Origin of the sequence: Planktotalea arctica (genome assembly GCF_002105285.1) — a bacterium.
GTDB lineage: Bacteria > Pseudomonadota > Alphaproteobacteria > Rhodobacterales > Rhodobacteraceae > Planktotalea > Planktotalea arctica.
In genome coordinates this window covers 1-56,291 of record NZ_MUHR01000020.1, presented here as the reverse complement: position 1 = coordinate 56,291, position 56,291 = coordinate 1, and the positions used below count along the sequence as shown (strand labels likewise).

55 protein-coding genes and 1 pseudogene (1 of these 56 running past the window's edge) are annotated in these 56,291 nt (G+C 56.7%); 26 read left to right on the top strand and 30 right to left on the bottom strand.

The window, feature by feature from the left end; all coding sequences use genetic code 11:
- The 5 genes from truB to rpsO form a co-directional block, all read left to right on the top strand.
- Positions 1 to 240: the 3' end of a tRNA pseudouridine(55) synthase TruB gene (gene truB / locus B9P63_RS16180; RefSeq protein WP_085310700.1), read on the top strand. Its footprint begins 678 nt before the window's first position; only the last 240 of its 918 coding nucleotides appear in the window; its start codon lies off the left edge, out of view; the stop codon is at positions 238 to 240.
- A 40-nt stretch (positions 241 to 280) separates the two neighbouring features.
- On the top strand, positions 281 to 793 hold the full coding sequence (locus tag B9P63_RS16175; RefSeq protein ID WP_085310698.1) for a DUF1643 domain-containing protein: 513 nt from the start codon (positions 281 to 283) through the stop codon (positions 791 to 793).
- Complete coding sequence (locus B9P63_RS16170) at positions 790 to 1,074, top strand: DUF5665 domain-containing protein (RefSeq protein WP_085310696.1); 285 nt, start codon at positions 790 to 792, stop codon at positions 1,072 to 1,074. Before B9P63_RS16175 ends, B9P63_RS16170 begins: the two co-directional genes overlap by 4 nt.
- 76 nt (positions 1,075 to 1,150) lie before the next feature.
- On the top strand, positions 1,151 to 2,131 hold the full coding sequence (locus B9P63_RS16165; protein ID WP_085310694.1) for a calcium-binding protein: 981 nt from the start codon (positions 1,151 to 1,153) through the stop codon (positions 2,129 to 2,131).
- A gap of 147 nt (positions 2,132 to 2,278) precedes the next feature.
- Positions 2,279 to 2,548: a 30S ribosomal protein S15 gene (gene rpsO, locus B9P63_RS16160; RefSeq protein WP_085310692.1), complete on the top strand. Its 270-nt coding sequence runs from the start codon at positions 2,279 to 2,281 to the stop codon at positions 2,546 to 2,548.
- Positions 2,549 to 2,619: 71 nt separating this feature from the next.
- On the opposite strand, the gene B9P63_RS16155 is transcribed toward rpsO, so the two are convergent.
- On the bottom strand, positions 2,620 to 3,684 hold the full coding sequence (locus tag B9P63_RS16155; RefSeq protein WP_085310815.1) for a sodium-dependent bicarbonate transport family permease: 1,065 nt from the start codon (positions 3,682 to 3,684) through the stop codon (positions 2,620 to 2,622).
- Between the two features lie 103 nt (positions 3,685 to 3,787).
- Between B9P63_RS16155 and B9P63_RS16150 the strand changes: the two genes are divergently transcribed.
- Positions 3,788 to 4,645 (top strand): LysR family transcriptional regulator, encoded by an 858-nt coding sequence (locus B9P63_RS16150; protein WP_085310690.1) that lies wholly within the window; start codon positions 3,788 to 3,790, stop codon positions 4,643 to 4,645.
- Positions 4,646 to 4,654: 9 nt separating this feature from the next.
- Here the strand turns inward: B9P63_RS16150 and B9P63_RS16145 are convergent, their stop codons facing one another.
- Complete coding sequence (locus tag B9P63_RS16145) at positions 4,655 to 5,083, bottom strand: RrF2 family transcriptional regulator (RefSeq protein WP_085310688.1); 429 nt, start codon at positions 5,081 to 5,083, stop codon at positions 4,655 to 4,657.
- Positions 5,084 to 5,164: 81 nt separating this feature from the next.
- Between B9P63_RS16145 and B9P63_RS19285 the strand changes: the two genes are divergently transcribed.
- The 4 genes from B9P63_RS19285 to aqpZ all read left to right on the top strand — a co-directional run bounded on the left by B9P63_RS19285 (position 5,165) and on the right by aqpZ (position 8,938).
- Complete coding sequence (locus tag B9P63_RS19285) at positions 5,165 to 5,320, top strand: hypothetical protein (RefSeq protein ID WP_176219183.1); 156 nt, start codon at positions 5,165 to 5,167, stop codon at positions 5,318 to 5,320.
- Positions 5,321 to 5,719 carry a group III truncated hemoglobin gene (locus B9P63_RS16140; protein ID WP_085310686.1) on the top strand — a complete coding sequence of 133 codons (399 nt, stop codon included), beginning with the start codon at positions 5,321 to 5,323 and terminating at the stop codon, positions 5,717 to 5,719.
- Positions 5,720 to 5,892: 173 nt separating this feature from the next.
- Positions 5,893 to 8,034: a polyribonucleotide nucleotidyltransferase gene (gene pnp, locus B9P63_RS16135; RefSeq protein ID WP_085310684.1), complete on the top strand. Its 2,142-nt coding sequence runs from the start codon at positions 5,893 to 5,895 to the stop codon at positions 8,032 to 8,034.
- A gap of 223 nt (positions 8,035 to 8,257) precedes the next feature.
- The gene (gene aqpZ, locus B9P63_RS16130; RefSeq protein WP_085310682.1) at positions 8,258 to 8,938 is read left to right on the top strand and encodes an aquaporin Z; all 681 of its coding nucleotides are present in this window, start codon (positions 8,258 to 8,260) and stop codon (positions 8,936 to 8,938) included.
- Between the two features lie 212 nt (positions 8,939 to 9,150).
- Here aqpZ and B9P63_RS16125 read toward each other — a convergent pair whose 3' ends face one another.
- On the bottom strand, positions 9,151 to 9,804 hold the full coding sequence (locus B9P63_RS16125) for a peroxiredoxin (protein WP_085310813.1): 654 nt from the start codon (positions 9,802 to 9,804) through the stop codon (positions 9,151 to 9,153).
- A gap of 167 nt (positions 9,805 to 9,971) precedes the next feature.
- On the opposite strand from B9P63_RS16125, the gene B9P63_RS16120 reads away from it, so the two are divergent.
- Positions 9,972 to 11,399, top strand: a complete 1,428-nt coding sequence (locus B9P63_RS16120) for an aldehyde dehydrogenase family protein (protein ID WP_085310680.1) — start codon at positions 9,972 to 9,974, stop codon at positions 11,397 to 11,399.
- Positions 11,400 to 11,464: 65 nt separating this feature from the next.
- On the opposite strand, the gene B9P63_RS16115 is transcribed toward B9P63_RS16120, so the two are convergent.
- The gene (locus tag B9P63_RS16115) at positions 11,465 to 12,115 is read right to left on the bottom strand and encodes an RluA family pseudouridine synthase (RefSeq protein WP_085310678.1); all 651 of its coding nucleotides are present in this window, start codon (positions 12,113 to 12,115) and stop codon (positions 11,465 to 11,467) included.
- A 97-nt stretch (positions 12,116 to 12,212) separates the two neighbouring features.
- On the opposite strand from B9P63_RS16115, the gene B9P63_RS16110 reads away from it, so the two are divergent.
- Entirely contained in the window at positions 12,213 to 12,623 is a 411-nt protein-coding gene (locus B9P63_RS16110; RefSeq protein WP_085310676.1) for a nuclear transport factor 2 family protein, read from the top strand.
- Here the strand turns inward: B9P63_RS16110 and rarD are convergent.
- The 7 genes from rarD to B9P63_RS16075 all read right to left on the bottom strand — a co-directional run bounded on the left by rarD (position 12,620) and on the right by B9P63_RS16075 (position 21,241).
- The gene (gene rarD, locus B9P63_RS16105; RefSeq protein WP_085310674.1) at positions 12,620 to 13,513 is read right to left on the bottom strand and encodes an EamA family transporter RarD; all 894 of its coding nucleotides are present in this window, start codon (positions 13,511 to 13,513) and stop codon (positions 12,620 to 12,622) included. The two genes, B9P63_RS16110 and rarD, sit on opposite strands and share 4 nt — an antisense overlap.
- A gap of 132 nt (positions 13,514 to 13,645) precedes the next feature.
- Entirely contained in the window at positions 13,646 to 16,090 is a 2,445-nt protein-coding gene (locus tag B9P63_RS16100) for a GcvT family protein (RefSeq protein ID WP_095533058.1), read from the bottom strand.
- 10 nt (positions 16,091 to 16,100) lie between these two features.
- Positions 16,101 to 16,997: a homocysteine S-methyltransferase family protein gene (locus B9P63_RS16095; RefSeq protein ID WP_085310670.1), complete on the bottom strand. Its 897-nt coding sequence runs from the start codon at positions 16,995 to 16,997 to the stop codon at positions 16,101 to 16,103.
- Positions 16,994 to 19,444, bottom strand: a complete 2,451-nt coding sequence (locus tag B9P63_RS16090; protein WP_085310668.1) for a GcvT family protein — start codon at positions 19,442 to 19,444, stop codon at positions 16,994 to 16,996. The genes B9P63_RS16095 and B9P63_RS16090 overlap by 4 nt, the downstream gene beginning before the upstream one ends.
- A 33-nt stretch (positions 19,445 to 19,477) precedes the next feature.
- Complete coding sequence (locus B9P63_RS16085) at positions 19,478 to 20,098, bottom strand: LysE family translocator (protein WP_085310666.1); 621 nt, start codon at positions 20,096 to 20,098, stop codon at positions 19,478 to 19,480.
- Between the two features lie 10 nt (positions 20,099 to 20,108).
- Positions 20,109 to 20,681, bottom strand: a complete 573-nt coding sequence (locus tag B9P63_RS16080) for a helix-turn-helix domain-containing protein (RefSeq protein WP_085310664.1) — start codon at positions 20,679 to 20,681, stop codon at positions 20,109 to 20,111.
- Positions 20,682 to 20,779: 98 nt separating this feature from the next.
- Positions 20,780 to 21,241, bottom strand: a complete 462-nt coding sequence (locus B9P63_RS16075; protein ID WP_085310662.1) for a GAF domain-containing protein — start codon at positions 21,239 to 21,241, stop codon at positions 20,780 to 20,782.
- A 70-nt stretch (positions 21,242 to 21,311) separates the two neighbouring features.
- Here B9P63_RS16075 and B9P63_RS16070 point away from each other — a divergent pair, with 70 nt between their 5' ends.
- The 3 genes from B9P63_RS16070 (at position 21,312) to B9P63_RS16060 (ending at position 24,077) form a co-directional block, all read left to right on the top strand.
- Positions 21,312 to 21,659: an STAS domain-containing protein gene (locus B9P63_RS16070; RefSeq protein WP_085310811.1), complete on the top strand. Its 348-nt coding sequence runs from the start codon at positions 21,312 to 21,314 to the stop codon at positions 21,657 to 21,659.
- Positions 21,660 to 21,714: 55 nt separating this feature from the next.
- On the top strand, positions 21,715 to 22,134 hold the full coding sequence (locus B9P63_RS16065; protein WP_176219182.1) for an ATP-binding protein: 420 nt from the start codon (positions 21,715 to 21,717) through the stop codon (positions 22,132 to 22,134).
- A 365-nt stretch (positions 22,135 to 22,499) separates the two neighbouring features.
- Complete coding sequence (locus B9P63_RS16060; protein WP_085310658.1) at positions 22,500 to 24,077, top strand: gamma-glutamyltransferase family protein; 1,578 nt, start codon at positions 22,500 to 22,502, stop codon at positions 24,075 to 24,077.
- Here the strand turns inward: B9P63_RS16060 and hspQ are convergent.
- Positions 24,074 to 24,400 carry a heat shock protein HspQ gene (hspQ, locus tag B9P63_RS16055; protein WP_085310656.1) on the bottom strand — a complete coding sequence of 109 codons (327 nt, stop codon included), beginning with the start codon at positions 24,398 to 24,400 and terminating at the stop codon, positions 24,074 to 24,076. The two genes, B9P63_RS16060 and hspQ, sit on opposite strands and share 4 nt — an antisense overlap.
- 84 nt (positions 24,401 to 24,484) lie before the next feature.
- Between hspQ and B9P63_RS16050 the strand changes: the two genes are divergently transcribed.
- Entirely contained in the window at positions 24,485 to 25,366 is an 882-nt protein-coding gene (locus B9P63_RS16050) for an AEC family transporter (protein ID WP_085310654.1), read from the top strand.
- Between the two features lie 88 nt (positions 25,367 to 25,454).
- A complete protein-coding gene (locus B9P63_RS16045; protein WP_085310652.1) occupies positions 25,455 to 26,048 on the top strand; it encodes a transglycosylase SLT domain-containing protein in 594 nt (197 codons plus the stop codon).
- Here the strand turns inward: B9P63_RS16045 and B9P63_RS16040 are convergent.
- From B9P63_RS16040 to B9P63_RS16025, 4 genes are all read right to left on the bottom strand, one after another.
- Positions 26,045 to 26,650 (bottom strand): LolA family protein, encoded by a 606-nt coding sequence (locus B9P63_RS16040; protein ID WP_085310809.1) that lies wholly within the window; start codon positions 26,648 to 26,650, stop codon positions 26,045 to 26,047. The two genes, B9P63_RS16045 and B9P63_RS16040, sit on opposite strands and share 4 nt — an antisense overlap.
- A 92-nt stretch (positions 26,651 to 26,742) precedes the next feature.
- Entirely contained in the window at positions 26,743 to 29,829 is a 3,087-nt protein-coding gene (locus tag B9P63_RS16035) for a DNA translocase FtsK (RefSeq protein ID WP_085310650.1), read from the bottom strand.
- Positions 29,830 to 29,844: 15 nt separating this feature from the next.
- A complete protein-coding gene (locus B9P63_RS16030; protein WP_085310648.1) occupies positions 29,845 to 31,035 on the bottom strand; it encodes an aminotransferase class I/II-fold pyridoxal phosphate-dependent enzyme in 1,191 nt (396 codons plus the stop codon).
- Between the two features lie 111 nt (positions 31,036 to 31,146).
- Positions 31,147 to 32,475, bottom strand: coding sequence for an amidase (locus tag B9P63_RS16025; RefSeq protein WP_085310806.1), 1,329 nt, complete (start codon positions 32,473 to 32,475; stop codon positions 31,147 to 31,149).
- Positions 32,476 to 32,518: 43 nt separating this feature from the next.
- On the opposite strand from B9P63_RS16025, the gene B9P63_RS16020 reads away from it, so the two are divergent.
- A complete protein-coding gene (locus B9P63_RS16020) occupies positions 32,519 to 33,781 on the top strand; it encodes an FAD-dependent monooxygenase (protein ID WP_085310646.1) in 1,263 nt (420 codons plus the stop codon).
- Here B9P63_RS16020 and B9P63_RS16015 read toward each other — a convergent pair.
- From B9P63_RS16015 to B9P63_RS15990, 6 genes are all read right to left on the bottom strand, one after another.
- Positions 33,778 to 33,969, bottom strand: a complete 192-nt coding sequence (locus B9P63_RS16015) for a Trm112 family protein (RefSeq protein WP_085310644.1) — start codon at positions 33,967 to 33,969, stop codon at positions 33,778 to 33,780. The two genes, B9P63_RS16020 and B9P63_RS16015, sit on opposite strands and share 4 nt — an antisense overlap.
- Positions 33,966 to 34,610: an LON peptidase substrate-binding domain-containing protein gene (locus B9P63_RS16010; RefSeq protein ID WP_085310642.1), complete on the bottom strand. Its 645-nt coding sequence runs from the start codon at positions 34,608 to 34,610 to the stop codon at positions 33,966 to 33,968. Before B9P63_RS16010 ends, B9P63_RS16015 begins: the two co-directional genes overlap by 4 nt.
- A 27-nt stretch (positions 34,611 to 34,637) precedes the next feature.
- Entirely contained in the window at positions 34,638 to 35,552 is a 915-nt protein-coding gene (locus B9P63_RS16005; protein ID WP_085310640.1) for a tetratricopeptide repeat protein, read from the bottom strand.
- Positions 35,553 to 35,626: 74 nt separating this feature from the next.
- Positions 35,627 to 36,415 carry an exodeoxyribonuclease III gene (locus B9P63_RS16000; protein ID WP_085310638.1) on the bottom strand — a complete coding sequence of 263 codons (789 nt, stop codon included), beginning with the start codon at positions 36,413 to 36,415 and terminating at the stop codon, positions 35,627 to 35,629.
- Between the two features lie 36 nt (positions 36,416 to 36,451).
- Positions 36,452 to 37,447 carry a zinc-dependent alcohol dehydrogenase family protein gene (locus B9P63_RS15995; RefSeq protein WP_085310636.1) on the bottom strand — a complete coding sequence of 332 codons (996 nt, stop codon included), beginning with the start codon at positions 37,445 to 37,447 and terminating at the stop codon, positions 36,452 to 36,454.
- 148 nt (positions 37,448 to 37,595) lie between these two features.
- The gene (locus B9P63_RS15990; protein ID WP_085310634.1) at positions 37,596 to 37,979 is read right to left on the bottom strand and encodes a VOC family protein; all 384 of its coding nucleotides are present in this window, start codon (positions 37,977 to 37,979) and stop codon (positions 37,596 to 37,598) included.
- A gap of 68 nt (positions 37,980 to 38,047) precedes the next feature.
- On the opposite strand from B9P63_RS15990, the pseudogene soxR reads away from it, so the two are divergent.
- A pseudogene (soxR, locus tag B9P63_RS15985) lies at positions 38,048 to 38,478 on the top strand (redox-sensitive transcriptional activator SoxR).
- Positions 38,479 to 38,637: 159 nt separating this feature from the next.
- Here the strand turns inward: soxR and B9P63_RS15980 are convergent.
- Positions 38,638 to 39,324, bottom strand: a complete 687-nt coding sequence (locus B9P63_RS15980; protein WP_085310632.1) for a response regulator transcription factor — start codon at positions 39,322 to 39,324, stop codon at positions 38,638 to 38,640.
- Positions 39,325 to 39,494: 170 nt separating this feature from the next.
- Here B9P63_RS15980 and ribA point away from each other — a divergent pair, with 170 nt between their 5' ends.
- The gene (gene ribA, locus B9P63_RS15975; protein ID WP_085310630.1) at positions 39,495 to 40,586 is read left to right on the top strand and encodes a GTP cyclohydrolase II; all 1,092 of its coding nucleotides are present in this window, start codon (positions 39,495 to 39,497) and stop codon (positions 40,584 to 40,586) included.
- Positions 40,583 to 41,077 (top strand): L,D-transpeptidase family protein, encoded by a 495-nt coding sequence (locus B9P63_RS15970; protein WP_085310628.1) that lies wholly within the window; start codon positions 40,583 to 40,585, stop codon positions 41,075 to 41,077. The genes ribA and B9P63_RS15970 overlap by 4 nt, the downstream gene beginning before the upstream one ends.
- An 82-nt stretch (positions 41,078 to 41,159) precedes the next feature.
- On the opposite strand, the gene B9P63_RS15965 is transcribed toward B9P63_RS15970, so the two are convergent.
- Positions 41,160 to 41,816, bottom strand: coding sequence for a YggS family pyridoxal phosphate-dependent enzyme (locus tag B9P63_RS15965; protein WP_085310626.1), 657 nt, complete (start codon positions 41,814 to 41,816; stop codon positions 41,160 to 41,162).
- Positions 41,817 to 41,929: 113 nt separating this feature from the next.
- On the bottom strand, positions 41,930 to 42,811 hold the full coding sequence (locus B9P63_RS15960) for a porin (protein ID WP_085310624.1): 882 nt from the start codon (positions 42,809 to 42,811) through the stop codon (positions 41,930 to 41,932).
- A 259-nt stretch (positions 42,812 to 43,070) separates the two neighbouring features.
- On the opposite strand from B9P63_RS15960, the gene B9P63_RS15955 reads away from it, so the two are divergent.
- Positions 43,071 to 43,556, top strand: coding sequence for a DUF3576 domain-containing protein (locus B9P63_RS15955; protein ID WP_085310622.1), 486 nt, complete (start codon positions 43,071 to 43,073; stop codon positions 43,554 to 43,556).
- On the opposite strand, the gene B9P63_RS15950 is transcribed toward B9P63_RS15955, so the two are convergent.
- Positions 43,553 to 44,797, bottom strand: coding sequence for a glycosyltransferase (locus tag B9P63_RS15950; RefSeq protein WP_085310620.1), 1,245 nt, complete (start codon positions 44,795 to 44,797; stop codon positions 43,553 to 43,555). The two genes, B9P63_RS15955 and B9P63_RS15950, sit on opposite strands and share 4 nt — an antisense overlap.
- A gap of 159 nt (positions 44,798 to 44,956) precedes the next feature.
- On the opposite strand from B9P63_RS15950, the gene leuS reads away from it, so the two are divergent.
- The 4 genes from leuS to B9P63_RS15930 are packed head-to-tail and all read left to right on the top strand — an operon-like array spanning position 44,957 to position 49,630.
- Entirely contained in the window at positions 44,957 to 47,518 is a 2,562-nt protein-coding gene (gene leuS / locus B9P63_RS15945; RefSeq protein ID WP_085310805.1) for a leucine--tRNA ligase, read from the top strand.
- Positions 47,505 to 47,999 (top strand): LPS assembly lipoprotein LptE, encoded by a 495-nt coding sequence (gene lptE / locus B9P63_RS15940; RefSeq protein ID WP_085310618.1) that lies wholly within the window; start codon positions 47,505 to 47,507, stop codon positions 47,997 to 47,999. Before leuS ends, lptE begins: the two co-directional genes overlap by 14 nt.
- The gene (gene holA, locus B9P63_RS15935) at positions 47,996 to 49,021 is read left to right on the top strand and encodes a DNA polymerase III subunit delta (protein ID WP_085310616.1); all 1,026 of its coding nucleotides are present in this window, start codon (positions 47,996 to 47,998) and stop codon (positions 49,019 to 49,021) included. Before lptE ends, holA begins: the two co-directional genes overlap by 4 nt.
- A 21-nt stretch (positions 49,022 to 49,042) precedes the next feature.
- Entirely contained in the window at positions 49,043 to 49,630 is a 588-nt protein-coding gene (locus B9P63_RS15930) for a glutathione S-transferase family protein (RefSeq protein ID WP_085310614.1), read from the top strand.
- Here the strand turns inward: B9P63_RS15930 and B9P63_RS15925 are convergent.
- From B9P63_RS15925 to B9P63_RS15910, 4 genes are all read right to left on the bottom strand, one after another.
- On the bottom strand, positions 49,614 to 50,804 hold the full coding sequence (locus B9P63_RS15925; protein WP_085310612.1) for a TIGR03862 family flavoprotein: 1,191 nt from the start codon (positions 50,802 to 50,804) through the stop codon (positions 49,614 to 49,616). The two genes, B9P63_RS15930 and B9P63_RS15925, sit on opposite strands and share 17 nt — an antisense overlap.
- A complete protein-coding gene (locus B9P63_RS15920) occupies positions 50,801 to 52,129 on the bottom strand; it encodes a mechanosensitive ion channel family protein (protein ID WP_085310610.1) in 1,329 nt (442 codons plus the stop codon). The genes B9P63_RS15925 and B9P63_RS15920 overlap by 4 nt, the downstream gene beginning before the upstream one ends.
- A 78-nt stretch (positions 52,130 to 52,207) precedes the next feature.
- Positions 52,208 to 53,611 carry a pyridoxal phosphate-dependent decarboxylase family protein gene (locus B9P63_RS15915; RefSeq protein ID WP_085310608.1) on the bottom strand — a complete coding sequence of 468 codons (1,404 nt, stop codon included), beginning with the start codon at positions 53,609 to 53,611 and terminating at the stop codon, positions 52,208 to 52,210.
- Positions 53,612 to 53,668: 57 nt separating this feature from the next.
- A complete protein-coding gene (locus tag B9P63_RS15910) occupies positions 53,669 to 56,137 on the bottom strand; it encodes an AMP-binding protein (RefSeq protein ID WP_085310606.1) in 2,469 nt (822 codons plus the stop codon).
- Positions 56,138 to 56,291 lie beyond the last annotated feature (154 nt).

Sequence of the window (56,291 nt, the reverse complement as noted above, 5' to 3'; positions counted from 1 at the left end):
GCGCTCGACACCCATGTCAAACCGCTGGAAATCGGGCTTGATGATCTGACCGAGCTGCGCTGCACCGAAGAGGGCGCGGCCAAATTGCGCAACGGTAATCCCGGCATGGTCTTCGCTGCAGACGGCGTCGAGTACGGCGATGAAGCATGGGCGTCGCTCAATGGTGAAGCGGTCGCCGTCGGCATTTACAAGGCGGGCGAATTGCACCCTTCGCGCGTGTTCGTTAAATCGCCGCTTTAAGCCGATTTGCAGCACGGTCGGTTTCAGGCATAAACGTAGCATGATTACCCGAACCCATACCAAGGGCGATGCGCCCTCGAGCGCGATCTATTCCGATTGCGAGCGGTATCGCTATTCCCTCAGCCGCATTTGGGACGCCGATGCAAAGCGCGTTCATTTCGTCATGCTCAATCCCTCGACCGCGACGGAAATGCAGAACGATCCCACAGTCGAGCGATGCGAGCGGCGTGCGCGTACGCTTGGCTTTGGCAGCTTCACGGTTACTAACATATTTGCATGGCGCGATACCGATCCACGCGGCATGAAAGCGGCGCACGATCCTGTCGGACCGGCCAATGATCGCGCGATTCTCGATGCCAGCGGGGAAGCGGATCAAATCATTGCAGCCTGGGGCACACATGGCGCGCATCTTGGGCGCGGCGCAGCGGTCGAAGCGCTGTTGCGTGCACATGGTAAACCGCTCTACCACCTCGGACTGAGCAAGGCGGGGCATCCGAAACATCCGCTTTATATCGCCTATTCCGAGCAACCAAGGCGATGGGACACGCTATGAAAGACGAGACGAACGCGCAGCTCGATAAACTGACCACAGAGCTTGAAACGCTCAACAAGCATCGCTTTGTGCGCGTTCATAACTCATTGTGGAAGTTGATATTTTTCCAGTTCACGCGCGGTTTGGCCTTCGGTCTCGGCTCAGTTCTGGGGGCGTCCATCCTTGTGTCGCTCTTGCTTTGGTGGCTCGCCCAATTCGAGTTCATCCCGATCATCGGTGATTTTGCCAGACAACTGATCGACTGGATCGATATTCCAGCGACTACACCGCGCGGGCGTTAACCAACTGATCTTATTATATTTGCTCTGGACAAGTGAAGCTGCGAGACCTCGATCTTGATTGGATTAGGGGTGCGTGATGCTAATTTTAGCAGGACTTTTGAGCATGATGGCGCTTGGCTCTATTATGATGATCGAAACCGATGCCAGCGACGAGCCCGACGAGCCGGAATTCCCCGAGACGGATGAAGATCTGGGGGCAAACGTGGCGCAGCTTGGCGATACATTGAACGATCTGCTCTCGTTCATCGACGAAGAGGGCGAGACACAAACCATTCCCAACGAAACGACGCAGGGCGATGATTTGCTCATCGGCAGCAATGAGGCCGATACGATTTCGGGTGCCGGGGGTGACGACAATGTAATGGCCGGCGGCGGCGGTGATACGGTCGACGGCGTGCGCGGCGACGATGTGCTGCACGGAAACGGCGGCGACGATCTGTTGATCGGTGGATCGGGGTTCGATGCCCTGTTCGGCGATCAGGGCGATGACGAATTGCTGGGCGGCGCGGGCGACGATACGTTGATCGGCAACATGGGCTCGGATCAGATTCACGGCGGTGCGGGCAATGATAGCCTGTCTGCTGGCGAAGGCGATGACGCACTTTGGGGCGGTCGCGGAGACGATACGCTGATCGCAAGCTCTGGCGACGATACGCTGGACGGCGGTGCAGGCAGTGACGTGCTTTTTGCAGGAACCGGAAATGATGTCCTGAACGGGCAAGAGGCCGGAGAGGCACAAACAGATTTTCTAAACGGCAGCGACGGCGACGACACGATCTATGCAGGCGCGGGCGACGAAGTGTCAGGCGGACGCGGTGCGGATACCACGGTGCTGGAAAGCGATTTGCCCGAACATGTGCAAATCTGGGACTTCGAGAGCGGGCAAGACACGCTTGTCGTGCTGTATGACGAAGGGGGAGTTGCGCCCGAAATCAGCATATCCGCTAGCGCCGAGGTGCAGGATCAATGGCTGGTTCTGGCCAACGGCGAAGCGGTCGCCCAAGTCTCGGGGGATGCGCCACGCCTGTCCGATATCTCGCGGATGGAGCGCACGTAGAGGTTTCGCCGCTTTTTCCCTTTCTTTTCCCCCAATTCTGACCTAGACGCGGCCATCCCTGCCAAGTGTGGGGTCGATTCTCCACGGGCCTTGCTGGACGACATCCCGGCCTGCGCCATCAACCCTTAACTCTCAAAGGAGACCCCGATGTCGATTACGCCCGAAGAAAAAGCACGCATCATGAAAGAATTCGCCACCAAAGAAGGCGATACAGGATCTGCTGAAGTACAAGTCGCTATTCTGTCCTCGCGCATCGCGACGCTGACAGAGCACTTCAAGACACACAAGAAAGACAACCATGGTCGCCGTGGTCTGCTGAAAATGGTCGCTTTGCGCCGGAAACTGCTGGACTACGCACGTGGCAAGGACGAAGCACGCTACCAGGACCTGATCAAACGTCTGGGTCTGCGCCGCTAATCGCATCCGATCTGACTTACGGAAAAAGGGGCCTCAACAGGCCCCTTTTTTATGCGCAATCTTCGCGACCCCTAGAAACCGATAAACCGGTCCGCCAGCGCCATGAACAATGGGATCGAAAGGATCGCGACCGGCGTTCCAAGTCCTGTGGATGTGCCGACGTAGGCAGATGGGTTCGCTTCCGGCAAAGCGCCGCGCATCGTGGGGGGGCCCGAGATGTCCGAACTGCTGGCTGCCATCACCGAAAGCAGCACGACGCCGCCTGCGGAAAACCCTGTGACGTGGTGCACGATCAGGCCGACGCCAAAACCGAGCATGCCGTGAACCAGAGGCGCAGTCAGACCATAGAGGATGTAGGCATGAGCCACTTTGCGCATCTCGGCGAGCCGCGACCAGGCTTCCATGCCCATGATCAACATCAGGATTGACAGCAGCCCACGAAACAGCGGCTCGTAAAAGCTGGCGTAGACCGCATCAGGCCGCGCAAAAATGCCTAGCGCAAGGCCAAGAACGAGCGCAGAGATGGCCGGGCTGCGAAATGTGTCCGCGAGAATGCCCTTCACCATCGTCCAATCAACGCCACCTTGCATGCCCGCGCCTGAACCGCCGCCCATGGTCATCGTTCCACCGGACGCGGCGCTGAGGGCGGATTTCCTTTGGGCCTGCATCCGGGCCAGAACGATCGCCGTGACGAGAGCGGCAACGTCCATGAAGGGATAAAGCGCGCCGATAAAGCCCTCGTAGGCAATGCCTTCACCGTCCAGAACCGCCATGCTTGCCGCAAGCGTCGAGGCGGAGACCGCGCCGAAAAGCCCCGCAGTCGCCATGCCGTCCATGTGCGAGACGCCGCGCCATTTGCCCAAGGTGTTCATCCCGATCACGACGATCATGATCCCGACAAAGGCCGCACCCAATGCCGGCACCACAAGCTCGAGCAAATTCGCTTCGCGCACGGAAATGCCTGCGCCGATGCCGACTTTGAGCAGCAAAAGGATCACGATGAATTTGTAGACCGGCTCTGGCACTTCAAATTTGGAGCCGAGCGCTGCAAGCAGCATGCCCCCGATCAAAAATGCCAGTGTCGGCTTTTGTAGTTGTTCCAACATCGTGGAAAGTATGTCCAGCATCAGGTCCATGGCGCGCATCCTTGTGGCGAGGTGTTTGGAGCAGACCTAGCGTCGCGCAAAGCATTATAAAAATATATCTTTGCTAACAGATCGTTCTGTTTTATAGATTTATATGCTAAATTATCATCACCTGCGTTATTTCCGTGAAGTCGCTCACGAGGGAAACCTGACCCGCGCGGCAGAGCGCATGAACGTCTCGCAATCGGCGCTGTCCACGCAGATCAAACAGCTTGAAGAGCGCCTTGGCCATCCTCTGTTCGAGAGGGTCGGGCGGCGGCTTGAACTCACCGAGATCGGCCGCATCACGCTTGATCATGCGGATCGCATATTCGCGACAGGGCAGGAACTTGTGGCAACGCTGGATCGCAGCGCGCAAAGCGTGCCGCCCCTGCGCGTCGGCGCGTTGTCAACCTTGTCGCGTAACTTTCAAATCCGTTTTCTCGCGCCTGTTTTAGGGCGTAAGGACGTGGATTTGACCCTGCGCTCGGGCAATGAGGACGTCCTGCTGGCAGCGCTCAAATCCTTGAACCTCGACGTGGTTCTCGCGACAGAGCCGCCCAGAAATGCCGCAGGCGCGGATTTCGTGGCGCATAAGCTGGATGAACAAGCGGTCGGCATTCACGGAAAATCTGAGCGTTTGAACCACCCCACGCTCCGGGGTTTACTCGTGAAAGAGGCCTTTATCGTGCCAACAGAATCAAGCATTCGCGCCGGGTTCGTCGGGCTTGCCGAAGGCCTTGGCGTCACCCCGCGCATTGTGGCCGATGTGGACGACATGGCGATGGTACGTCTCTTGGCACGCGAAGGCGCCGGACTTGCCGTGGTGCCCTCCGTCGTCGTTGCCGATGAATTGCGCGCAAACCGATTGGCGAGCGCGCCCTTCGCGCTTGATATCATGGAGCGGTTTTATGCGATCACGATACGGCGCAGTTTTCCCCACCCCCTGTTGGAAACGCTTTTGAAGGCATGACCTCTTTCGCTAGATCGCCAAAAGATCTTTCAAAGCGGATTTGGAGCGCGCCACATCCGCGAGCGAATAGCCATCGAGCACGGCAAAGAACGCCTCTTGCGCATCAAGCAAGGGCGCGCGCAAACCGCAGGCAGGCAAGATCGCACAGGAGGTATTGGCGCTGAAACATTCCACCACCGGCTGCCCCTTTTTCAATATGCGCAACACGCCGCCAACGCTGATATCACTGGCAGGCTGCGCCAAAGTCAGCCCGCCCCCGCGCCCCCGCTCGGAGCGCACAAAGCCCGATTTGACAAGCTGTGTCGCGATCTTGGAGAGGTGATTGTCGGAAATTCCATACATCTGCGCAATGCTGGACGCCGCTAGTTTTGCCGGGGCATGGGCGGCCAAAGCGATCAAGATGCGCAAAGCGTAGTCCGAGAATTTATCAAGCTGCATGCGACATAAATAGCATTTGCAATGCGTATTTAAAATCCCTATTTATTACGCATCTGAAATACGAATTTAAGGAGTGACCTAATGGGAATCGCCGATATGGTCCTTTGGCCAGGTACGAAAGTCTGCGAAAAGCTCGGAATTGATCCCACCTCCGACGCCGGGTTGATCCGCTGGATGATCAACACGTTGATCTATCTGGTGCTTGCGCTGATCCTTGTCTGGGTCATCGTCGTCTAAATGCTTGCGCGTTTTGCGATCGAGGCCGAAGAGATCGAGCAGGTCACGCGCGCCTTTTATGCGAAGGTGCGCGCGCATCCGGTGCTGGGCCCCGTGTTCGCCGCGCATGTCGAAGATTGGCACAGTCACGAGGCCAAGATCGCCGGATTTTGGCGCAACGCAATTCTGCTGGAGCGGAGTTATTCGGGCAATCCGATGCAGGTCCACAAGGCCGCTGGCAATGTGCGGGCTGAACATTTCCCCGAATGGCTTGCTCTCTTCGACGAAACCCTTGCCGAACACCTGCTGCCGGACGTCGCGAGCGCGTGGTCTGCGTTGGCCCATCGCATCGGGCGCGGACTTGCCCTTGGATTAATCCCCGTTGCCAAAGCGGGCGGCCCGCCCCCCAGGTTCATCTGACGCACAGCGCAAACCCCTTCCCAAACGCCCCGTTTTCCTATATGGGCGCGCTATCTGAGACGTGACGCTTTGGCCTTGGCGCATGACATGATGAAAAGGGCCGGTGGCAATGGGGCCACTAATTGAACGGAAGACCCGGAGCGCCGGGAGTGCTTCCAACTAGGAAACGATACATGTTTAACGTGACAACGAAAACGATCGAGTGGGGCGATGAGACCCTCACTCTGGAGACGGGCAAGATCGCGCGTCAGGCTGATGGCTGTGTCATCGCCACATTGGGTGAAACGTCGGTCATGGCCGCTGTGACTTTTGCGAAAAAGCAAAAGCCCGGTCAGGATTTCTTTCCGCTGACAGTTCACTACCAAGAGAAATACTATGCAGCCGGTAAAGTCCCCGGTGGCTTCTTCAAGCGCGAAGCGCGTCCGACTGAAAAAGAAACGCTGACAGCACGCCTGATCGACCGTCCGATCCGCCCGCTGTTCGTTCCCGGCTTCAAGAACGAAGTTCTGGTGATGTGTACAGTTCTGTCGCACGACCTTGAAAATGACCCCGACATCGTCGCGATGATCGCGGCCTCTGCGGCGCTGACAATCTCCGGCGCACCGTTCATGGGCCCTATCGCCTGTGCCCGCGTCGGTTTTGTCGATGGCGAATACACGCTGAACCCCTCTGTCGATGACATGCAGGACCTGCGTTTGAACCCTGAACAGCGCCTCGATCTGGTCGTCGCCGGCACCAAAGACGCCGTGATGATGGTCGAATCCGAAGCATATGAGCTGTCCGAAGCTGAAATGCTGGGTGCCGTGAACTTTGCGCATCAGCAGTTCCAGCCGGTGATCGATATGATCATCGATCTAGCCGAATCTGCCGCAAAAGAGCCGTTCGATTATCAGCCTGTCGATTACTCCGACCTCTCCGCCGCTGTGAAAGCCGCTGGCGAGACAGAGATGCGCGCAGCGTTTGCGATCACAGACAAGCAAGAGCGCACAACAGCGGTTTCCGCCGCTCGTGCAACGATCCAGGCCGCGCTTACCGAAGAGCAGCTTGCCGATGCCAACCTTGGCTCTGCCATGAAGGGCCTCGAAGCGGGCATTCTGCGCGGCGACGTCGTTAAGACGGGCAAGCGTATCGATGGCCGCGACACGACGACGATCCGTCCGATCGTTTCCGAGACAGGCATCCTGCCACGTACACACGGCTCTGCCCTGTTTACACGCGGCGAGACGCAAGGCTTGGTCGTAACGACATTGGGCACCGGAGACGACGAGCAGTTCATCGACGCGCTGCACGGCAACTTCAAATCCAACTTCTTGCTGCACTATAACTTCCCTCCCTATTCGGTTGGTGAAGCTGGTCGCGTGGGCCCTCCCGGCCGCCGCGAAATCGGTCATGGTAAACTGGCTTGGCGCGCGCTTCAGGCGGTTCTGCCAGCAGCGACTGATTTCCCATACACCGTTCGCGTTGTGTCCGAGATCACTGAATCCAACGGCTCGTCTTCCATGGCGTCCGTTTGTGGTGGCTCCCTGTCGATGATGGACGCGGGCGTTCCGCTCAAGTCTGCTGTTGCCGGTGTTGCGATGGGCCTCATCATGGAAGAAGACGGTTCTTACGCAATCCTGTCCGACATCCTTGGCGATGAAGATCACCTTGGCGACATGGACTTCAAAGTGGCGGGAACCGAGAACGGTATCACGTCCTTGCAGATGGACATCAAGATTGCGGGCATCACGCCTGACATCATGGAAAAAGCTCTGGCACAAGCCAAAGACGGCCGTTTGCATATCCTCGGCGAGATGGGCAAAGCCATCTCTGGCGCGCAGGAATTCTCGGTACACGCTCCACGTATCGAAACCATGCAGATTCCAACGGACAAAATCCGTGAAGTCATCGGTTCTGGCGGTAAAGTGATCCGCGAGATCGTTGAAGTCTCCGGCGCGAAAGTGGACATCAACGACGAAGGCATCATCAAGATCGCTTCGCCAAACGGCGAGTCGATCAAAAAAGCCTACGACATGATCTGGTCGATCGTTGCCGAGCCTGAAGAGGGCAAAGTGTACGACGGTAAGGTTGTGAAAATCGTAGACTTCGGTGCCTTCGTGAACTTCTTCGGCAAGCGCGATGGTCTGGTGCACGTGTCCCAGATTGAGAACCGTCGCCTGAACCACCCGTCTGACGTCCTCAAAGAAGGTCAGGACGTTAAGGTCAAGCTGCTTGGCTTTGATGATCGCGGCAAGGTGCGCCTGTCCATGAAAGTTGTCGATCAAGCGACTGGCGAAGAAGTATCGCCAGAGGCGGCAGAAAAGTCCGACGACTAAACTTTACTGATCTGAACGATCAAAGCCCCGGTGGAAACGCCGGGGCTTTTTTGTTCTCACCATTGCTCAAAATCATCAAGGCCGACGACTAAAGAGAAAAGTACCTTCCTTTTTGAATGAAGTGCCACGTCCTCATCTGGTCATTTCCCCTCGTCTTTTCCCCGTTCCATCCCCCCATGTCTCGCTAAAGATGACCCTACAAATATAAACGTAAGGACATCTCATGAAAAAACCATTGGCCGAATTCATCGGCACATTCACGCTCGTGCTTTTGGGCTGCGGAGCCGCCGTGATCGCAGGGAGCACGATCGGCTTTACCGGCATCAGCTTTGCCTTCGGTCTCGCGCTAATCGGCATGGCGTATGGCATCGGCTCCGTGTCAGGCTGCCACATCAACCCTGCGGTCACACTTGGCGTTGTCGCTTCGGGCCGCATGAGCATCACAGATGCGATCCCATATATTATCGCACAGGTTGCTGGCGGCACCGTCGGTGCGCTGGTCTTGATGATCATCGCAACAGGCAAAGCGGACTACACAGTCGCGGCAAACGGACTTGGCCAGAATGGCTGGGGTGCGGGGTATTTGGGTGAATACACCATGGCGGCTGCGTTCATGTTCGAGGTTGTAGCAACCTTCCTGTTCCTCGTCGTGATACTTGGTGCGACGGGCGCTGGTGCACCATCCGCAATGGCAGGCCTTGCGATCGGTTTGACGCTGGTGGTGATCCACCTCGTCGGGATCAGCATCACGGGCGTGTCGGTTAATCCTGCACGCTCCATCGGACCGGCATTGTTCGTGGGCGGCCCGGCGCTTGCGCAGCTTTGGCTGTTCATCGTAGCGCCGATCATTGGTGCACTCGCGGCAGGTTTCTTGTTTAAGTCAGGTCTGCTCGATGCGGAGTAAGGAATACCATACGGGGCAAAGCGCACGGCTTTTCCCCGTTATTCTTTCTGCAATCAAAGGCACTTAAAGACCTGTAAGAACGGCGCTATCACTCACGGAAAGTGCCTAGACCCTCGCCATTTTTTCCCTCTTGGCGAGGGTCGCTATCTACCAGATGCGATATAAAAAGGGCCCAGAGATTGCCAAACCCTTCTTTATTTTCCGCAGAGCAATCAAGCCTTTAGCTTGGCCTTGCGCAAGTACGGAAAGACCTTGTCGATGCTACCGTATTTTGCAATCGCATCTTCATCGCTGACCGAGGTCGGCACAATCACATCATCGCCCACAGTCCAGTTAGCAGGCATTGCAACGTTCTCACGCTCCGCCGTTTGCAAACCATCAAGCGCGCGCAGCACTTCGGCAAAGTTGCGGCCCACGTTCATCGGATAAATCATCGCCAGCTTCACTTTCTTGTCCGGCGAAATAATGAACACGGCGCGCACAGTGGCGCTATCCGCAGGCGTGCGCCCGTCGGGCAGATAGGCATCCGCAGGCAACATATCAAAGGCTTTGGACACGGCCAGACCTTCGTCCGCAATGATCGGAAAGCCCGCCTTTGCGCTCGCATAGCTTTCGATATCGCTCTTCCATTTCTTATGCTCTTCCACACCGTCCACGGACAGGCCGATCACTTTGGTGTTGCGTGCAGCCCATTCATCAGACAACTGCGCGACAGCGCCAAATTCGGTCGTGCAGACTGGAGTGAAATCCTTCGGGTGCGAGAACAGGATCGCCCAGCTATCACCGATCCAATCGTGGAACTGGATGGTGCCGTGATCCGTTTCAGCGGTAAAATTTGGAACGATGTCGTTAATGCGTAGACCCATGATAGTCTCCTTTTTCATTCAGTAAGTTGAATATGACCTATCGTTATCTATTACGACCAGTAGCATGTTTCACCCCCTCCCTTGCACGATTTGAACAGGGGTGACAGAGTGCCGCTGATTTGCCAGGGCACCCCCCTCGCATACAGAAATTCTATGGGAGACCAACCATGCTTGAACATCGTCAATTCTACATCAACGGCGCGTGGGTGAACCCCGCCAAAGCGCATGATTTTGACGTCATCGACCCCTCTACAGAAGAGAAATGCGCCGTCATTTCGCTGGGTGGTCAGGCCGATACAGACGCAGCCGTCGCCGCCGCGAAAGGCGCGTTCGATAGCTGGTCGCAGACCTCCAAGGAAGAGCGCCTCGCGCTGCTGGAAAAACTGCTCGACGTGTATAACGCGCGCCAGGAAGAAATGGCTGTCGCGATGTCCATGGAAATGGGCGCGCCAATTTCCATGAGCCGCACCAACCAAGTCGGCGCAGGAAGCTGGCATTTGGAGGGTTTCATCAAAGCCTTCCGCGCGTTCGAATTCGAGAGCGATTTCACCGCAACCGAGAAAACCCTAAAAGAACCGATCGGCGTCGTCGCCTGCATCACGCCTTGGAACTGGCCGATGAACCAGATCGTTCTGAAGGCAGTTCCTGCGATCGCGACAGGCTGCACCGTGGTTTTGAAGCCATCAGAAATTGCGCCGCTGTCAGGTGCACTTTTCGCCGAGTTCATGCACGAAGCAGGCTTTCCTGCGGGCGTGTTCAACATGCTAAACGGCGATGGCGTCGGTGTTGGCTCACAGCTCTCGGTGCACCCCGACGTGGACATGGTCAGCTTTACCGGATCGTCGCGCGCAGGCATCCTGATCTCCAAGGCTGCGGCAGATACACTTAAGCGCGTCAGCCTCGAGCTGGGCGGTAAAGGCGCAAACATCATCTTTGCAGACGCGGGCGAAAAGGCCATGAAATATGGTGCAGATCGCTGTTTCCGCAATTCTGGCCAATCCTGCAATGCGCCAACGCGTATGCTGGTCGAGCGCTCGGTCTATGATCAGGCCGTCACGATCGCGGCGGATGTCGCTACCAAAACGCACGTTGGCCCAGCGTCCGAAGAAGGCAAGCACATCGGCCCTGTGGTGTCCAAAGCGCAGTTCGAAAAGATCCAAGGCTTGATCGAAGTGGGCATGGGCGAAGCGCGCCTTGTTGCAGGTGGCCTTGGTCGCCCTGATGGTCTGAACCGTGGATATTATGTCAAACCGACGGTTTTCGCCGACGTCACCAACGATATGCGCATCGCGCAGGAAGAAATCTTTGGCCCCGTCCTTTCGATCATTCCCTTCGATAGCGAGGAAGAGGCGATCGCAATCGCCAACGACACGCCCTACGGTTTGACCAACTACATCCAGACACCTGATGACGATAAGCGTCGCCGCGTTGCGCGCCGTGTGCGCTCGGGCATGGTGGAAACCAACGCGCAGGGCTTTGCGCAGGGCTCGCCCTTTGGTGGCTACAAGCAATCCGGCAATGGACGTGAAGGCGGCACATATGGCCTTGAAGAATTCCTGGAAGTGAAGGCCGTGTCCGGCTGGAGCAGCAAGTAAACCAGTTGATAGATGACGAGCGAAAGCGCCGGAGGCCTGCCTTCGGCGCTTTTTCTATGTCTGCTCTAGAATGGTGCTTTTGCACGAAACTTATGCGTCGCCCCGCCATCAGGATGCTTCACGCGTAGCTCTTCGGAATGCAGCATCATGCGCGGGTAATCTGTCAAATCTGCGCCTTTCGCATAAAACGGATCACCCAGAATCGGATGCCCCAGCGCCAGCATATGAACGCGCAATTGATGTGAGCGGCCCGTCTTTGGTGTCAGCTTCACCCGCGTTTCACCCTCGCCATAGCGCGCCACGCGCCAATCGGTTTGGGCGGCCTTACCTCGCTCATGGCAGACCATTTGCAAGGGCCGGTTTTCCCAATCTACGATCAAGGGTAGATCGACCGTACCTGTCTTCGGTTCCAAACACCCCTGCACGCGCGCTACATAGGTTTTCTGCGTCATCCGCTTTTCGAATTGCAGGCCCAGGTGCCGCTGCGCATGGCGGGTCAGCGCGAACACCATGACCCCAGATGTGTCGCGGTCCAAACGATGCACCAATAGCCCTTGGGGAAACACCGCCTGAACCCGTGTCAGCAGGCAATCGGCCAAATGTTCCCCTTTGCCCGGCACAGACAGAAGCCCGGCAGGTTTGTTCACGATCAACAATTGATGATCATCATGCAGGATATCCAGAGGATCCTGCGGCGGGGTGTATTCAGAGCTCATGCGCTCTCGTCACAGATGCGGCGCGGCTTTTCAACCCAAGGTCACGCTTTGTGCCAAGGCAATTGCGCTTTAACCTTTCTCGCAAAGGAGACATGAGATGCACCCGACAATCACGCAAATGCAAAAAGTCGTCGCCAAAGGGGACGCGGCTGCGATTGCACCGCTGCTGGCCGAACAGGTCAAATTCTTGCCGCCGACTTATTTTGCCACATGGACAGGACGCGTAGCCGTGGCGGCAGTACTTGGTCACGTGGGACAAGTGTTCAGTGATTTCAAATATCGACGCGTCATGGGAAGCGGCACCAATTGGGCGCTCGAGTTTCAATGCAAGATTGGGGATCTCGATGCGGTCGGCGTCGATCTTATCACTTTGGACGCGAATGGTTTGATCGCGCATTTCGAAGTTGCGATGCGCCCTCACAAAAGCATCAGAGCCCTGCGCGATGCGATGAACGTACGCGTCGCCGCCGATCCTGCCTTCCTTCGGCACAAATCAGCGCTCAGTTAGACGCGGCGCATTTGCCGGATCATCGACGTGGTATAAACGATAAGCGCCAACCAGATCAGCGGAAAGGCAATGGCGCGTGCGCGCCCGAAAGGTTCGTCAAAGATGAACACAGCCAGCAAAAAGATCATCGTGGGTGCGATATATTGAAGAATGCCGATCGTCGAAAGCCTCAGTAATTTGGCACCATTTGCATAGATCATCAACGGGATCGCTGTCACGACACCGCAACCCAGAAAAAGCAAGGTATCGCGGCTCAGATCAAACTCGAAAAGCGAAGTGCCCTGCAGGCTCAAATACCCGACATAGCCCAGCGCGAAAGGTAGCAAGATCAGAACTTCCAGCAAGAACCCCTGATTTGGCCCGATCGGCAGCTGCTTTTTGCCCAGCGCGTAAAAGCCCCAGGTCAGCATCATCCCCAGCGCCGCCCAAGGCATCCCGCCACCATCTATCACCAATACGGCCACGGCAGACGCAGCCAAACCAATTGCTAAAAGTTGCGCGCGACTCAGCTTTTCACCCAACAGCAGCGCCCCAAGAGCGATGCTGAACAGCGGGTTCATATAATAGCCCAGCGCCGCTTCCAGCGCATTGCCAGAGGTAATCGCCCAGACGTAAATCCCCCAATTGAGCGAAACCAGCGCCGCTGTCACGCAGGCCATCCCCAACATCTTCGGATCGCGCAGCGCAGACATCAGATCCTTAGTGCGTCGCAACAAAAGGAGCACAACAACCGCAATCGGCACCGACCAGATGACACGATGCGCCACAACCTCCGCAGGCGAAATATGCGACAACAGCTTCATGTAAAGTGGCAGAAACCCCCACAGCACATAAGCGGTGATGGCAAAGGCAAGGCCTTGAGGCGTATCTACATTTGCGCGCTGCGTCATGACGCCAGCCCTAAACCCGAAACACCGTCATGCCAATGCGCAAACGTATCATCTTCTCTGGTCCGAAAATACCTCGGGGGTCGCGGGGGCTGGCCCCCGCGCATGTCGGATCGCATAGCGATTCGATTTTCCTCAAACTTTCACACGCTCCGATTTTGGGTCATAAAACGGCTTGGATGATACTTCCGCATGCACCCGCGTCCCTGCCACATCGATCTCGAAACGCGACCCAAGCACTTCGGCAAGGCTTTCGCCTTTGCACGGGACATAGCCCATTCCCAAAGCCGCGCCGATGTGGTGGCCATAGGCACCTGACGTCAGATAGCTCACAATCTCGCCGTCGCGCAAAACAGGTTCGGCGTGGTACAAAAGTGGCCCGGGATCACTTAACTTGAACTGCAAGAGCCGCATGTTCAAACCACTCTCTTGCTTGTCCAGGATCGCCTCGCGTCCGATATACTCCGCCTTGTCCTTCTTTACGGCAAAGCCAAGCCCCGCCTCCATCACGTGATCCTCTGACGTGATATCATGACCAAAATGGCGAAAGCCTTTTTCCATGCGGCACGTATCCATCATGTGCATCCCGCAGAGCTTAACGCCCATGTCCTGCCCCGCGCGGTGCAACGCTTCAAACACATGTCCGGCCATATCCGCGCTGGCGTAGATTTCCCAACCAAGCTCGCCCACATAAGTGACACGGTGCGCGCGGGCGAGGCCCATGCCGATCTCGATCTCCTGCGCCGTGCCAAATGGGTTCACCGCGTTGCCAAAATCATTCGGCGACACCGCTTGCATCAAATCACGCGCCTTCGGCCCCATCACTGCAAGCACGCCCTCGCCAGCGGTCACGTCGGTAATCACTACATTGAAGTCACCCACATGGCGCCGCATCCACGTCTCATCCGCAAGGCGCGTCGCCGCAGGCGTCACCACCAGATAGGCGGTTTCACTCAGCCGCGTCACAGTGACATCCGCCTCTATCCCACCGCGCTTGTTCAGAAACTGAGTATAAACAATCTTGCCCACAGGCACGGAATAATCACCGCCGCCGACGTAGTTCAAAAACGCTTCTGCATCGCGTCCCTCGACGCGGATTTTCCCGAAGGAAGACATGTCATACATGCCAACGCCCGTGCGCACGGCCATATGTTCGTCGCGCACATTGTCGAAGAAATTCTGACGCTGCCAGCTGTAGCGATATTCACGTTCCTGCCCATCGCGCGCAAACCAATTGGCGCGTTCCCATCCGGCAAGTTCGCCCATGACAGCACCTTGTTCCAAGAGCTGCGCATGAAACGGCGTTCGACGCACACCGCGCGCCGTCTTCTTTTGCAAATAGGGGAAATGATCTGCATAAAGCAGGCCCAAAGTTTCCTTTGAGCGCTCAAACAGATAGGTCTTGTTGCCCTGAAACGGCTGCATACGGGCAATATCCACATCACCCAGATCAAAAGGCTTAGCACCCTCGTCCATCCACTGCGCCAGCGCAGAGCCAGCGCCGCCAGCAGATTGAATACCGATAGAGTTAAAGCCACAGGCCACCCAGAAATTGTCCAATTCAGGCGCAAGGCCCAAGTGGTACGCATCATCGGGTGTAAAACTTTCAGGTCCGTTAAAGAACGTGTGAATTCCCGCCTCAGCCAGCATCGGCATGCGGTTCACGGCATTTTCTAGGATCGGCTCAAAGTGGTCGAAATCTTCGGGCAATTGATCGAATTCAAAGTCCTTGGGAATATCGAGCGTCCAAGGCTTCGAAACCGGTTCGAACGCACCCAAAAGCATCTTGCCCGCGTCTTCCTTGTAGTATGCACACTCGTCCGGCACGCGCAGCACAGGCATTTGCGTCAGGCCGGGGATAGCTTCGGTCACAATGTAAAAATGTTCGCAAGCATGCAGCGGGACGTTCACGCCCGCCATACGGCCAATGGAATGCCCCCACATGCCACCACAGTTCACCACATGCTCTGCTTCAATCGTGCCCGTCTCACCGTCTTTGCCCTGCCAACTGACACCCGTCACGCGGTGCCCGTCCTTGTGGATATCCGTGACCAGATACCCCTCCTTCACCAAAGCTCCATTCTGGCGGGCACCTTTGGCAAGCGCATGCGCGATATTGGCCGGATCGCCCTGACCATCGAGCGGCAAGTAAACACCGCCCTTAACGCCTTCGATGTTGAGGTGTTCGTATTTCGCCTTCACCTCGTCGGGAGAGATCGGCTCTGCCTCCACGCCGAAACTGCGCGCCATGGCTGCTTGACGATTGATTTCTTCGAGGCGCTCATCCGTTAAAGCTACCGTGATCGAACCACAGCGCTTGAACCCTGTTTCAACGCCGGTTTCAGCCGCAAGATTACCGTAAAGTTCCTGCGAATATTTCGCCAGTTTGGTCATGTTCTTGGTCGCACGAAGCTGGGCGATCAGGCCAGCAGCATGCCATGTGGTTCCGGAAGTGAGCTGTTTGCGCTCCAGCAGAACCACATCCTTCCAGCCAAGTTTGGCGAGGTGATAGGCGACAGAGCATCCGATAACGCCGCCGCCGATAATGACGACGCGGGCTTTTTCAGGAAGAGACATCAGGCAGGTTCCTTCAAACGATGGTGTGACCAGCAGCGCGCAGGCGCTTGGCGATTTCGGCGATATGGGCAGGGCCTACTTCACAGCAGCCCCCGACAATGGTGGCACCCTGAGCGATCCAACCCATGACATGACCGGCGTAAATCTCAGGTGTAAAGTCGCGGCGGGACTCTAGCGCATCGACGGTCGGGCGATCCTCCAGGAAAGCCTTGGTGATCTGCGTGAACCCGTTGGCGTAAGCACCATAGGGAAGGCCAGCCCTGGCCAATGCGCCCAGCGCCGCAGGAATACTTTCTGGGGCCGAGCAATTTGCAAGCAACGCCGCTGCGCCCATGTCAGCGGCGATCTGTACCGCCTGCACAAGCGGCTCGCCCGAACGCAGCTTCGCGCCATCTTCGTCATCGACAGAAAAGGCGCACCAGACAGGCAGGCCTGCGGCCTGTGCCCCCTCCATCACGCAGCGCGTATGCTCCAGCGAAACCACCGTTTCGCAAATGAGCAAATCGACTTGCTCTGCGAACAAAGCTGCCACCTCTGAATAGAGCGGCACCGCAATTTCGGCACTTGGATGCACATCTGGGCGATAACTCGCCCCGAGCGGTCCTAGACTGCCCGCGATCCGCCCCGACCCATGCGCTTCGCGTGCCGCTTTCGCCTCGTCCAGCGCCATGGCGTGTAGCGCATCGAATTGATCCTCTCGCTGCACTGGCGCAAGGCGGTCGCGGTGGATCGCGTAGCTGTTGAGCGTCGCGATACTCGCACCAGCGCCATAGAAATCGCGGTGCACCTCAGCAACCAGTCCGGGGCGATCAAGCATCACCTGCGTCGACCAAAGCGGCGTCGGGCGATCTCCGGCGCGGTGCACCAGTTCCTGCCCCATTCCGCCATCAAGCAAGGTTATCAAGCTCATGCGCGCAGCCTTTCGTTGGAAGGATCCCACATCGGCTCATCACGCTGCACGGTAACGCCGTAGCGCTTGCCGTAGATTTCCACCTCCAGCTTGGTGCCGGGCGCAAGCAAGTCCGCGCGCAGCATGCCCAGCGCGATGCACTTACCCGTGCGATAGCCCATGGCAGAGGAAGTGACCTCGCCCACGACCTCATCACCATGCCAGATCGTCGACATGTAGGGCGCGTCATATTCACCCGCATCGTCGATGGTGAGCGTGACAAAGCCTTTCTTGCGCCCCGCTTGCTTTTCAGTCAGCAGCGCCGCCTTGCCTGGAAAATCCTGTGATTTGTCGAATTTGATGAACCGCTCATGACCGCCCTCGAGCAGGGTGTAATCGGTGCTCAAATCGCCCTTCCACGCGCGATACCCCTTTTCGATCCGCATGGAGTTCAGCGCATACATCCCGAAAGGTTTTGCACCTGCGCCCACAACAGCCTCATAAAGCGCTGGAATATCGGCCACGGCAGCATGGATTTCCCAGCCAAGTTCTCCAGCGAAACTCACGCGGTTCAGCGCGCAATTGACGCCTGCCACCTGAGCCCCTTGATGCGTGAGCCAAGCAGAGGATAGATCAGCCTTTGTACCAAGACTAATAAGTAGTGAACGGGCCTTTGGCCCAGTCACGATAAGTGTGGAATATTCCACCGTGTGATCGCTCAGCGTTAGTCCTTCGGGCAGGTTTTTGCCCAGCACGTCAAAGTCATGCCACTGCGCCGTCGCAGCGGTGATCAGCGTGAAAAAGTCCTCGCCGTGACGCATCACCGACATTTCCGTCAGGATACGACCGCGACTGTCCGCGAAATAGGCAAGGTTCATGCGGCCAACTTTGGGCAAGGCCCCTGCGATCAAGCCACGCAGGTATTCCGCTGCGCCCTCGCCAGACAGATTGAAACGCGAGAAGCCGGGCAGATCAAGCACGCCGACCCCATCACGCACCGCCTCGACTTCCTCTTTGATGCGCTGCTCCCAAGGACCGCTGCGCGCCCAGGTTTGCGTCGCTTCCTCAGAGGTATCATCGCCGTCTTTGGCAAACCAATTGGCGCGCTCCCAACCGTTGTAAGCGCCCATCTGGCCGCCAAGTTCGCGAATTTTTCCATCGACCGCCGACAGCTTCCTGTCGCGCCCCGCAGGCCACTCATGATGCGGAAAGTGCATCGCGTATTCATGCCCGTAGGTTTCCAACGCCTTCGCAAGGCAGTGATCGTGGTCCGTGTAATCCGTGTAGCGGCGCGGGTCACAGGCCCACATATCGTCTTCGGTTTCGCCGTGCATGATCCATTCCGACAGCACCTTGCCCGCGCCGCCGCCCTGCGCGATGCCGAAGGTGAACGAATGCCCCTCGAACGCATTGGGGCAGCCCGGCATCGGGCCGATCATCGGCAAGCCATCAGGCGCATAGGGAATCGGGCCGTTGATGTTGCGCTCGATGCCGCCTTGACCCAGCAGCGGCACGCGCTCCATCGCGTCCTCGATCTGGAATTCGATTCGCTCTAAATCATCGGGGTAAAGCTGGAAGCTGAAGTCCTCGGGCATCGGATCATCGGGCGTGACCCAATGCGCCTTGCAGTTCCGCTCGTAGGGTCCAAGGTTCAGACCGTTTTTGTCCTGACGCAGGTAGTAGCTGATATCCACATCGCGCAGCAGTGGCACCTTGTGACCTTTTTCCTTGCTCCACGCCTCCAGTTCCGGCAACTGGCCTGTCAGAAAATACTGATGCGACATGACCACCATCGGCACCGTGCGCCCGCCGTGCGGCTTGAACATCTCGCCAACCCGCTGCGCATAATAGCCTGCGCAATTCACGACCTTTTCGCAGCGGATGTCGCCCTTTTCGGTCTTCACGATCCATTCGTCACCATCGCGGTCGATGCCAATCACGGGGCAGAAACGTTCGATTTTACCCCCTGCATCACGCGCGCCTTTGGCAAGGGCCTGTGTCAGTTGCGCCGGATCGATGTCCCCGTCCAAGGGATCCCAAAGACCGCCCGCCAAATCGTGCACCTCGCAAAAGGGGTGTTTTTCCTTGATGTCATCAAGGGACATGATGTCCATTTGCAGACCCTGATACCGGCCCATCCCCGCGACGCGCTCAAACTCCAGCATCCGCTCTTTGGAATGCGCAAGACGGATCGAGCCGGTGACATGGTAGTTCATCGGATAATCGACGTCCTTGCCAAGTGTGCGATACATCTTCGCACCGTAGCGCTGCATGTTCATCACCGCCCAGGAGCCCGCAAAGTTCGGAACATTTCCTGCAGCATGCCATGTTGACCCAGCCGTCAACTCGTTCTTCTCTAAAAGAACGCAGTCCTTCCAACCTGCTTTGGCCAAATGATAAAGCGTTGATGTGCCAACGACACCGCCGCCGATAATGACCACACGGGCCGTGCTTGGAAAATCAGACATAGTCGCTCCTTGGGTATCGAGTTTCGGCGCGCATCATACTGCGCGCCCCGAATTGGCGCTGCCAAGCAGAACGCCGTAAATGATAAAACAAAGCGCCATAGCGCGGCGAAACCAGACGTTGAACACCGCGCCAAGCGCCAAGCGCCCAAGGCCGGCACCAAGCGCCGTAAAACCGCAGTAGCTCAGCGCCGTCAGGAAGAGTGCGGTAGGCACGATGACACCCATTTGATCCCATGTGGGTACATCCGGCTGCACGAACTGCGTGAAAGCGGCAAGGTAGCCTGCCACGCTTTTCGGGTTGATCACCGCAATCGCCAATGCGCGCCTGTATATACTGCCTGTGCTTGGCTGCAGTGTCGGTACGGGCCTACCCGCATTTACCAAGCCCTTAATGCCGAGCCATACGAGCCAAGCTGCGCCAACATATTTCGCGATAATGAACGCCGTTTCCGACGCGGCAATCAGCGCCGTGACGCCCAACGCAGAAAGCAACAGAAACAGACTCGCTTGCGTTAGGATCGCCGCCACGCCCCAAAGACTACGTAAAAACCCGAACCGCATCCCGTTGGAGATGCAATTCACAGCATTCGGCCCCGGTGTGGTCACGAAGACCACCCAGAACAGCGCGAAAAGGCTCCATGCTTCGAAACTCATCTCTGCGTCCTTAATAAACCGGTGGAGCGATCACCCAGATCGCAACGGCAGAAATGTCATAGGGGTTCGCCCAGCGGTAGGACTTGCCCTTGATGCGAAAACTATCGCCCGCGTTCACGGTAAACGCATGGCCGTCGATCACCAGATCAAGCTGACCGGAAACGAGATACCCCACCTCCTGCGTCGGGCGCGTCACCGCCTCTTCCATCACCGCGCCTGGATCGAAAGTGGAATGCACCATTTCGAAATCATCGGTCAAATCGGGCGAGAGCAATTCCTCGATCAGCCCCGCCTCTTTCGATCCGATGGGGCGGCGCGCATGGGCGCGCACGATCATGCCGGTTTCCTCGGCAGGGCTTTGCGCCTGGCCGAACAGGATCGACACGGGCACTTCGAGAATTCTGGCGATGTCTTTCAGATCTTTCACAGAAGGTTCGGAGAGATCGCGCTCCACTTGCGAAAGCCAACCGACTGAACGCTCCAACGCCTCCGCCAAATCGCTCAGCGTCAGGGCGCGTGACTTGCGCAGCGCGCGTAAATCCGCCCCGAGACTTTTGGTTTTGGTCACGTCCGATTGAATCATCGCGCACAGGCTTTCGTGAAAAATATTCTTCGAATTTCACCAAATCGAAAAGTTGGTGAAAAATCAAAGGAAATTTTCACGGACATGCAAATATTCTGCTAGGCGACTTGGCGAAAAATCTCATTCAGCAGGTTAGTCAGTCGATCCGCATCCTCTTGGGTAAAAGCATCAGGGCGGTCGCTGTCGATATCGAGCACCCCAAGCAAACGACCCGCTGCGCTCACAACGGGAATCACCAATTCCGATCTTGTCGAACTGGCGCAAGCGATATGGCCCTCAAAGGCGTCAACATCAGGAACCAGTTGCACCGCCCTTTCACGCGCCGCCGCGCCGCAAACACCACGCGAAAACGGAATGACTAAGCAGCCATGACCGCCTTGGTAAGGGCCTATTTTCATAAGGTTAGGTTCGGTGACACGATAAAATCCAGTCCAATCGAAACGATCATCACAGTGGTGCACTTCGCAAACGAAGGTCGCCATCAACGCGATTTCATCGCTCTCGCCCTCGCACAGCGCGCGAAGCGTATTGCCCAGATCATCGTAGTTCACTTGCTTCATCGCGCTCACCGAATCGTAACCAATTGTCTTTAGAGGTGTCGTCAGATTTTACAAAACAGGCAAGATGCAGATGAATATGAGCAGTGAAATAGCCGAAGACCTTCAGATCATCAAAATTCTGGAAAAACGAATTGATGCAGCCGCTGCGATCCAGTTCAAGGACAGGGTGCGCGAGCTGACCGCAGAGCAGGTTACCCCCGTCGTTCTAGACCTTTCGGAAGTGGATTTCGTCGATTCCAGCGGGCTTGGCGCGATCGTGGCGACGATGAAATTCCTCGGCTCAGAGCGGCCTTTGCATTTGGCGGGGCTAACACCCATTGTGGCCAAGGTTTTTGCACTGACCCGAATGGAGCGGGTGTTCAAAATCTTCCAAAGCCCCGTGGATGCGGTCAAATCCTACGAGGCAAAACGTGCCTGACGGAGCGGTGCAAAAACAGTTACACCCCATACCCGAAGCACGGGACGCGCCTGACATGCACTTGGTTTTTCCGGCCAGCGACGAGGCGGTGCGCTGCGCGCTCGCTTCGGTCATGCACGTGCTCGGCGCGCTCGAGGTTGATGCGCTTACCCTCGGGGCGGCCGAAATCGTCCTAGGAGAGGTGGCCAACAATATTGTCAAGCACGCCTACGCGACGATCACGGACGGCACGATCACTTTGTTCTGCCGCAAGGAAGAAGATTACGTCTACTTCGAGTTAAGTGATCATGGATCGCCTCTGCCGGGGCTGAAACTCCCTGCAAAACAGGATCACGATCTAAGCGCGGAATTGAACGCTCTGCCAGAGGGCGGCTTTGGCTGGGGCCTTATTCGCGACATGACACACACGCTAAGCTATCGGCGCAGCGGTGAACGAAACCTTCTGCGCTTTTCCATCCGCGCACAAGACGGCTAGCCCATCGCGCGATTCGCATTCAAGCCGGGCCATGAGCGTTTCGCTTTGGCATCGCGCGTCCTATCTACGACTTGTCACACCATTCGCCGCACTAAACGCCCAAACGTGTAATCCCAACTGATGCGCATCCTGAGCGGAGTAAATCCAGACAAACCAGCGCGACTTGCCGAAAAAATGCCCCAATCCTTCCGCAAATCAGCCCGCTTCCAACGTCATACCTAGTCTCGTAGCTGCATATAGCTTCACTCTGGCGCCGCGTGTTAATTGCCCCCACCCAGTACGCGGTGCCGGAAATACCCCCTCCCCCTGATTGGCAAATCGAAAAAGCCACCCTAGTGTCTGCCTCGACAACACAGTGAGGCATCATGCGCGATTTTCATTTTCCCGGCCGCTCCGAAGTTTTTGCCACGAACGGCATGTGTGCGACCTCGCACCCCCTTGGCGCGGGCGTCGCCGTCGATATCCTGAAACGCGGCGGAACCGCGATGGACGCAGCGATCGCAGGTGCGCTGGTTCTAGGAATTTGCGAGCCCCAGATGACGGGGATCGGTGGGGATCTATTCGCCTTGGTCTCCCCCGCAGGCAGTAACCATGTTCATGCCTACAACGGATCAGGCCGCGCGCCCGCCGCGGCGAATGCTGATGCACTGCGCCGCGCTGGCCATAAAAGCGTGCCATTGCAGAGCCCTGACGCCGTCACAATCCCGACCGCCATACACGCTTTTGCGAAGATGAGCGAGCAATGGGGCAAGCTGGGACTCGATGCGCTGCTCGCCCCAACGATCCACTACGCCGATAAAGGAGTGCCCGTCGCACCGCGCGTGGCATTCGATTGGATCGAAGCTGCGCCGATGCTGCAAGGTCACGGCAAGCGGCACTATCTGATCGACGGAAAAATCCCCAAAGCTGGCGCACTCTTTCGTGCGCCGGGCCAGGCCGAAGTGCTGCGCCGCGTTGCGAAAGACGGCATCAAAGCCTTCTACGAGGGGGAAATTGCTGATGACATGCTCGCCTCCTTGCATGATGTTGGCGGGGTTCACACAGGCGAGGATTTCGCCGCCGTCACCTCAGAGCAGGTCGATCCGGTCAGTGGCACCTACAAAGGGACAGACGTGTTCGAGCACCCACCCAACGGTCAAGGTGCGACCGCCATTTTGATGCTTAACATCTTGAAATATTTTGATATTGCCGCGATGGAGCCCTTCGGCGCCATGCGTGCGCATATCGAAGCGGAAACCGCGAAACTTGCCTATGATGCGCGCAATCGCTTTATCGCGGATCCTGATCATACAGCAAAACTTGATCACATGCTCGCGCCTGAAACCGCCGCGGAGCTCGCCGCGCTGATCAATCCCAAACGCGCAATGGCCTCTGCCGAAAAGCTGAGCGAGGCGGTGCACAAGGACACGATCTACATCACCACTGTGGACAAGGATGGCATGTCCGTCTCGCTGATCTACTCGATTTTCCACGGGTTCGGCTCCGGCATCGCCAGCGACAAATTTGGCATTCTGCTGCAAAATCGCGGTGCGGGCTTTACACTCGAGCAAGGCCATCCAAACGAGCTTGGTGCAGGCAAACGGCCGATGCACACGATCATTCCCGGAATGCTTGCCGAAAACGGCGTGCCGAACATGCCCTTCGGCGTCATGGGCGGGGCCTATCAGCCCAACGGTCATGCGCGATTCCTCTCAAATCTCAAGGATTTCGGCATGGATGCACAAAGTGCAATCGATGCGCCGCGCGCCTTTGCGGACGGTAGCATTCTAAAGGTCGAGAAAGGTTACAGCGATGCTGTGCGCTCCGAGCTATCGGACATGGGCCACACCGTCGAAATCCCGAATGGCCCCATCGGCGGAGCACAATCGATTCGAATCAGCGAGGATGGAGTTCTGATTGGGGCGTCCGATCCGCGCAAAGACGGCTGCGCTTTGGGATTTTAATTCAGCTGAAAATGCAGCGGGTAGGTACCATCCTCGAGAGGGCCGAACAGGTCCTCGATATCGGGGTGGTCTACCGGCTCGCCTGAATAGTCCGCAATCAGGTTTTGCTCGGAAACATAAGCCACATAGTAGCTTTGATCGTTTTCAGCGAGCAAATGATAGAACGGTTGTTCACGCCGCGGGCGGCTGTCCTCGGGGATCGCGTCATACCATTCTTCAGTATTGTTGAACGTGGGATCGACGTCAAAAACCACGCCGCGGAACGGGTGCTTTTTGTGACGGACAATTTGCCCGAGATGGTATTTTGCGTGCGCGGTCATCATTGCATTGCAGCCCCTACATTTGGTTAGTACCCAATTCAAGGGCGACTTGTCCAATATTAGGACGTAACTTTAGGGAAACAGTCTGTGAACCTCATTGTAACAGTGCTCGAAATTGTCGCACCCGTGTTTCTGCTCGCACTAGTGGGATTTATTTGGGTGCGTATGGGGTTCGAGTATCGCGTGCAGTTCGTCACGCGCCTTGCCATGACCCTTGCGGTGCCATGCCTGATATTCACCGCATTGATGCAAACAGAAGTCGATCCGAACGCGCTGACCACGCTCTTTTTTGCCAGCCTCGCCGCCTACGGCGCGATCGCCGCCCTTGGGGCATTGGGATTTTGGCTGGCTGGGCTTTCACAACAAACCTATCTCGCACCCTTCGTTTTCGGTAATACCGGCAACCTTGGCCTGCCTTTGGCACTCTTTGCATTCGGAGCTGAGGGGCTGGGCTATGCGATGGTGGTTTTCGCCGTCATGGCTGTGTTGTCCTTCACCTTCGGCATTTGGGTCGTGTCGGGCGGCGGCAGCGCAATGAAGGCGCTCAAGGAACCTGTGGTCGCCGCGACGCTGCTTGGCGCGCTGTTCCTATGGCAGGGCTGGGAAACGCCTGAATTTTTGACGAACGCACTGGATTTGATCGGTCAAATGGCGATTCCCATGATGCTCATTACGCTGGGCGTCGCCGTTGCGCGCCTCACGCCGGGGCGGATCGGGCAGGCAATCGTGCTCTCGCTGATCAAGCTGATCCTATGCGCCGCCATTGCTTATACCATCGGCACGGCAATCGGCCTTGGCGATATCGCGCGCGCAGTGCTCGTGGTGCAGATCGCAACTCCAGTTGCAGTAACATCCTACCTTCTGGCCGAGAAATACGGCGGCGATGCGGATGCAGTCGCAGGCCTTGTCGTGGTGTCAACCGTGATGTCCGTTGCTGCAATACCGCTTCTACTGGCATTTCTGCTTTAGGCGGTGGCGCTCAAGCGAAAGTCATTTTGCTACGGGCGAAAATGCGCTAAATACAACAAAATATAAGAAGACGAAAAGCGAGAGGCATATGAGCAGATTCTTTCGCGCCCTGGTGATTTTGACCCTGGTCGCATCGTGCGGCGGAGGCGGTGGAGGAGATCGATTCTCGGCGCCCCGCGATCTAGACAACGCGTGCAGCATTGCGCGCGAACGCCCTGAATACATGTCGGCCTTTCGTAAGGCAGAGCGAAAATGGGGTGTGCCTGTGCATGTCCAAATGGCTGCGATGTATCAGGAAAGCAAATTTATCGGAGATGCGCGCACCCCCGTGAAATATACGCTTGGCGTGCTGCCAATGGGGCGGCAAAGCTCGGCCTTCGGCTATGCCCAAGCGCTCGATGCGACGTGGGAAGAGTATCAAGTGGATCAGGGTCGCCGCTCGGCCCGGCGCGACAAGATCAGTGACGCGACCGATTTCATGGGCTGGTACATGACCCTGTCGCGCGATCGCAACGGCATCGCGCTTGATGATGCGACGAACCAGTATCTTGCCTATCACGAGGGACATACGGGCTATCGGCGCGGTACCTTCTACGGAAAAAGCTGGCTGATGCGTGTCGCATCCGAAGTCGGTCAACGCTCGCTGAATTACCGCGATCAGCTTAGAGGGTGCCGACGCTAGCGATCGTTCGCGTTGGGCAGGGCTGTCAGCGGATTAAACAGGGAATTATTCATCTGGGCGTTCTTGTCGAGTTCGCCCAAAATAACCGTTGTGCGGCTTCCTGCATCATCGTTGATCACCCATTGGCGTAGTTCGATCGGGTTGGCCGTGAACACCAGCTGAATGTTGCCATACTCGGGGTGCTCGGGGTCTTGTGCCGTGACCGTAGTGGTCTTGTCATTGCTGGTGTGGCCCACAACCATACGCGCGCGATTTAGGTCGACGTTCTGTTCCAGAATAATCGACAAGGGCGTGCGCGCCAGCGGATAGCTTTCTGGGGATTGATTGGTTTTGGGATCATAGATCACAACAGCGCCACCGCTCGCCAGTACCAACGCTTGTTCAGGTGGATTATACTCAAAGCGAATGCGCCCAGGCCGTTTGATGAAGATCGTTCCAGTCGAAATCGTGCCGTCGTCGTTCACCTGCGTGAAAGCACCCTTGGCGGTGCTCAGCCCGTTCAGGTAACTCGACAGCGCATCTAGCGATATCTTCTGCGCGGCGGCAGGCATCGCAGTGGCCAGCATGATTGCAGCCGCGGGGAGGAGTGTCCAAATCTTCATGAACGTCATTTAACCATTCTCAGCCACAGGTACACCCCACCTATCACTCACTTAAATGAGAGGAGCGGCAATCGCACGCTCCTCTCTAATCGTTACTGCTGCTCAGGCACGAGAATTTCACGTTTGCCCACATGGTTCGCAGGGGACACAAGGCCCTCGTCCTCCATCTGCTCCACGAGGCGCGCAGCTTTGTTGTAGCCGATCGCCAACTTGCGCTGGATATAGGAGGTCGAACATTTGCGATCCTTCACGACGATCTGTACGGCAGTGTCATAAAGCGCATCTTCACCGTCGGTATTGCCACCAAGGCCGAGCACCGTGTCGATGCTGCTCGCGGTATCATCAGACGGGCCTTCGACGACGCCACTCATGTAATTCGGTGGACCGAACTGCTTGAGATGGTTGACGATTTCTTCGACTTCCTCGTCGGACACGAACGGGCCATGGCAACGGGTGATCTTTGCACCGCCCGCCATGTAAAGCATATCGCCCATACCAAGCAGTTGCTCTGCACCCATTTCGCCCAGAATAGTCCGGCTGTCGATTTTCGAGGTCACTTGGAACGAAATTCGCGTCGGGAAGTTCGCCTTGATCGTGCCGGTGATCACATCAACCGATGGCCTCTGCGTCGCCATGATCAGATGGATGCCCGAGGCTCGCGCCATTTGTGCAAGGCGCTGGATGCAGGCCTCGATCTCTTTACCCGCAACCATCATCAGATCGGCCATCTCGTCGACGATCACGACGATATAGGGCATTTTCTCTGGCTGCGTCTCTTCAGTTTCAAAGATCGGCTCGCCGGTTTCATCGTCAAATCCGGTTTGCACAGTGCGCGAGAACATTTCGTTTTTGCCCAAGGCATCCGCGACGCGAGAGTTATAGCCATCAATGTTGCGCACGCCCATTTTGGACATTTTGCGATAGCGTTCTTCCATCTCGCCCACAGTCCATTTGAGGGCAACAACCGCCTTCTTTGGATCGGTCACAACGGGAGACAGCAGATGCGGAATGCCGTCATAAACAGACAGTTCCAACATTTTCGGGTCGATCATGATAAGGCGGCATTCTTCCGGCGTCAGCTTGTAAAGCAAGGATAGGATCATCGTGTTGATCGCCACCGATTTACCCGAGCCAGTCGTACCGGCGATCAAGAGGTGAGGCATCTTGGCCAAGTTCGCCACGATAGGATCGCCGCCGATGTCTTTACCAAGGGCAAGCGGGAGCTTTTGCTGGCCATCGCCAAAATCACGGCTGGCAAGAATTTCGCGAAGCACAACTTTCTCGCGGTGCTCATTGGGCAATTCGATCCCGATAACTGAGCGGCCCGGCACAGTAGACACACGCGCCGACAATGCAGACATGGAGCGCGCGATATCATCGGATAGACCGATCACGCGCGAGGCTTTCAAACCGGGGGCCGGCTCAAGTTCGTACATGGTGACAACAGGGCCAGGACGGACCGAAACAATCTCGCCCTTTACACCGTAATCATCCAAAACCGCCTCAAGCATGCGCGCGTTTTCCTCAAGCGATTCATCGCTGAGGTGATGGCGCTGGATCTCGACTGGGCTTTCCAAAAGATTGAGCGGCGGCAATTCGAACGCGCTCGCACTATCAGCAAATTTAAGCGTTGGCTGCGCTTCGGCTTTAGCACGGGATGAGGGATGAACCACTTTGCGCGCAGGGTGATGCACCACACGTTTGGGTTCCTGAGCAGGAATCGCGGCTTCGGGGACGGGGGAAAATGTCGCCATCGCGTCCTCATCTATGCGCGGTGCGCTTTCAAAACTGGGCGCATCGGACCATTCCGATTGCGGCAGATGCTCCGTCGGCATCGCATCAAACGCGCTTGGCGTCGGTTGATGTATCGGGGCAGGCTCAGCATAGCTGTGCTCCATCGCCATCGGGTCTTGCATATGCAACGCAGGTTCGACCTCAGGCCAAGATTCGAGCACTGGCTCCAACGTATACGCTGGCTCAAGACGTGCAGAGCTAAAGGCAAGGCCCGGCACCAGCGGCACGCTCGTCAAAGCCGGCTCAGCAACAAAGCTCGCGCTCAGCGGCGGCTCCACCCGCATGCTGGGGCGCGCTGTATCCACCAAAAGCGGCGTCGGCCCACGGCCACGCGCGCTTACACTTGACGCAGATGCCACGCGCGGCACCGTGATCGCTGGGCGTTGGCGTACGCGGCTCTTTATCACATCAGAGATCTTGCTTTTGATGCGATCATCTGCGGGCATTTCATCATAATGCGCCGTCTGGATCTGCTCGATCAATTCAGGTTCCGGCATAGGTTCGGGGCGCTTGATCAAGGAGGGCATGAGCGCTCTCAGGCCTGTTTTTTCCTTTTCTGCCACTTGCTCCAGCTCTGCTGCATAAGCAGGCTCGATCACATACTCCGGCTCTGCGTCGCTCAGGCGCGGCTCGTCTGTGATGCGGCGCTCCATGCGCGCTTCGTCCTCTGCCCGCAAAATGGCGCGGCGTTCTTGCTGGCGCGCCTGCATGCTTCCCGCGGCCTTAACCGCGCCGCTGGCACCCTTGCCGATCAAGCGCATACCCATCGCATAGGTCACGACGACCCCGATCGCGAGGAATCGCGCGCCCTCTTTCAACTCATAGCGCGTCGCACCCAGCACGAAAGCAAGCATAGCAACAGCCGCGATCGCCATCAAAAGCGCGATCAGTTTCAAACCCAGCGCAGCGCTGAACGGCAGGAACGTCAAGAATGCACCCAGAACGGTATCGCCAAACAAGCCACCAAGGCCAAAGGTATGCGCCCAAGCCGCGCCCGGCACGAGGCACGAGGCATAGACCGCGCACACGACTATGGCGATTGGCAAAAAGATCAACCGGCCTAACGCGCGCTCGGCACCTTGGTGCAGCACGAATCGTAGACCCCAGCCCAAAGCGGCCAGTGGAATCACCCATGCCGCCTTGCCCACGATCATGAACAGCGGCGCCGCGATTGACGCACCGAACTGGCCCAAATAGTTTTGCACGGGCGCATCCGTCGCCGACAGCCAGCTTGGATCGCTTGGCGTGTAGGATCCAACGATCATCGCCGCAATAATCCCCAGAACGACAAGCGCTGCGCCAATCATCTCTTTGCCGCGCTTTTCAATCATGGCCTGCATGTTGCTGTCCAATAGTGGATCGCGTCCGCGTGCTTGATATGCCATTCTCGTTCCTCGTCTTTATGCGAACAGACAGTCGCGGATTTTGATCAATCCACGCTGCATTTCGTCTTTTGGGGCCACCATGGCGACCCGGATATACTCTTTGCCAGGATTGCCCTGATCGGTGTCTTTGCTCAGATATTCACCGGGAAGCACGCGCACGCCCGTCTCTTTCCAAAGTTTGAGCGCGGCCTCTTCACCATTCTCGACAGGCAGCCAAAGGAAGAACCCGGCCTCTGGCGCTTGGTATCCCTGCACATTTGCAAAAACCTCATCGGCGATGCCGTACTTTTCCTGATAAAGCGCGCGGTTCTCGTCCACATGCGTCTCGTCTGCCCAGGCCCGCTCTGCCACCTTTTGCAAAGGCAAAGGCAGAGGAGCGCCAGAATAGGCGCGCAGTTGTTTAATGCGTTTGATACTGTCAGGGCCACCAGCCACAAAACCGGAGCGTAGCCCGGGCATGTTCGAGCGCTTCGAGAGAGAGTGGAACACCAGCACGCGTTCTGGATCAGCGCCCATGTCCTGCGCGACCCTTAAAGCCCCGACAGGGGGCGCATCGCGGTAAATTTCTGAATAACACTCGTCCGCGAAAATCTGGAAATCATACTGCTCGCCAAGCGCAATCAGATCACGCCAGAACGCCTCGGGCGCCACCGCCCCCTGCGGATTTGCGGGCGAGCACATATAAGCGATGCTGGTGCGCTTTAGCACATCTTCGGGCAAAGCCGTGAAATCAGGCAGATGACCGGAAGCCGCCGTCGCGTTTACAAAATGCGGCTCTGCATTCACAGAGATCGCCGCGATCATGTAAACCTGATAGAACGGATTGGGGGTCAAAACGATCGGCTGCGCGCCATTTTTCGTTTCAGGGCAAAGCGCCATGGCCGCATTATACAGCCCCTCACGCGTGCCATTGAGGGCCATCACTTGCGTCGCAGGATCAATCACCGCGCCAAAGCGGCGCCTTAGCCAGTCGGCGATCGCTCCTTGCAGCTCAGGCGTTCCATCGTTCGCAGGGTAGCTGTTAAAACCAGCAACATTCTCGGCAATAATGCCCGAAACCCAGTCAGGAAAAGGATGTTTCGGCTCGCCAATGGTCATGTGCACGACATCGCTGCCCGCTTCCAAGCGGGGCTTATGATGGTCCAATAGCGCACGCAAACGCGGGAACGCATAGGCCGGAAGGTTCGAAAACCGCTCGGGAAACATATTTGACTGCCTCAATATCGGGATCGTTAGCGCCCCGTTTGAGACCAAAGTAACCTAAGGCTGTGCCTCGCGTCCAACAAAAACCGCAAGTTTTCGAATAACTTGTGGCATTTAGGCCAATGCTGCCTCTGCCGCCGCCCCCAACCGCAACAGCCGCTCTTCGTGCAAGGGCAGCGCAGTGAGCATAATTCCACAGCTTGGCGTGCCCGTGGGCAGCGTCAGCGCGCAGCTGCCCATCAAATTCCCGATCCGCGTGTTGCGCAGGGCCTTCAGATTTCGCTCGACGTAATAGGCTTCATCCGCTGCCAAATCGGCGATCGATGGTGGCATGATCGCGCAAGATGGCGTTAGAACCGCGTCAAAACCGGCGATCCGCGCATTCCAGATCGCGCGCAGCTTGTGCAGTACCTCCCACGCAGCGACAAAATCAGGCGCGGAAAAATCTGCGCCCGCACGAAACCGTCCCAAGACTTGCGCGAACATCACGTCCGGGTCGCCCTCGATCACATCGCGCCAGATACCATAGGCTTCGCCCGGAAACAGTGGACCCGCTTGGGAGATTGCTTCGAGCAGTTCAGGCGCTTCGATCCTTGTGATGTTGGCACCAGCCTTCTCGAGGTGCGCAATCGCGCTTTCAAACGCGGCAAGCGGCTGCGCTTCGACTTCGTCCAGCGCAAGTGTCTCGAGCACGGCAAAATGCGCGCCTTGCAAGCTGGCACCGCGTAAATCCGGGCCTGCGCGCCCCTCCAATACGCCCAGCGCAAGCGCAGCATCCTCAATCGTGCGTGCCAAAGGACCGACCGTGTCGAAACTTTTCACCAAAGGCACGACTCCTTGGAGCGATATCCGCCCAGAGGTGGTTTTAAGGCCCACCAGATCGTTCCAGACCGACGGAACCCGCACGGAGCCACCCGTGTCAGAGCCAATCGCAAGCGGCGCAAGGCCAAAGGCTACCGACGCCGCAGCGCCAGAGGAAGAACCACCGGACACAGCCTCCGGATCATTGATGCAGGGCGAGGTTTGTGTGACAGGATTGTAACCCAGACCCGAAAACGCCAACTCGCTCATATGGGTCTTGCCAAGGCACACCGTGCCCAGGGCCGTGGCCGCCCGCAAAACTTCTGCATCAGCGCGGGGAATACGGTCTTTGAGCAAAGCGCTCCCCGCCTCCGTCGCGACGCCTGCGGTATCGAACAGGTCTTTCCAGCTGATCGGCACCCCGTCCAGCGCAGAGCGCCTTTGCCCTGCTTTGGCGCGCAACGATGCCGCTTTCGCCTCGCCTGTGGCGCGCTCCGGAGTGAGGCGCGCGTAGATGCGTTGGCTCATCGGGTGGGATGCGGCCGCATCCAGATAGCTCTCGGCCAAATCTACTGGGTCAACCTTACCCGCGCCAATCGCACGCCCCAGCGCAGCGGCACTCATCTTAAGCCAATCTTGCATTGCATCCCTCCCGTTTGCGCGGACGGTAGCGGCACAGCGGCGCATGGACAATCCTGCTTGCACCCCCATATTGCGGGGCATGACATTTGACAGCGATCTCATCATCATTGGCGGCGGCCTGAACGGCCCTGCCCTCGCCCTTGCCGCCGCGCAAGATGGGCTTACCAGCACCGTTATCGACGCGCTTCCACTCGCAAGCCGCAAAGCGCCCGATTTTGACGGGCGCTGCTACGCGTTGGCGCTTGCCTCCCAGCGCTTGCTGGCCGCGATCGGGCTGTGGGACGGTTTGGCCGACAATGCTCAGCCAATGTTGGAAATCAAGGTCACCGACGGGCGCGCGGGCGAAGGGTCATCGGCTTTTTTCATGCACTTCGATCACGCAGAAATCGAAGAAGGGCCAATGGGCTACCTTGTCGAGGACCGCTATTTGCGCCGCGCTTTCCTTGATGCAATGGAAGCTGAGCCGTTGATCAACCTGCGCCACAGCGAGACGGTCGTTGCGCAAGACACCAGCCCGCTTGGAGCGTCCGTCGAGCTTGCCTCTGGCGAAACTTTAAGCGGGCGCATCCTTATTGGTTCGGACGGGCGGCGCAGCGGCACCGCAGAGCGCGCGAAAATCAAACGTACCGGCTGGAGCTATGGCCAGACCGCACTGGTCTGCGCAATCGAGCATGACAAACCCCACAGCGGCATAGCACATCAGTTCTTCATGCCTTCCGGCCCTTTGGCGATTCTGCCACTGACCGGCAATCGCTCTTCTATCGTTTGGAGCGAAACCGAGGCAAACGCCCAGCGCATTCACGCATTGCCCGATGCAGATTATCTCGACGCCCTGCGCCCCGCCTTTGGTGATTTTCTTGGCGACATTACGCTCGCTGGCGCGCGCTTCACCTACCCTTTGAACCTGACCATCGCCAATCGTTTTATCGACGAACGCCTCGCCCTTATTGGTGATGCGGCACATGGCGTGCATCCAATTGCCGGACAAGGTTTGAACGCGGGTCTGCGCGATGTGGCCGCCTTGGCCGAAGTGATGATCCTGGCGCAGCGTCGGGGCGAGGATATCGCCTCACCCCTCGTGCTAGAGCGCTATCAGCAGTGGCGCCGCTTTGACACGGCAACCCTCGCGATCGCAACAGATACGTTCAACAAGTTGTTTTCAAATGACAATTCACTGCTTCGCATAGGGCGAGATCTAGGCATGGGCCTCGTCAATGCTATCCCCGGCCTGCGCCGCAGCTTCATCCGCGAAGCGGCGGGCCTTACGGGCGATTTACCAAAATTGATGACAGGCCGCGCGCTTTAATCAAGCGCGCGCGCCTCGTCGATCAGCATAACGGGAATGCCGTTGCGAATGGGAAAGGCCAGGCCGGCCTTCTTGGACACCAGTTCTTGCGCGCTTGCGTCATACTCGAGCCGCCCATGGGTTTGCGGACAAATCAACGCCTCGAGCATATGCGGGTCAAAGCCGGGGGCGTTCGGTTCAGTGTTCATTGCATCATTTCCTCTGCATCGCCGCCGCGCAGAAAATATTCGATCAAAGTGACCAATGTTTCACGGCGCGTGGACAGGCTCGGTGCTTCCAAAAGCGCCTGTTTGTCCTCTGGTTCAAAGTCCAACATCATCGACAGCGAGTTGATCAACAACTCGTCGTCCGCTTCCTTCAGCGTCTCCCAATCCGCGCTTAGATCGCGAATGGTGAAATACTTCGACAACAGGTTAAGAAAACCGTCGCGATCATACTCCAAATCCGCCTCGCCTGCGTTGCGGTCTTGCTCGAAGCCATCCCAATTCACCTCGACCCGGCGATAAGGCATGAAGCCATCCACTTCGCCAATCAAGCGAAACCGTGACACTCCCGCAAGCGTGAGCATGTACCGCCCGTCCTCCATTTCGGAAAACTGCGTAATGCGACCTGCACAGCCAATCATGTGCAAGCCGTTTTCATCCCCCGTGCGCCCCGGGTTTGGCTGGATCATCGCGATCAAGCGCCCTTGGGTTTTCAGCGCGTCATCCACCATGGCAAGGTAACGCGGCTCGAAGACATGCAGAGGTAAGCGCGAACGCGGCAAAAGCAGCGCGCCGGGCAAAGGAAAGGCCGGAAGCAGGTCCGGGAGATCACCAATTTTTTTCATGATAGGCAATCTAGCGCGCCGCCCGGATCAAGCAAATATCATTGAGCTAAGTTTGCGCCGCCCATTCAAAACAATTGAATCTTCAGGCTTGAGTGAATCAAAAATAGTGAACAATTGCGTCTTGGCTGCGCCCTCGTTCCATTCGCGATCACGGCGGAAAATTTCCAAAAGCGCGTCAACCGCCTCTTGGGTCTGCCCATTGGCATTTAGCGCAACCGCCAGATCAAAGCGCGCCTGATTGTCTTCTGGATTGGCCTCAAGCGCTTCCGCCAGTTCGGCCAAAGGCCCCGCCTCTGCCGCTTGGCGCGCAAGTGCGAGTTGTGCGAAGGCTGCTTCGATCATCGCATCGGTTGAGATTTCCACAGGCACGCCGTTCAGAACCGCCTCCGCCTGATCTGCCTCGTCCAGCGCCAAATGCGCGCGCGCAAGCCCCGCATAGGCTGCCGCGCACTGATCATCCTCCTCCAGAATAGCCGCAAAGGTTTGCGCGGCATCGCTTGCCTCGCCCTCGTCAAGCATCGCCTCTGCCGCCTCGATCGCATCGTTCAAACCGCCCGACGCATCGCCGCCGCCAGCCTCAATCACGCGCGCAACAAAGGCTTTGATTTCAGAGGGTGGCAAAGCGCCCTGAAAGCCATCTATCGGCTGACCTTTGTAAAAGGCGAAGACTGCCGGAATCGACTGGATTTGCATTTGGCCCGCGATCATCTGGTTTTGATCCACGTCGATCTTCGCCATTTTCACCGCGCCATTCGCAGCCATGACTTCAGCCTCCAAAGCCGGGCCCAGCGTTTTGCACGGCCCGCACCAAGGTGCCCAGAAATCGACGATGACAGGCATCAGGTCGGACGCTTCCACCACGTCTTTCATGAACGTATTTTCGTTCACATCCTTGATCAAATCGCCCGCTGCCGGTGCTGTGCTTGTGCCGAGTTCAATCATCGCTCATCGCCTTATTTATCTGTGTGTCCTGCTCTAGATGGCGCATCACTCTGGCTTTCGCAAGGGTCGCGGCCCTATAGATCGAAGGTCGCAAAAACCGGAGCATGATCCGATGGCTTTTCCCAACCGCGCGCATCGCGCAGCACGCGGCTGGAATGCGCCGCTTGCCGGATATCGCCCGTCGCCCAGACATGATCGAGACGGCGGCCCTTGTCAGCACCATCCCAGTCCTTTGCGCGGTAGGACCACCAGCTATAGAGCTTGCCCTCGGGAATATCCGCGCGGGTGACGTCATGCCAATCACCTGCCTGCATAACATCGCCTAGATGTTCCACCTCGATCGGCGTATGGCTCACGATCTTGAGCAGTTTCTTATGATCCCAAACATCATCCTCGCGCGGGGCAATGTTCAGATCGCCAACGAGAATGCTCTTTTCCGGGCTGTTCGCTTTGAACCAATCCCGCATCTCAGTGAGATAATCGAGCTTTTGCCCGAACTTCTCATTCTTCTCGCGGTCAGGCACATCCCCGCCAGCGGGTACGTAGAAATTGTGGATAGTCACGCCATTGTCAAGCTGCCCGGCGATATGGCGCGCGTGGCCAAGCTGGGCGAAATCCTCTGCACCCACCTCTTTGATCGGCAGTTTGGAAAGGATCGCAACGCCGTTATATCCCTTTTGACCCCGCGCAACCATGTGCGTGTAGCCAAGCGCATGAAAGGCTTCCAATGGGATCAACTCAACAGGCGATTTGCATTCCTGCAAGCACAACACATCGGGCGCATCATCCTGCAAAAGTTTGCACACGATCGGCTCGCGCAGACGCACGGAGTTGATGTTCCAAGTGGCGAGAGTAAAGCTCATGGCGCGTCCTTAAATGTGAGGTCGCGCCAAACTAGCCTAGATGCCGTTCGGCGCAAGCAGCACTTTGCCCGCGCGCTCACCCGCCCATGTGTAGCGCGCCGCCTCTGAAATTTCCTCAAGCGAGAAATGGCGATCAATCGGCGCATACAGCGTGCCCATGGCGACAGCTTTGGTCAGGGCCGCGTAGACGCCCATGCGCTCTTCCTTGCTAGCGCGTTCGAACCAGTTAACCAACCAGAAGCCGCGCACATGCACGTTGCGAAAGATCATCGCACCCGCCTGCATCGACGCTGGCTCATTTGACATCGCACCATAATTTACCAGGGTTCCACCAACCTCTAAACTTTCGCCAAGACGCCCGAATGTCTCGCCTGCAACTGCATCCAGCCCGAGTTTCATCTTCGCTCCGCCCGTTGCTTGCTTGACGCGTTTCACCAAGTCAGGCCCATCGACCAGCACGACATCCGCGCCTTGATCCAAGAGCCCCTGAACAGCACTTTCTCGGCGCACGACGCAAACAGTTTTAACACCCATCGCCTTTGCCAGCTGCACCACATAAGTGCCAACGGCGGAATTCGCAGCGCTTTGAATGACCCAGTCACCCTGCGCCAAAGTCACGAAATCCGTCAACAAAAGCTGCGCCGTCGCAGGGTTCACCATCATCATCGACAGTTGATCGATATCGCCCTCCGGCATCGCGATAAACGCGCCAGCCGAGGCGACGACCTCGCTGCGCCAAATCCCGATGCCCGCAGGCAAAAGCACAAGCTGACCAACCGCAAGCCCACGCGCATCGCCGCTCACCTCAGTGATCCGCCCAATACCCTCATTGCCCGCAATCGCCGGCAAAGGCGGACGCACACCATAGTTGCCCGATATTTGAATCAAATCCGACGGATTGATCGGCGAGCGCAAAACATCCGCACGCGCTTGCCCTGCCTCTAGCGTCTCGCGTGGCACTTCCTCCAAACGCAGCACCTCCGTTGGATCACCAAACTCAGAATAAACGACTTGCTTTACCATCTCAGACATCACGCAGGCTCCTTGTAAATTACTCGATCAAGATGACCCTCTTGCGGCGCCAAGTTAACCCCGCGCGCCGCAACGTCACGCTTCATCTTCCCGAATAAACTTCGGGGGAGTCGCCGACTGGCGGTGGGGGCTGGCCCCCACCACGCACTCAATCATAAGCGACGATCTCATATTCGATCTCATTCTCGTCATAGAAATAGAACCGCGCACCCGGCTCATAATCCTGATGCGAATGCGGCTCGTAGCCCTCCGCGCACACAGCAATCTCCGTTGCATCCAAATCATCCACAACAATACCGATATGGTTAAGCTGCCCGCTGGTAAGATAGTCAGGCCGCACCCCACCCTTCGCGCTCTTTGGTTGATAGAGCGCAAGATAGTCCGCATCAGTGCCCATATGGATAGTGTAGCCCTCCTCGTTCATCGCTGAGCCTTCCCAACGAATTCCCCATCCAAACGCGCGCCCAAGCCACGCTGCCGTGCTCGCGGCGTCGCGCACGGTGATATTCGCATGTTCCAATCGTGCCATCATCTCTCTCCTTGCTTTTCCACCCTCTCTTTGTAATTTCTTAAGTGAACTTTAGATCAAGCGGAAAACGCATGACCCTCAAAAACTCCGAGCTCACGATTGGACAAATGGCCAAGCGCACCGGCCTCGCCGTCTCCGCGATCCGTTATTACGAAACCGAAGGTCTCATCACGGCAAACCGCAATCGTGGCGGCCACCGCCGCTTTGCCCGCGCACAGGTGCGGAGGGTATCGTTCATTCTGATCGCACAGAAATTCAACCTCACGTTGCCACAAATCAAAGAGGTGCTGCGCCAACTTCCTGACGGACGCACCCCAAATGCAAAGGATTGGGCAGGCATCTTGATCAACAAATTATTGATCTGGAGCGCATGCGTGACAGTCTCGATGGCTGCATCGGTTGCGGCTGTCTCTCGCTCAATGCCTGCGCGCTTTACAATCCGGACGACAGGCTCTCTGCACACGGATCCGGCCCTGTTATCTCTCTAAACCTATGTGAATAAAAAAATGGCCCGAGCAAAGCCCGGGCCTAGTCCAACAGGGAGGTGCATATCATAACCCGAATATGCGCGGGATCTCTTGAATACTTTACTAAAGGTGCACCCAAAGTGCCGCTTTGATCCAAATCAATAACACCTGTCGCGGGGCAGCCTTTTCAAAGCCTATGCAACCAGACGATAGCCGCCAGATTCGGTCACAAGAAGGCGCGCATTAGACGGATCTGGTTCAATTTTTTGACGAAGCCGGTAGATGTGTGTCTCCAGAGTGTGCGTCGTCACGCCCGCATTGTACCCCCAAACCTCATGCAAAAGCACGTCGCGCGGCACGACGCCCTCGCTGGAGCGATAGAGGAACTTGAGGATATTCGTCTCTTTCTCGGTCAGGCGAATTTTGCGTTCGTCCTCTGTGATCAGCATCTTCATAGACGGTTTGAACGTGTAGGGTCCAAGGCTAAATACCGCATCCTCGGATTGCTCGTGCTGACGCAATTGCGCGCGAATACGCGCTAAAAGCACCGGAAACTTAAACGGCTTGGACACATAATCATTCGCCCCCGCGTCAAGGCCAAGAATGGTATCCGCGTCGCTATCATGCCCTGTCAGCATCAAAACCGGGCTTTTCACACCCTGCTTGCGCATGAGGCGGCAAAGCTCGCGGCCGTCCGTATCAGGCAAACCAACGTCGAGGATAATCAGATCATAAAGCTGCTCTTTGATCCGCTCCATCGCTTGCGTCCCGCAATCCGCTTCGAACACTTCAAAGTCCTCGGTCATGACAAGTTGCTCCGAAAGCGCTTCGCGCAGGTCATCATCATCATCGACAAGCAGTATATTCTTAAGCTGGGGCATGGATCATCTCCGCTGTGTTGCTGGTACACAGATGCGTGTGATCCCTCGTTTCGGCAAGGTTTGCACCCCCTCTCTCACGGGCATGTGTTATTCAGGCTTGATTTGTTTCATATTCCCCCTCAATCAGGGACTCCCATGCCCAAGTATTTCAAAGAGCCGCAATCGAACCCATGAGCTTTGCCCCCGACCTTTCTGAACAGATGGCACGCGCACGCAGCGACTTGCGCATGGGCGTGCCTGTGATCGTGTTGGCGCGCGGCGGCGATATTCTCATTCAAGCGGTTGAAACCCTTAGCGCTGCGCGCGTGTCTGCGGCGCGCGCCTTGCCGGGGGAAACCGTTCTCGCCATTACAGCGCGGCGCGCGGAAACGCTCAAAGCGCGCGCATATGACGGTGATCTTGCGCGCATTTCAGTGCCTAGGGACGCTGATCTGCGCTGGATCACTGCGCTGGCCAATCCTGCGGATGACCTGAAAAGCCCTATGAAGGGGCCTCTGCGCACGCTGCGCGAGGGCGACGCCTCTGCCCACCGTGTCGCGTTGCGCCTCACCAAAGAGGCACGGTTGCTACCCTCGGTTCTGGTCACTGATCTTAACGATGGCGCCGCTTTTGCGCAGCAAAACAGCCTCACTGCGCTGGATGGCGAACAGGTCAAGGCGCGCCTTGGCATTTCCACCAGCTACGAAAACGTCATCCACGCACGCCTTCCGATGGAGGTTTCAGAAACAGGGCAGCTCCACGTGTTTCGCCCCGATGATGGCGGGGAAGAGCACTACGCGATCATCGTCGGCACGCCGGATCGCACGAAACCAGTCCTCACGCGCTTGCATTCCGCCTGCTTCACCGGCGATCTGATGGGTTCGCTCAAATGCGATTGCGGCCCTCAATTGCGCGCCGCTCTTGCGCAAATGGGCGCTGAGGGCGCAGGCGTCTTGCTCTACCTCAACCAGGAAGGCCGCGGTATCGGCCTCGCCAACAAAATGCGCGCCTATTCGCTGCAAGATCAGGGGTTTGACACGGTGGAGGCCAACCATCGCCTCGGCTTCGAAGACGATGAACGCGATTTCCGCATCGGCGCCGCAATCCTGAGCAAACTGGGGGTCACCAGCGTCAACCTTATGACCAACAACCCCGCCAAGATCGACATGATGCAAAAAACCGGCATCAAGGTTGCGGCGCGCGTGCCGCTAAAAGTTGGAGAGAACCGGTTCAACAGCGCCTATCTGCAAACCAAAGCGGATAAGTCAGGCCATATGTTGTGATACCGCTCGATCTGGCGCTTACACCGACTGGCCTACGCTTCGCAAACCGCCTCTATCCCTGCACGATCGGCAAGGGCGGCATCCGCACTGACAAGCGCGAGGGCGATGGCGCGACGCCGCGCGGCACTCACAATATCACCGGCATGCTGTACCGCCCTGATCGCATCACGCGACCTGTGCCTTGGGCACGCCCTATAGGGCTGCGCGATCTGTGGTCCGACGACAGCATGGATGCGCACTACAATCACCTCGTTCAAGCGCCCTACCCCTACAGCCATGAAAAACTGCGCCGCGCCGACCCGCTCTATGATCTGGTGATCCTCACGAATTGGAACTGGCCGCACGCGCGCGCGCTCCACGGCTCCGCCATCTTCATTCATCAATGGCGCCGCGCCGGATATCCTACGGAAGGTTGCGTCGCACTTAACCGCCAACACTTGCACGAAATCGCCCGCAAGCTCACGCCAACCTCTCGGCTCATCGTGCGCTAGCCTCTTCTTCGGTCTTCAAATACCTCGGGGGTACGGGTGCTGGCCCCCGCTTCGGTCCGATCGCACAGTCATCGGAAAGCGCTCAAAGCTCGTAGGCACGATCACCGAATATAGCCGAGCCAACCCGGACATGAGTTGCCCCCAGCGCCACCGCTCGCTCGAAATCGCCGCTCATTCCCATCGACAAACCGCCAAGATCATTGCGCGCAGCGATCTTCGCCAAAAGCGCGAAATGCAGTGACGCCTCTTCGTCCACAGGCGGGATACACATCAACCCTTTTACCGGCAGATCGAGCGCGCGGCACTCGGCGATGAAGCCGTCCGTTTCTTGGGGTAGCACGCCCGCTTTTTGATCTTCTGCGCCTGTGTTCACTTGCACGAACAAATCAGGGCAGGCTCCAAGTTCTTGCGCCAGACGTGCGATGGTGTTCGCCAATTTCAAACGATCCAGCGTGTGAATGGCGTCGAATAACTCCATTGCTTGCCGGGCTTTGTTGCTTTGAAGCGGGCCAATTAGATGCACCGACACACCGCTAAACGCATCTTTGAAAGCCGGCCATTTGCCAGCCGCTTCCTGCACGCGGTTTTCACCAAACACACGGTGGCCATCTTGCAGCACAGCCTGCACACGCGCATCGGGCTGCACTTTAGAAACGGCGATAAGTTCAACACTTCCCGCATCGCGTCCGGCCTCTTTTTCGGCCTTGGAAATCTTGTCTTGAATATCTTGCAGCGACATTGCGTACCTCTGGGCGTACCTCTGGTTTCATCCATCAGTTAATATGCCTGTGCCCAAAAGAAAAGGACGAGCCCGAGGGCCCGTCCTTCCTTTAGATCGCTTAACTTCTAAGATTAGAAGTTGAAAAGCAGACCCAGGTCAGCAAGCGTTGTGCCCGCTGCTGTCTGAACAACACCACCACGAATGGACGCGCCACCGCCCAGGTCGTGATTCACGCCCAGACCGTATGCTTCGCCAGATGTGTCTTCTGTGTTGACGAATGCGGATACTTTTGTCGCTGCCCCTACGGAGAAGTCAGCGCCGATGCCGTACTTCACAGTACCGTTGTTGTCAGCTACTGCGAAGTTCAGGTCTGCGATGCCAACGTTGCCAGCAACTGTGAGGACTGTCTTGTCCTGTGCAGCAACAGAGCTGTCCTGGAAGCCCAGAGCAACTGTCCAGCCGGAGAAAGTGTAAGACGCGTTGATCGCGGAGTTTTCCACACCAGCAGTGTTCGAGTAGGACGCTGCCACACCAAAATCACCGACGGAGTAAGAAACAACTACGCCCTCACGGCCGTTACCTGTGGACGAGAACGCATCCCAGCCCCAGAAACCAGCGACTGCAGTGTTAACAACGAGGTTGTGGTAACCAATACCTGTCAGGCCAAGAGACTGAGCGTACAGGCCGTTCATTGTTTCGATCGCACCATTGACGTTACCAGCTGTAACTTTCAGGCCACCGGCTGCAACAGAAAAGTTTGCACCGGAAATAGCAGTCGCTGCTGTCGCACTGTCCTGCATACGGGCGAATGCAGTGAAGGACAGACCGTTGTCTGTTTCAGTTGTGCCTGTGATGTTCAGACGGAATCGGCTTGTCTGATCGACCTCAGCGCCAGCTGCGCGGGAGGAGTCATAATCTGCACCAAAGCGACCGTAGCCACCAAAAGATACGTCTGCTGCTGCAACGCTTGCTGTGGCGATCAGAGCTGTCGTTGCGAAGAGAACTTTTTTCATCGTTTTTCCCTCGGGGTTTATATCAATGCCTAGCCCGGGGAATCCGTACTAGGTCTGATTGGTGTTTCGCTCTTTTCGGGGTCTCTTTGCAAGGCCCCCAAAACGCGCCACAAGAAAGCCTCAAAAAATGATGCAGCTTTGCCACAGTCGATTTACATCACCGCATGCGCCGCCCTAGCGCCATATATACTGTGAAAACTCTTGCCCCCGAACGGCCCCTTGGGTAGGACAAGGAAAACAAGGGTCGAGGCAGATTATCATGGGTACATTGACGTCAGCGAAACCGATCTTGGCCATAGCGGCCGCTTTGATGCTTTCAGCATGTGGCGGTGGTTTTGGCGCAGGCGGCGGCACCAACGCAGGTGCTTTGCCGCCCGGCCACCCCGAATCGACAACTGGTACAGGGTCGTCGGTCTGGGATATCTTCAAGCCCTCCGATGCTGGAACGAACGTTAAGGTCAACAAATACATCTGGAACGCCTCCTTGGATGTGTTGAATTTCCTCCCCGTCGAATCGGTTGATCCGTTTTCCGGTGTGATCACCACCGGCTATGGCCGCCCGCCCGGCGGTGGCAGTGCGTATCGCGCAACGATCCTAGTAAGTGACCCAGCGCTTGAAGCACGCTCGCTTAACGTGGCACTGCAAACCCGCAACGGCCCGGTTAGCACCGCGACTGCCCGCGCCGTCGAAGATGCCATTTTAGCCCGCGCGCGCCAACTACGTGTTGCAGACGCTCGCTTTTAAATCTTCACGTCCGCCAGCCCTGTGACCCAGTCTAGCTGCCTTGGCAGGCAATGGGCCTTTAGATCATAGGTCTGGAGCACGAATTCGCGCGCTGCCTTACCAAGGCGGGCGCGCAACTGCGCATCATCCAACATCGCGTCTGCCTTTTCCACCAAAGCATCAGCATCGAAGAAATCCGTAAGCCAGCCCGTCTCTTCGTGGCGGATTGCTTCACGCACAGGGGCCGTATCAGAGGCAAGGATCGCAGCTTCGGCGCTCATCGCTTCGAGCAGGGACCAGCTTAGGACAAAGGGATAGGTCAGGTAGATGTGCAAACGACTGACCTGCATCATCGCAAGGAACACGTCATAAGGCACGCGCCCAAGAAAATGCACACGCGCCCAATCTTCGTCAGAAATCTGCGCGCGTACCTCATCTATGTAGATCTGCTTCCACGTCTTGCCGGCGGGCGGCTTTGCACCATAGCTAACCTCGTCCCCGCCCAGCAGAACCACTTGTGCGTTGGGCCGCGCTTTTAGCAGTTTCGGCAGTGCGCGCATAAAGACGTGATAGCCGCGATACGGCTCAAGATTGCGGTTGATAAAGGTGATCACCTCGTCTTCGCAGGTCAGACTTTGCGTGGCAGAGACTTGCAACACCGCATCGGCCTTAGGTTTCACCAGTTCCGTATCGATGCCATCGTGGATCACGCTGATCTTATCACGAAACGGCTGTGGAAATGTACCCGCTTGAAATTCGGTTGGACTGATCCCCGCATCGCCAACATCAAAGTGCAGGGCATTATTCAGATTGCGCAGACGCAGACGCAGCGCATTGCCGCTAAGATCCTTCGTCTCGAACTCAGGATCAAAGTTGACTGTCTCGGCAGCGTCTAGATGATAGAGTTCACAATACAGCCCCATTTTCGCGTTCGGCCATACGTCCTTAAGGAACATTGGTTCACCCCAGCCATGATGCGCTAGAATAACATCAGGCTCTAAACCCTTTTCTTTAAGCCCAAGCGCATGACGATAACACGCCTCCGCACGGATCACCTTGGTTTCCAGATCAGACAACCACGGATGAACGTCTTTTGAGGAAGACCGGCTAATCTTGTAGGGCAGCAACGTCACGCCCTTCCACTTCGTCTGTTTCTCTACCTTTGGCGTAAGCGAGAAAACCTGATGCCCTTGCTCCACCAACGCAGGCGCGAGGTGTTTGTACTGACCGGGAAAATTCTGATGAATAATGAGGATACGCATTAATGGGCCTGCTTTAAGATTTTGAGGACTATAGAAACAGCAATGTGGCAGGCCAATGGCGAATTCGGGGGAGTGTTGGCTCTGGACCCCGAAACACCCATCGCATATCACCGCATAAACAGTATTTTACGGCGCGCAACGCGCACAAAGGACATGCCCATGCAACGCTATGACGCCCCCTCCATCGAAGCGAAATGGCAAGAGGCGTGGAGCGCCGCCGAAACCTTCAAGGCCGTGCGCGACCCCTCCAAGCCCAAATACTATGTGCTGGAGATGTTTCCCTATCCCTCGGGCCGCATCCACATGGGCCATGTGCGCAACTACACGATGGGCGACGTGATCGCGCGCTATAAGATGAGCACAGGACATAATGTGTTGCATCCCATGGGCTGGGACGCCTTCGGCATGCCTGCGGAAAACGCGGCCATGGCGATTGGCGGACACCCGAAAGACTGGACCTACAACAATATCGCAGACATGCGTGAGCAGATGAAACCGCTGGGCCTGTCGATAGACTGGTCGCGCGAATTTGCCACTTGCGATGTGGAATACTACGGCCAGCAACAGGCGCTTTTCCTCGATTTCCTCGATGAAGGATTGGTGTATCGCAAAAACGCGGTCGTAAACTGGGACCCCGTAGACATGACCGTTCTGGCAAACGAGCAAGTCGAGGCGGGGCGCGGTTGGCGTTCTGGCGCTTTGGTGGAGCGTCGCGAGCTCACGCAATGGTTCTTCAAGATTTCTGACCATTCAGATGAATTGCTGTCCGCTTTGGATGATCTCGACAACTGGCCTGCCAAAGTGAAGCTGATGCAGGAAAACTGGATCGGCAAATCGCGCGGACTGCAATTTGCCTTCTCTACGATTGATGCACCTGATGGTCATGACCGGATTGAGGTTTACACAACCCGCCCCGACACATTGAACGGTGCGTCTTTCGTTGGCATTTCGCCTGATCACCCGCTCGCCAAGCAGCTTGAGAAAGACAACGCAGACCTCGCGGCCTTTAACGAGGATTGCCGCCAAGGCGGAACAACCGCCGAAGCCATCGAAACGGCTGAGAAAAAGGGCTATGATACCGGCCTGCGCGTACGCCATCCGTTCGACACGGCTTGGGAGCTGCCGGTCTATATCGCCAACTTCATTCTTATGGACTACGGCACGGGCGCGATTTTCGGCTGTCCTGCGCACGACGAGCGCGATTTCGAGTTCGCCACGAAATACGGCCTGCCGATCACCTCGACGTACCTCCCGTCCGAGGAGAGCTCGCCAAAGCTCGAGGAGGCCTATGTTCCCGCCAAGACCGAAAAGGTGTTCTACAATGGTGGATTCGCGGGTGCGCAATGGCAGACCGGCAACGAGGCGATCAACGCCGCCATCGCCTTTTGCGAGGAGAACGGCATCGGCCAAGGCGTTACCAAGTACCGCTTGCGTGATTGGGGCCTGTCGCGTCAACGCTATTGGGGTTGCCCCATCCCTGTCGTGCATTGCTCCACCTGCGGCGTCGTGCCGGAGAAAAAAGAGAACCTGCCGATTGAGCTGCCATATGACGTGACATTCGACACACCCGGCAATCCACTGGATCGTCATCCCACATGGCGCAATTGCAACTGCCCGAATTGCGGCAGCCCTGCGCAGCGCGAAACCGATACGATGGACACGTTTGTCGATAGCTCCTGGTATTTTGCGCGCTTCACATCGCCAGATGCGGACACCCCCGTCAATATGGCAGACGCCGAGTATTGGATGAACGTTGATCAATATATCGGCGGGATTGAGCACGCGATCCTGCACCTGCTCTATTCACGTTTCTTCGCCCGCGCGATGCAGATCACGGGCAACCTACCTGCAAAAGCGATTGAGCCGTTTGATGCGCTCTTCACGCAAGGTATGGTTACCCACGCGATCTACAAATCCGAGGGCGACAATGGCCGACCTGTGTATCACTATCCCGAACAGGTCGATCTGAAAGACGGCAAAGCCTTCCTGAAAGACGGCGGCGCAGAGGTTGAGGTGATCCCTTCCGCGAAAATGTCCAAATCAAAGAACAACGTAGTCGATCCGCTGAACATAATTTCTGCCTTCGGTGCAGATACCGCACGCTGGTTCGTCCTTAGCGATTCCCCTCCCGAGCGCGATGTTGAATGGACCGCTTCCGGCGCGGAGGCGTCGTTCAAACACCTCGGGCGCGTTTGGTCGATATGTCATCGCGTGTCCCAGATGGACCCGAACACCAAAGGAGATGGCGACGAAAACCTTCTGCGTGAAATGCACAAAGCTATCCGCGATGTAACGTTAGGCGTCGAGAGTTTCGGCTTTAATGCCGCCATTGCCAAGCTCTATGGTTTCACCAACACCCTCGCCAAATCCAAGGCGAGCCATAGCGCGCAGCGCCAAGCGGTGATGACCCTTGCACAGCTTATGGCCCCGATGACACCGCATCTGGCCGAAGATATCTGGGCGCATCAGGGTGGCGAAGGGCTGATCATCGACGCGCCATGGCCCACCCCGGACGAGGCCATGCTGGTTGAAAGTAACGTGACCCTGCCGATCCAGATCAACGGTAAACGGCGCGGCGAAATCACCGTTCCCAAGGATATGCCAAAGGAAGAGGTTGAAAAGATCGCCCTAAGCGATGAGGCTGTCATTCGAACACTGGACGGCGCGACGCCAAAGAAGGTGATCGTAGTGCCAGGGCGGATCGTGAATGTCGTTGTCTGATCGCAGAACTTTCCTGATCGCAGGCGCCGCATCTGTGCTGGGCGCTTGCGGCTTCACACCCGTCTACGCACCGAATGGTACAGCTAGCAAACTTGATGGCCGCATTTTCATCGAAGAACCTAACACACGCGACGAATACATAGTCACACGCCAACTCGAAACGCGCTTGGGCCGCTCTGATCCGGCACCGATGACTTTGGCCTTTTCGGTTTCGGTTGGTTCAGCAGGTCTCGGAACGACGGCGACAGGTTCGACCACGCGCCTTCATACATATGGTAGTGTTAGCTACACCTTGAAAAACGCCCTCTCGGAAGCTCCGATAGATTCTGGTGTGATCAACAACTTCACAGGCTACTCCGCAACAGGCAATACTGCTGCAACGCTAGCTGCTGAGCGCGCGGCACGCGAACGTTTGATGACGCTTTTGGCGGATCAACTGATTGATCGCCTGCACCTCATCGACCCTGCTCTGCTTCCATGAAGCTGTCTGCGCGCGAAGCAAACGGGTATTTCACCAAGCCGGACGCGGGTAAAACCGGCCTGCTGATCTACGGCCCAGACGCCATGCGCATCGCACTGAAGCGCCAGCAAGTCATCGCAGCCCTAATCGGTCCGAACGGCGAAGAGGAAATGCGCCTTACGCGGCTGCCGTCGTCTGACCTGCGCAAAGATCCTGCCGCTCTGATCGACGCCATGACAGCGCAGAGTTTTTTCCCGGGTCCTCGTGTCGCCTTTGTCGAGGACGCCACCGACACGATCGCCAAAGTCATCGCACCCGCGCTTGAGGAATGGCGCGCGGGCGATGCCCAGATCGTCGTAACTGCGGGGCAACTCAACGCGCGCTCGAGCCTACGCAAAATGTTTGAGACGCATAATAACGCTTTCGCAGTCGGCATCTACGACGAACCTCCATCGCGCGCGGAGATCGAAGCGGAGCTCACGCGCGCGGGCATTTTTGCACCGGGTCGCGATGTGATGGACGATCTGACCGCTCTCTCGCGCGAGCTTGATCCAGGTGATTTTCGCCAAACGCTCGAAAAACTCGCACTCTACAAGTTGAACGATCCGGAGCCGCTCAGCAGCATTGATATCGCCAATTGCGCGCCCACTTCGACCGAAGCGGGGCTGGATGATGTGATCAACATCGTCGCAGAGGCGCGCTCAGGCGAAATCGGACCGATTATGCGCAAATTGCAGGCCCAAGGCGTACAGCCTGTCGCGCTTTGCATTGCGGCGCTGCGCCATTTCAAGATCCTTTATGCCGCGTCCAGCGATCCAGGCGGCGCGGCGCAAGGCATCGGAAAATTGCGCCCACCCGTCTTTGGGCCGCGACGCGATCGCATGCTGCGGCAGGCACAGGGCTGGGGTGTGTACAACCTTGAAACGGCGCTTAGCTTAATCGTAGATACCGATCTCAAATTGCGCAGCGCCAGCCAGCACGCCCCCGCGATGGCACTGGTAGAACGATGCCTGATCCGACTAGCCATGATGGCGAAGCGATAAGCCCTGATAGGAGAACCCACCATGTATGAAGTCTTTGGATCCGTCGCCTCGCGCGCCTTTCGCGTGCTTTGGGCGCTCGAAGAACTGGGCGCGTCCTACACATTGACCCACGCTAAGCCGCATGATCCGGTGCTCACCGCAATCTACCCCGCTGGCAAGGTGCCCGCGCTGCGCGTCGGTGAAGAAGTGATCACCGATTCCACGGCCATCATGACCTATCTCGCGGATAAACATGGCACGCTGATCGCCCCGGCTGGCACCATCGCGCGCGCGCAGCAGGATGCTATCATCCATGCGGTCAATGATGAATTGGACGGTGTGCTCTGGGCAGGCGCGCGCCACAGCTTTATCCTTCCTGAAGAGCAGCGCGTGCCAGCGGTAAAACCTTCGCTGAAGTGGGAATTCAATCGCAACGTGAACCGCTTGGCGGATCGCATCACCACGCCTTTCGCCGCTGGTGATGAGTTTACCATCGCGGATATCTTGCTGACCCATTGTCTGAACTGGGCGGTGGGCGCAAAATTCGAGCACGACAATGAACAGATGCACGCCTATGCTAAAACCATGCGCGATCGCGATGCGTTCAAGCGGGTCAGGGCGCTGGGATAGCGCCCAAATACCGGGCGGCGCCGCGACCTGCGGTGCGCCCGCTCGCGAAGCAAGCGGTTAGTAGATAGCCCCCAGTGGGCGCTTCCCAATCCAGCATTTCGCCTGCACAAAAGGAGCCAGGCTTGGCGCGCAACATCAGTTCTGCATCAAGCGCCGTTTGGATGACGCCGCCACTGGTAGAAATCGCCTCGTCCATCGGGGCGATCTTGGCCTCGCGCACGGGCAAGTTCTTGATCAGCGCAGCAAGGCACTTGGGATCGCCTGGCAAAGGGCGCGCCCATTCGTTCAGCAAGGCCAATTCATGTTTCTGAAGGTTCAAGACGCGGCGCATGTGATTGGACATGCTTGCCTTGCCGCGCGGCTTTTCAAGCGCGCTTTGAATGCGCTCCAGCGCCCAATCCGGCCTGAGATCAATGTATAGACCATGCCCTTCACGGATGCCGCGGCTCACGGAATAAAGGCCACCGCCCTCCAACCCCTTTGCTGAAATGATGCCCTCCCCGCGCGAGCGGTAAGGGCCGCTACGAAACATCACTGCCTTCAAAGGCACCCCGAAATAGGCTTCCATATGCGCGCTCCACTCTTGGGCGACACCTGCGTTAGACGCCCCGAACGGTGCGAGCGATATGCCATGTTGCGCAAAAATCTCTGCCCAATGCCCGTCAGAGCCGAGCCGCGACCAGCTTGCCCCACCAAGCGCGAAAACCACAGCATCGGCGTTTAGCTGCGCCTTGCCCTCCGGCGTGTCAAAGGCCAGCGCATCGCCGTCCCAGCCAAGCCAGCGCCATTTTGTTTTGAACGACACGCCCTGCTCTGCCAACCGCGCGATCCAGGCACGCAGCATCGGCGAAGCCTTCATCGCTTTTGGAAACACGCGGCCGGACGACCCTATGAAAACCTCTTGCTCAAGTGCGTTGGTGAAGGCTTGTACTTGCGCCGGACCGAAGTCTGCCAGCATTGGCAAAAGCCAGGTTTCGGCTTCTGCGTAGTGCTGCGCAAATGAGCCAAAAGGTTCGTCCTTGGTTAGGTTTAGACCCGACTTGCCCGCCATCAAAAACTTTCGCCCGACAGAGGGCTTCGCCTCGACCACCGTTACCGCCACGCCTGCGCGCGAAAGCTCTTCTGCCGCCATCAATCCTGCGGGACCACTGCCAATGACCAGCGCGCGCGTCACTTCGCACGCGTGCGAATTTCGCCCCTAAGCTCGACCACGCGGTGCGGATAGGGGATTTCGATATTGTTATCCTTGAGTGCATTCCAGATCAGGAACAGAACGTCAGACGTGTATTTATTGCGCCCGTCGTCCAATCCGTTGACCCAAAATTCGACCGCGAAATCAACACCGCTGTCGCCAAAACCGCGCAATTCGCAATCAGGCGGATAGGGCAGCTTTAGAACTTCGGGATGATTGGCGATGGCGGCCTCGACGATCGCAGGCACCAGATTGATATCGGTCTGGTAACTGACGGAAAACGGGGCCTCGTAGCGGTTGGCAGAGCCGCTGTCGGAATAGTTTACCACACGCGTCGTAATGAAATCCTCGTTCGGCACCACAATCCAGCGCCCATCGAAGGTCTCCAAAATCGCAGCACGCGCCGTCATCTTGACAATCGTACCCGCTTCCCCACCGTCCAACTCAACGAAATCTCCAACCGTCGCCTGCCCCTCAAGCAGCAGGATCACACCCGAAATGAAGTTCGACGCGATCTTTTGCAAACCGAAACCCAAACCAACGCCGATAGCGCCACCAAGCACTGCAAGCGAGGTCAGGGAAATCCCCATAATGTTCATCAGGATCAGGAATGCAGCACCGAAAATGGCGATCTCTGCCGTCTTGGACGCCAATTCACGCGTGGCCGGACGCATCTCTTGTTGCTTGGAAATAAAGCTGGTGGATTGATCGTTCGACCAACGCCCGAGCCAGAAAATAAGGCCCGCAAGAACCGCAAATCGAATGGCGAAGAGCAGCGAGAACGACAGGTTGCCCAGCGGAACCACCAGCGCATCGAGGCGCGCCGTCGCCACATCGAGCAGACCTACCGCATAAAGCGCAGCGACCGGGATAAGCACGAATTTCCCAAGCAGCTTGAGGAAACCGTCCTTGATGATCTGCTCGACCAGAATGCGCACCGCAAGGAACAAAAAGATGCGTTTGCCAAAGGCAATGACCGCGCCGCTGCCAAAGATGGAACGCGTCAGTGCTTCACCAATCCCTGTAAGGCCATAGGCGAGCAAGGGCAGCAAGAGCGGTAGAAAGATCAAAAAGAAACGGCGCGCCGTGGCAAAGACATTTTCCTGCTCCGGCGGAGGAGTAAGCAAGCGCGTCAAGGTCGGGCGCAGCTTGCGCGAGACGTAAAGCGCGATCAGATAGGCCGCAATCAGAAGTGCGAATTGCGACCATGCAGCGGGGCTGAGCAGCCAACCCTTGGCAAGCTCCCACCCTTGAAGGGCGTATTGTGCCACTTGCTGCACGATTTGTGGCTGCGCGCTTAGGTCCATACCCGTATCCATCCAATGAGGTGGTGTGGTTTTGTCCTAACCATTTGCGATTGGCTAGAACAGAACAATCGCCGCGCCCTAGAGGCTACGTGCGATCTCGCAAATTGTATCAAACGCAAAATTCACGTCCTCTTCGGTGCAATCGAATTGGCCAATCTGGAAGCGAATTACCTTTTGATCGTCCACGAATGTTTGGGTCAAATAGATGCGTCCGTCGTCGTTCAAACGATCCACGAGACGCTGGTTGAGATCATCAAGATCGTCGCCTTTGAGGTAGCGAAAGGTAAAGAGCGAAAAAATGGGGTCGGTGACGATTTCGAAATCATCCTCTGCACCGATGCGTTTTGCGAGCGCTTCCGCCCATGCCACATGATTGCGCATGCGTGCGCGTAGACCATCAAGGCCATAGGCACGCATCAGAAACCAAAGTTTCAAGGCGCGAAAGCGACGCCCAAGCGGGAGCGACCATTCGGAGTAATCGGTGACCTCGGTCTGCGTGTGGGTCTTTAGATACTCCGGGCGGATTGCCAGCGTTTGACGCAAAGCATCTGGATTACGTAAGAATTGCACAGAGCAATCAAACTGTGCCCCGAGCCACTTATGCGGGTTGAACACGATACTGTCACACCTCTCGGCCCCCGCCCAAATTTCACGGAACTCGGGGCAGAACATGGCAGAGCCAGCCCAAGCTGCATCAAGATGCGTGAACAGCCCCTCATCCATTGCCACTTGCGTGATGGCCATTATGTCATCGCAAGCGCCCATTCCCGTAGCGCCCGTCACGGCGACTATGCCCGCTGGCAAGTAGCCCTCAGCCCGATCCTTTGTGATCGCCATATTTAGCGCTTCGATATCAATAGATTTTCGAGGGCCCTTTGTAGGAAGTTTGACCAGATTGTTCTGTCCGATGCCTGCAACCCAGATAGCGCGGTCGATCGAGCTATGAACTTGATCAGAGCAATAGATACGCAACGCTTTGTGCCCCGTCAGCCCCGTTTGATTACCCTGCCAATCAAGCGCGCGTTCTCGCATATTGAGCACAGCCGCAAGTGTCGCCGAAGAGGCGCTATCCTGAATGACGCCGGTGAAATCATCCGGCAAACCAAGCCCTTCACAGATCCATTCCATCATCCGCGTTTCGAGTTCGGTCGCGGAGGGGGAGGTCTGCCAAAGCATACATTGCGCAGAAATTGCACTGACGATTTGCTCGGCAAGAATCGAGGGCGGTGCGGCGTTGCTTGGAAAATAGGCAAAGAAACGAGGGTGTTGCCAATGGGTGATGCCTGGCATCACGATCCGTTCGAAATCAGCTATGATCGTATCCATTGGCTCTGCACAGTTTGGCGCACTACCCGGAAGGAGTGCGAGCGTGTCACCCGGCGCGACCTGCGCGCGCACGGGGCGATCGCGTAACGTGCGATGGTAGTCCGCGGCCCATGTCGCCATTTGCTTGGACCAACCTTCGAACTCATCCCATTGCATCAATCGTTCCTTTGCATCGTTTCAATCGAAAAGAGCAGAGTTCAAAGAAGACCACAATCAGGCAATTCCCTTTTCCTTTTCATTCATCCACGCATCCAGCATGGGCGAGAGGACATTCGCATGGGGGTCGCGCAGAACCGTGTTATGGTACCCGGGAACCTCCCAGATATCGCAACCGCCGGGAAACTGCTCTTTCCAAAGGCTTTTTTGCAATTCCAACTGCTTGTTTCCATCGCTGGCGCAGGCAACAAGCGTTTCTACACCTTCAAGCGGACGCGCTCGATAACGTGCGAAGACCACTTCATCCGCAAAATCAAGTTCCTTCGCAGGGTGGCCCCAAAGGGCATGTGCAGTCCGGTTTAGGCTTCGACGCACATCAGCCCTTTTAATCAAAGGAGAGAGGGATTTGGCATAGATATCCACAGTAGTTTTGGGTGCAAGCGCGCGGATAGGCGGATCGATCAGGATCAAACCGGACAGAGTCGCACCTTGATCTAGCAACGCACGCGCGGTCTCGATCGCGAGATATGTGCTCGCGCTATAGCCTGCAATAAAACAGGGTTGTCCGGCTTGAACATTTAAAATGGATTGCGCCGCCCGCCGACCAAGTTTGTTCGCACATTTGCTTTGAATACGGGTGCGTTGATTTACACAGCGCACATGCGCTCCGTGAACGGATCGCGCATCTGCCATGTTATTAAGTACAAAAAGCCAATTGGAAAATTCGCCATTTTCGACCGGCAAGATATAAAGGGGGACACTATTTTCTGCATGCTTTAACCTAAGCAGCCCGGTTTGATCAGCCTCTAGGGTTTTGCGGCTAAGTCGTTCAGTTATTTCACGAATACTTGCCCCATCCATGATGAGGCTTTCATAGCCGAAGCGCGTCCCAAAGGCACGTTCAAGTTCGACAACCATAGACATCGCCTGAAGTGAATCGCCGCCCACATCGAAAAAATCGTCGTTTTCATCAAACTGATCGTTGCCGAGAAGGTTACGCCAAATCATTGCCACTTTTTCAGCTTTTCCGTTGGACCAAAGTTTGATTTTTCTGCTCCGTGCTTCGAACGTCGGAGGGGGCAGAACGCGCCTATTTATCTTACCCGAAGCCGTTTTGGGCAGAGCAACCTGGATTTCGAAGAGGTTGGGGACCATGTACGCGGGGTGTTGCGCTAGCATTTGTTGACGCAGGCCTGCTAAATCGAAACTAGCTTCTTGCTCGGGAACAATGTGAGCGACAAGTTGGCGAATGCCGCGAGGCGATAGATGGCTTGTAACCGCGGCCTGGGCGATTGCGTCATTGCGAAGAAGAGCCGCTTCGACCTCGCTGTATTTAACAGAATACCCGCGAATTTTCACCTGATCGTCGATGCGGCCAACAATATGAATGTTTCCATCACGATCTCGGTATCCGAGGTCACCCGTCGCAAGGACATGCTTACCACCTTGTTCCGACCAATAGACACCTTCGGTCTTTTCGGGATTATTCAGATAGGAAACCGCCATATAGTCTGCACGAACAATGACTTCACCGTTCGCACCGTCCGGAAGCGGTTTTGCGTTTTCATCAACAATCGTCACGGACGTACCATTGATCTCGTGCCCAACAGGCAATATCGCAAACGGGTTGGACGATCCAGAGGTGTGGCAATATTGGCTAACAAAACTACACTCTGTCGAGCCGTAGTAATTCATCAATTCTGACCCCTTCGTACATAACTTTTCAAAGGCCTCTACATCAGTTTGTGTGATAATTTCCCCCGCGAGACGGACTGTTCTCAAATTTGGAAGCATTTCGTCAGCAGCAAAGCAAAGCGCACGAAATGCTGCCGGGTAAGTTTGCATAACTGTAATTTTACGGTCTTTGACCCAATTGAATAGCGCGCCAGAGCCATAAGCTCGAAAGTTGAATGCTTCCGATTGCGCACCAGCATTAAGTCCGGTCATCAAAGTGTCCATCCACATCTCACCAAGCAACGCAACGCGGTCGCCTTGCTCGATGCCAGAACTTTCCAGTTGCCGGTCGATATAGTGCTGCATCACACTTTGGGTAAGCGGCACCAGTTTCGGATCGCCCGTTGAACCCGATGTCGGCTCGATATAGGCAAGAGTGCTTGATGGCACATCAGGCAGAGCACTTATTTCGTGTTCAAGCGCTCGGGCCATGCCAATGATCGGCACATCAAATTCAAGTGTGTTGTTTTGAACGCCTTCGACGATCAACAACTTTGTACCGGAGATCTTCAGAAGTTTTAGGAGTTTGTTTTTATCGCCATCACAGTCGAGAATGATGAATCCTACACCAGCACGGAGCCCAGCCAGAGCAGCAATGAAGGTGCCAGTCATCGTGTTTTTTAGACAGGCAACGACCGAACCCTGAGGGATGTCTTGTGAGATGTAAAAGCTTGCGAGAGCACGGCTGGCATTTGCGAGCTGGAGAAAACTTGTGGTTACACCATGCTCTAAGAGCGCGACATCATCCGGTCGCTCAAGTGCGAGTTTATCTAAGCGCAATAGCGTCTTCATAAGCGTGAAATCCCCAAAAATTTGCTTTTGGGTAACTCACAAAAATGACGAAAATTAGACTAGATCCACCAATCCTCACTTGGATTAGCTCTTCTTGAGTATGGTTTTCGGGAAATGCTACATGATGTGTGCTATTTCACCGACATGATATATA

What these genes read in the sequence shown, in the direction of transcription:
- B9P63_RS16175 (WP_085310698.1), top strand. Translation starts at nt 281, where the DNA reads ATGATTACCCGAACCCATACCAAGGGCGATGCGCCCTCGAGCGCGATC.
- B9P63_RS16170 (WP_085310696.1), top strand. Translation starts at nt 790, where the DNA reads ATGAAAGACGAGACGAACGCGCAGCTCGATAAACTGACCACAGAGCTT.
- B9P63_RS16165 (WP_085310694.1), top strand. Translation starts at nt 1,151, where the DNA reads ATGCTAATTTTAGCAGGACTTTTGAGCATGATGGCGCTTGGCTCTATT.
- rpsO (WP_085310692.1), top strand. Translation starts at nt 2,279, where the DNA reads ATGTCGATTACGCCCGAAGAAAAAGCACGCATCATGAAAGAATTCGCC.
- B9P63_RS16155 (WP_085310815.1), bottom strand. Translation starts at nt 3,684, where the DNA reads ATGGACCTGATGCTGGACATACTTTCCACGATGTTGGAACAACTACAA.
- B9P63_RS16150 (WP_085310690.1), top strand. Translation starts at nt 3,788, where the DNA reads ATGCTAAATTATCATCACCTGCGTTATTTCCGTGAAGTCGCTCACGAG.
- B9P63_RS16145 (WP_085310688.1), bottom strand. Translation starts at nt 5,083, where the DNA reads ATGCAGCTTGATAAATTCTCGGACTACGCTTTGCGCATCTTGATCGCT.
- B9P63_RS19285 (WP_176219183.1), top strand. Translation starts at nt 5,165, where the DNA reads ATGGGAATCGCCGATATGGTCCTTTGGCCAGGTACGAAAGTCTGCGAA.
- B9P63_RS16140 (WP_085310686.1), top strand. Translation starts at nt 5,321, where the DNA reads ATGCTTGCGCGTTTTGCGATCGAGGCCGAAGAGATCGAGCAGGTCACG.
- pnp (WP_085310684.1), top strand. Translation starts at nt 5,893, where the DNA reads ATGTTTAACGTGACAACGAAAACGATCGAGTGGGGCGATGAGACCCTC.
- aqpZ (WP_085310682.1), top strand. Translation starts at nt 8,258, where the DNA reads ATGAAAAAACCATTGGCCGAATTCATCGGCACATTCACGCTCGTGCTT.
- B9P63_RS16125 (WP_085310813.1), bottom strand. Translation starts at nt 9,804, where the DNA reads ATGGGTCTACGCATTAACGACATCGTTCCAAATTTTACCGCTGAAACG.
- B9P63_RS16120 (WP_085310680.1), top strand. Translation starts at nt 9,972, where the DNA reads ATGCTTGAACATCGTCAATTCTACATCAACGGCGCGTGGGTGAACCCC.
- B9P63_RS16115 (WP_085310678.1), bottom strand. Translation starts at nt 12,115, where the DNA reads ATGAGCTCTGAATACACCCCGCCGCAGGATCCTCTGGATATCCTGCAT.
- B9P63_RS16110 (WP_085310676.1), top strand. Translation starts at nt 12,213, where the DNA reads ATGCACCCGACAATCACGCAAATGCAAAAAGTCGTCGCCAAAGGGGAC.
- rarD (WP_085310674.1), bottom strand. Translation starts at nt 13,513, where the DNA reads ATGACGCAGCGCGCAAATGTAGATACGCCTCAAGGCCTTGCCTTTGCC.
- B9P63_RS16095 (WP_085310670.1), bottom strand. Translation starts at nt 16,997, where the DNA reads ATGAGCTTGATAACCTTGCTTGATGGCGGAATGGGGCAGGAACTGGTG.
- B9P63_RS16090 (WP_085310668.1), bottom strand. Translation starts at nt 19,444, where the DNA reads ATGTCTGATTTTCCAAGCACGGCCCGTGTGGTCATTATCGGCGGCGGT.
- B9P63_RS16085 (WP_085310666.1), bottom strand. Translation starts at nt 20,098, where the DNA reads ATGAGTTTCGAAGCATGGAGCCTTTTCGCGCTGTTCTGGGTGGTCTTC.
- B9P63_RS16080 (WP_085310664.1), bottom strand. Translation starts at nt 20,681, where the DNA reads ATGATTCAATCGGACGTGACCAAAACCAAAAGTCTCGGGGCGGATTTA.
- B9P63_RS16075 (WP_085310662.1), bottom strand. Translation starts at nt 21,241, where the DNA reads ATGAAGCAAGTGAACTACGATGATCTGGGCAATACGCTTCGCGCGCTG.
- B9P63_RS16070 (WP_085310811.1), top strand. Translation starts at nt 21,312, where the DNA reads ATGAATATGAGCAGTGAAATAGCCGAAGACCTTCAGATCATCAAAATT.
- B9P63_RS16065 (WP_176219182.1), top strand. Translation starts at nt 21,715, where the DNA reads ATGCACTTGGTTTTTCCGGCCAGCGACGAGGCGGTGCGCTGCGCGCTC.
- B9P63_RS16060 (WP_085310658.1), top strand. Translation starts at nt 22,500, where the DNA reads ATGCGCGATTTTCATTTTCCCGGCCGCTCCGAAGTTTTTGCCACGAAC.
- hspQ (WP_085310656.1), bottom strand. Translation starts at nt 24,400, where the DNA reads ATGATGACCGCGCACGCAAAATACCATCTCGGGCAAATTGTCCGTCAC.
- B9P63_RS16045 (WP_085310652.1), top strand. Translation starts at nt 25,455, where the DNA reads ATGAGCAGATTCTTTCGCGCCCTGGTGATTTTGACCCTGGTCGCATCG.
- B9P63_RS16040 (WP_085310809.1), bottom strand. Translation starts at nt 26,650, where the DNA reads ATGAAGATTTGGACACTCCTCCCCGCGGCTGCAATCATGCTGGCCACT.
- B9P63_RS16035 (WP_085310650.1), bottom strand. Translation starts at nt 29,829, where the DNA reads ATGGCATATCAAGCACGCGGACGCGATCCACTATTGGACAGCAACATG.
- B9P63_RS16030 (WP_085310648.1), bottom strand. Translation starts at nt 31,035, where the DNA reads ATGTTTCCCGAGCGGTTTTCGAACCTTCCGGCCTATGCGTTCCCGCGT.
- B9P63_RS16025 (WP_085310806.1), bottom strand. Translation starts at nt 32,475, where the DNA reads ATGCAAGATTGGCTTAAGATGAGTGCCGCTGCGCTGGGGCGTGCGATT.
- B9P63_RS16020 (WP_085310646.1), top strand. Translation starts at nt 32,519, where the DNA reads ATGGACAATCCTGCTTGCACCCCCATATTGCGGGGCATGACATTTGAC.
- B9P63_RS16015 (WP_085310644.1), bottom strand. Translation starts at nt 33,969, where the DNA reads ATGAACACTGAACCGAACGCCCCCGGCTTTGACCCGCATATGCTCGAG.
- B9P63_RS16010 (WP_085310642.1), bottom strand. Translation starts at nt 34,610, where the DNA reads ATGAAAAAAATTGGTGATCTCCCGGACCTGCTTCCGGCCTTTCCTTTG.
- B9P63_RS16005 (WP_085310640.1), bottom strand. Translation starts at nt 35,552, where the DNA reads ATGATTGAACTCGGCACAAGCACAGCACCGGCAGCGGGCGATTTGATC.
- B9P63_RS16000 (WP_085310638.1), bottom strand. Translation starts at nt 36,415, where the DNA reads ATGAGCTTTACTCTCGCCACTTGGAACATCAACTCCGTGCGTCTGCGC.
- B9P63_RS15995 (WP_085310636.1), bottom strand. Translation starts at nt 37,447, where the DNA reads ATGTCTGAGATGGTAAAGCAAGTCGTTTATTCTGAGTTTGGTGATCCA.
- B9P63_RS15990 (WP_085310634.1), bottom strand. Translation starts at nt 37,979, where the DNA reads ATGATGGCACGATTGGAACATGCGAATATCACCGTGCGCGACGCCGCG.
- B9P63_RS15980 (WP_085310632.1), bottom strand. Translation starts at nt 39,324, where the DNA reads ATGCCCCAGCTTAAGAATATACTGCTTGTCGATGATGATGATGACCTG.
- ribA (WP_085310630.1), top strand. Translation starts at nt 39,495, where the DNA reads ATGAGCTTTGCCCCCGACCTTTCTGAACAGATGGCACGCGCACGCAGC.
- B9P63_RS15965 (WP_085310626.1), bottom strand. Translation starts at nt 41,816, where the DNA reads ATGTCGCTGCAAGATATTCAAGACAAGATTTCCAAGGCCGAAAAAGAG.
- B9P63_RS15960 (WP_085310624.1), bottom strand. Translation starts at nt 42,811, where the DNA reads ATGAAAAAAGTTCTCTTCGCAACGACAGCTCTGATCGCCACAGCAAGC.
- B9P63_RS15955 (WP_085310622.1), top strand. Translation starts at nt 43,071, where the DNA reads ATGGGTACATTGACGTCAGCGAAACCGATCTTGGCCATAGCGGCCGCT.
- B9P63_RS15950 (WP_085310620.1), bottom strand. Translation starts at nt 44,797, where the DNA reads ATGCGTATCCTCATTATTCATCAGAATTTTCCCGGTCAGTACAAACAC.
- leuS (WP_085310805.1), top strand. Translation starts at nt 44,957, where the DNA reads ATGCAACGCTATGACGCCCCCTCCATCGAAGCGAAATGGCAAGAGGCG.
- lptE (WP_085310618.1), top strand. Translation starts at nt 47,505, where the DNA reads ATGTCGTTGTCTGATCGCAGAACTTTCCTGATCGCAGGCGCCGCATCT.
- holA (WP_085310616.1), top strand. Translation starts at nt 47,996, where the DNA reads ATGAAGCTGTCTGCGCGCGAAGCAAACGGGTATTTCACCAAGCCGGAC.
- B9P63_RS15930 (WP_085310614.1), top strand. Translation starts at nt 49,043, where the DNA reads ATGTATGAAGTCTTTGGATCCGTCGCCTCGCGCGCCTTTCGCGTGCTT.
- B9P63_RS15920 (WP_085310610.1), bottom strand. Translation starts at nt 52,129, where the DNA reads ATGGACCTAAGCGCGCAGCCACAAATCGTGCAGCAAGTGGCACAATAC.
- B9P63_RS15915 (WP_085310608.1), bottom strand. Translation starts at nt 53,611, where the DNA reads ATGCAATGGGATGAGTTCGAAGGTTGGTCCAAGCAAATGGCGACATGG.
- B9P63_RS15910 (WP_085310606.1), bottom strand. Translation starts at nt 56,137, where the DNA reads ATGAAGACGCTATTGCGCTTAGATAAACTCGCACTTGAGCGACCGGAT.